Annotated in this window: 54 protein-coding genes (1 of these 54 running past the window's edge); 25 read left to right on the top strand and 29 right to left on the bottom strand. The window is 59.8% G+C overall.

From position 1 onward, the window contains the following. The 3 genes from pufM to dxs all read left to right on the top strand — a co-directional run. A protein-coding gene (gene pufM, locus Q1A91_RS21245) for a photosynthetic reaction center subunit M (RefSeq protein ID WP_299882386.1) crosses the window boundary here: on the top strand, positions 1-161 show its end. 766 nt of this gene lie to the left of the window's left edge; the window shows 161 of its 927 coding nt (coding positions 767-927); its start codon lies beyond the left edge, outside the window; the stop codon is at positions 159-161. 14 nt (positions 162-175) lie between these two features. Next, positions 176-415, top strand: coding sequence for an RC-LH1 core complex protein PufX (gene pufX / locus Q1A91_RS21250; protein WP_299882388.1), 240 nt, complete (start codon positions 176-178; stop codon positions 413-415). 209 nt (positions 416-624) lie between these two features. Beyond that, entirely contained in the window at positions 625-2,541 is a 1,917-nt protein-coding gene (gene dxs / locus Q1A91_RS21255) for a 1-deoxy-D-xylulose-5-phosphate synthase (protein ID WP_299882390.1), read from the top strand. Between the two features lie 56 nt (positions 2,542-2,597). Here the strand turns inward: dxs and idi are convergent, their stop codons facing one another. Genes idi through chlG form a run of 4 tightly spaced genes read right to left on the bottom strand, consistent with a single transcriptional unit; the run spans position 2,598 to position 6,530 of the window. Next, entirely contained in the window at positions 2,598-3,137 is a 540-nt protein-coding gene (gene idi, locus Q1A91_RS21260) for an isopentenyl-diphosphate Delta-isomerase (protein ID WP_299882392.1), read from the bottom strand. Positions 3,138-3,167: 30 nt separating this feature from the next. Continuing rightward, entirely contained in the window at positions 3,168-4,346 is a 1,179-nt protein-coding gene (locus Q1A91_RS21265) for a geranylgeranyl diphosphate reductase (protein WP_299882394.1), read from the bottom strand. A 4-nt stretch (positions 4,347-4,350) separates the two neighbouring features. Next, the gene (locus tag Q1A91_RS21270) at positions 4,351-5,634 is read right to left on the bottom strand and encodes a BCD family MFS transporter (protein ID WP_299882396.1); all 1,284 of its coding nucleotides are present in this window, start codon (positions 5,632-5,634) and stop codon (positions 4,351-4,353) included. Then, positions 5,631-6,530 carry a chlorophyll synthase ChlG gene (gene chlG, locus Q1A91_RS21275; protein WP_299882398.1) on the bottom strand — a complete coding sequence of 300 codons (900 nt, stop codon included), beginning with the start codon at positions 6,528-6,530 and terminating at the stop codon, positions 5,631-5,633. The genes Q1A91_RS21270 and chlG overlap by 4 nt, the downstream gene beginning before the upstream one ends. Positions 6,531-6,772: 242 nt before the next feature. Between chlG and Q1A91_RS21280 the strand changes: the two genes are divergently transcribed. Next, complete coding sequence (locus Q1A91_RS21280; RefSeq protein ID WP_299882401.1) at positions 6,773-7,222, top strand: c-type cytochrome; 450 nt, start codon at positions 6,773-6,775, stop codon at positions 7,220-7,222. Positions 7,223-7,280: 58 nt separating this feature from the next. Here Q1A91_RS21280 and Q1A91_RS21285 read toward each other — a convergent pair whose 3' ends face one another. Beyond that, positions 7,281-8,102, bottom strand: a complete 822-nt coding sequence (locus tag Q1A91_RS21285; RefSeq protein WP_299882403.1) for a cobalamin-dependent protein — start codon at positions 8,100-8,102, stop codon at positions 7,281-7,283. Between the two features lie 498 nt (positions 8,103-8,600). Here Q1A91_RS21285 and Q1A91_RS21290 point away from each other — a divergent pair, with 498 nt between their 5' ends. The 9 genes from Q1A91_RS21290 (at position 8,601) to Q1A91_RS21330 (ending at position 15,785) form a co-directional block, all read left to right on the top strand. After that, positions 8,601-9,707, top strand: a complete 1,107-nt coding sequence (locus Q1A91_RS21290) for an ABC transporter substrate-binding protein (protein WP_299882492.1) — start codon at positions 8,601-8,603, stop codon at positions 9,705-9,707. A gap of 59 nt (positions 9,708-9,766) precedes the next feature. Beyond that, on the top strand, positions 9,767-10,684 hold the full coding sequence (locus Q1A91_RS21295) for a branched-chain amino acid ABC transporter permease (RefSeq protein ID WP_299882405.1): 918 nt from the start codon (positions 9,767-9,769) through the stop codon (positions 10,682-10,684). Between the two features lies 1 nt (position 10,685). Beyond that, positions 10,686-11,669, top strand: a complete 984-nt coding sequence (locus Q1A91_RS21300; RefSeq protein ID WP_299882406.1) for a branched-chain amino acid ABC transporter permease — start codon at positions 10,686-10,688, stop codon at positions 11,667-11,669. After that, positions 11,662-12,417 (top strand): ABC transporter ATP-binding protein, encoded by a 756-nt coding sequence (locus tag Q1A91_RS21305; RefSeq protein WP_299882408.1) that lies wholly within the window; start codon positions 11,662-11,664, stop codon positions 12,415-12,417. Before Q1A91_RS21300 ends, Q1A91_RS21305 begins: the two co-directional genes overlap by 8 nt. Beyond that, on the top strand, positions 12,414-13,103 hold the full coding sequence (locus tag Q1A91_RS21310; RefSeq protein WP_299882410.1) for an ABC transporter ATP-binding protein: 690 nt from the start codon (positions 12,414-12,416) through the stop codon (positions 13,101-13,103). Before Q1A91_RS21305 ends, Q1A91_RS21310 begins: the two co-directional genes overlap by 4 nt. 3 nt (positions 13,104-13,106) lie before the next feature. Beyond that, the gene (locus Q1A91_RS21315) at positions 13,107-13,514 is read left to right on the top strand and encodes a thioesterase family protein (protein ID WP_299882412.1); all 408 of its coding nucleotides are present in this window, start codon (positions 13,107-13,109) and stop codon (positions 13,512-13,514) included. Beyond that, positions 13,514-13,906: a RidA family protein gene (locus Q1A91_RS21320; RefSeq protein WP_299882414.1), complete on the top strand. Its 393-nt coding sequence runs from the start codon at positions 13,514-13,516 to the stop codon at positions 13,904-13,906. Before Q1A91_RS21315 ends, Q1A91_RS21320 begins: the two co-directional genes overlap by 1 nt. Before the next feature lie 90 nt (positions 13,907-13,996). Then, positions 13,997-14,407, top strand: a complete 411-nt coding sequence (locus tag Q1A91_RS21325; RefSeq protein ID WP_299882416.1) for a thioesterase family protein — start codon at positions 13,997-13,999, stop codon at positions 14,405-14,407. Positions 14,408-14,489: 82 nt separating this feature from the next. Further along, positions 14,490-15,785, top strand: coding sequence for a phenylacetate--CoA ligase family protein (locus tag Q1A91_RS21330; protein WP_299882418.1), 1,296 nt, complete (start codon positions 14,490-14,492; stop codon positions 15,783-15,785). Here Q1A91_RS21330 and Q1A91_RS21335 read toward each other — a convergent pair whose 3' ends face one another. Both Q1A91_RS21335 and Q1A91_RS21340 read right to left on the bottom strand, forming a co-directional pair. After that, positions 15,786-16,709, bottom strand: a complete 924-nt coding sequence (locus tag Q1A91_RS21335) for a fumarylacetoacetate hydrolase family protein (protein WP_299882420.1) — start codon at positions 16,707-16,709, stop codon at positions 15,786-15,788. 14 nt (positions 16,710-16,723) lie between these two features. Continuing rightward, a complete protein-coding gene (locus tag Q1A91_RS21340) occupies positions 16,724-17,842 on the bottom strand; it encodes a cupin domain-containing protein (protein ID WP_299882422.1) in 1,119 nt (372 codons plus the stop codon). Between the two features lie 98 nt (positions 17,843-17,940). Here Q1A91_RS21340 and Q1A91_RS21345 point away from each other — a divergent pair, with 98 nt between their 5' ends. Next, positions 17,941-19,269 (top strand): reductive dehalogenase domain-containing protein, encoded by a 1,329-nt coding sequence (locus Q1A91_RS21345; RefSeq protein WP_299882424.1) that lies wholly within the window; start codon positions 17,941-17,943, stop codon positions 19,267-19,269. Here the strand turns inward: Q1A91_RS21345 and Q1A91_RS21350 are convergent. After that, positions 19,266-19,715, bottom strand: coding sequence for a MarR family winged helix-turn-helix transcriptional regulator (locus Q1A91_RS21350; RefSeq protein WP_299882426.1), 450 nt, complete (start codon positions 19,713-19,715; stop codon positions 19,266-19,268). The genes Q1A91_RS21345 and Q1A91_RS21350 overlap by 4 nt on opposite strands. 140 nt (positions 19,716-19,855) lie before the next feature. Here Q1A91_RS21350 and Q1A91_RS21355 point away from each other — a divergent pair, with 140 nt between their 5' ends. Further along, positions 19,856-20,692, top strand: coding sequence for an aspartate dehydrogenase (locus tag Q1A91_RS21355; RefSeq protein ID WP_299882427.1), 837 nt, complete (start codon positions 19,856-19,858; stop codon positions 20,690-20,692). Positions 20,693-20,821: 129 nt separating this feature from the next. Here the strand turns inward: Q1A91_RS21355 and Q1A91_RS21360 are convergent, their stop codons facing one another. From Q1A91_RS21360 to Q1A91_RS21405, 10 genes are all read right to left on the bottom strand, one after another. Then, positions 20,822-22,027: an acyl-CoA dehydrogenase family protein gene (locus tag Q1A91_RS21360; RefSeq protein WP_299882429.1), complete on the bottom strand. Its 1,206-nt coding sequence runs from the start codon at positions 22,025-22,027 to the stop codon at positions 20,822-20,824. A gap of 178 nt (positions 22,028-22,205) precedes the next feature. Beyond that, positions 22,206-23,234 carry an AraC family transcriptional regulator gene (locus Q1A91_RS21365; protein WP_299882431.1) on the bottom strand — a complete coding sequence of 343 codons (1,029 nt, stop codon included), beginning with the start codon at positions 23,232-23,234 and terminating at the stop codon, positions 22,206-22,208. A gap of 67 nt (positions 23,235-23,301) precedes the next feature. Further along, the gene (locus Q1A91_RS21370) at positions 23,302-24,444 is read right to left on the bottom strand and encodes a serine hydrolase (RefSeq protein ID WP_299882432.1); all 1,143 of its coding nucleotides are present in this window, start codon (positions 24,442-24,444) and stop codon (positions 23,302-23,304) included. Beyond that, positions 24,441-26,531: an acetate--CoA ligase family protein gene (locus tag Q1A91_RS21375; RefSeq protein ID WP_299882434.1), complete on the bottom strand. Its 2,091-nt coding sequence runs from the start codon at positions 26,529-26,531 to the stop codon at positions 24,441-24,443. The genes Q1A91_RS21370 and Q1A91_RS21375 overlap by 4 nt, the downstream gene beginning before the upstream one ends. After that, on the bottom strand, positions 26,528-27,688 hold the full coding sequence (locus Q1A91_RS21380) for an acyl-CoA dehydrogenase (protein ID WP_299882436.1): 1,161 nt from the start codon (positions 27,686-27,688) through the stop codon (positions 26,528-26,530). The genes Q1A91_RS21375 and Q1A91_RS21380 overlap by 4 nt, the downstream gene beginning before the upstream one ends. A gap of 12 nt (positions 27,689-27,700) precedes the next feature. Further along, positions 27,701-28,498: an ABC transporter permease gene (locus Q1A91_RS21385; protein WP_299882438.1), complete on the bottom strand. Its 798-nt coding sequence runs from the start codon at positions 28,496-28,498 to the stop codon at positions 27,701-27,703. Continuing rightward, entirely contained in the window at positions 28,495-29,343 is an 849-nt protein-coding gene (locus tag Q1A91_RS21390) for an ABC transporter permease (protein WP_299882440.1), read from the bottom strand. Before Q1A91_RS21390 ends, Q1A91_RS21385 begins: the two co-directional genes overlap by 4 nt. Before the next feature lie 64 nt (positions 29,344-29,407). After that, on the bottom strand, positions 29,408-30,514 hold the full coding sequence (locus Q1A91_RS21395; protein WP_299882442.1) for an extracellular solute-binding protein: 1,107 nt from the start codon (positions 30,512-30,514) through the stop codon (positions 29,408-29,410). 73 nt (positions 30,515-30,587) lie between these two features. Beyond that, positions 30,588-31,589 (bottom strand): ABC transporter ATP-binding protein, encoded by a 1,002-nt coding sequence (locus tag Q1A91_RS21400; RefSeq protein WP_299882444.1) that lies wholly within the window; start codon positions 31,587-31,589, stop codon positions 30,588-30,590. Beyond that, positions 31,582-32,472 carry a 3-keto-5-aminohexanoate cleavage protein gene (locus tag Q1A91_RS21405; RefSeq protein WP_299882446.1) on the bottom strand — a complete coding sequence of 297 codons (891 nt, stop codon included), beginning with the start codon at positions 32,470-32,472 and terminating at the stop codon, positions 31,582-31,584. Before Q1A91_RS21405 ends, Q1A91_RS21400 begins: the two co-directional genes overlap by 8 nt. Before the next feature lie 132 nt (positions 32,473-32,604). Between Q1A91_RS21405 and Q1A91_RS21410 the strand changes: the two genes are divergently transcribed. Further along, positions 32,605-33,663 carry a GlxA family transcriptional regulator gene (locus Q1A91_RS21410; RefSeq protein WP_299882448.1) on the top strand — a complete coding sequence of 353 codons (1,059 nt, stop codon included), beginning with the start codon at positions 32,605-32,607 and terminating at the stop codon, positions 33,661-33,663. Here Q1A91_RS21410 and Q1A91_RS21415 read toward each other — a convergent pair. The 4 genes from Q1A91_RS21415 to Q1A91_RS21430 are packed head-to-tail and all read right to left on the bottom strand — an operon-like array spanning position 33,645 to position 37,980. After that, positions 33,645-34,595: a 3-hydroxyacyl-CoA dehydrogenase NAD-binding domain-containing protein gene (locus Q1A91_RS21415; protein WP_299882450.1), complete on the bottom strand. Its 951-nt coding sequence runs from the start codon at positions 34,593-34,595 to the stop codon at positions 33,645-33,647. The two genes, Q1A91_RS21410 and Q1A91_RS21415, sit on opposite strands and share 19 nt — an antisense overlap. Continuing rightward, entirely contained in the window at positions 34,592-35,395 is an 804-nt protein-coding gene (locus tag Q1A91_RS21420; RefSeq protein WP_299882452.1) for a carnitinyl-CoA dehydratase, read from the bottom strand. Before Q1A91_RS21420 ends, Q1A91_RS21415 begins: the two co-directional genes overlap by 4 nt. A gap of 4 nt (positions 35,396-35,399) precedes the next feature. After that, entirely contained in the window at positions 35,400-36,440 is a 1,041-nt protein-coding gene (locus tag Q1A91_RS21425) for an LLM class flavin-dependent oxidoreductase (RefSeq protein WP_299882454.1), read from the bottom strand. A gap of 58 nt (positions 36,441-36,498) precedes the next feature. After that, a complete protein-coding gene (locus Q1A91_RS21430; RefSeq protein WP_299882456.1) occupies positions 36,499-37,980 on the bottom strand; it encodes an aldehyde dehydrogenase in 1,482 nt (493 codons plus the stop codon). Positions 37,981-38,123: 143 nt separating this feature from the next. Between Q1A91_RS21430 and Q1A91_RS21435 the strand changes: the two genes are divergently transcribed. Genes Q1A91_RS21435 through Q1A91_RS21450 form a run of 4 tightly spaced genes read left to right on the top strand, consistent with a single transcriptional unit; the run spans position 38,124 to position 40,866 of the window. Next, positions 38,124-38,522 carry a RidA family protein gene (locus Q1A91_RS21435; RefSeq protein WP_299882457.1) on the top strand — a complete coding sequence of 133 codons (399 nt, stop codon included), beginning with the start codon at positions 38,124-38,126 and terminating at the stop codon, positions 38,520-38,522. After that, positions 38,515-39,315 carry an alpha/beta fold hydrolase gene (locus Q1A91_RS21440; protein WP_299882459.1) on the top strand — a complete coding sequence of 267 codons (801 nt, stop codon included), beginning with the start codon at positions 38,515-38,517 and terminating at the stop codon, positions 39,313-39,315. Before Q1A91_RS21435 ends, Q1A91_RS21440 begins: the two co-directional genes overlap by 8 nt. Continuing rightward, entirely contained in the window at positions 39,312-40,250 is a 939-nt protein-coding gene (locus Q1A91_RS21445; protein ID WP_299882461.1) for a flavin reductase family protein, read from the top strand. The genes Q1A91_RS21440 and Q1A91_RS21445 overlap by 4 nt, the downstream gene beginning before the upstream one ends. Before the next feature lie 13 nt (positions 40,251-40,263). Beyond that, the gene (locus tag Q1A91_RS21450; RefSeq protein ID WP_299882463.1) at positions 40,264-40,866 is read left to right on the top strand and encodes an amino acid synthesis family protein; all 603 of its coding nucleotides are present in this window, start codon (positions 40,264-40,266) and stop codon (positions 40,864-40,866) included. An 87-nt stretch (positions 40,867-40,953) separates the two neighbouring features. On the opposite strand, the gene Q1A91_RS21455 is transcribed toward Q1A91_RS21450, so the two are convergent. From Q1A91_RS21455 to Q1A91_RS21465, 3 genes are read right to left on the bottom strand one after another with little or no spacing between them, the layout of a single operon-like run. Beyond that, positions 40,954-41,418, bottom strand: a complete 465-nt coding sequence (locus Q1A91_RS21455) for a CoA-binding protein (RefSeq protein WP_299882465.1) — start codon at positions 41,416-41,418, stop codon at positions 40,954-40,956. A gap of 5 nt (positions 41,419-41,423) precedes the next feature. Beyond that, positions 41,424-41,825 (bottom strand): 2Fe-2S iron-sulfur cluster-binding protein, encoded by a 402-nt coding sequence (locus Q1A91_RS21460; protein WP_299882467.1) that lies wholly within the window; start codon positions 41,823-41,825, stop codon positions 41,424-41,426. After that, positions 41,822-43,171 (bottom strand): selenium-binding family protein, encoded by a 1,350-nt coding sequence (locus Q1A91_RS21465; RefSeq protein ID WP_299882469.1) that lies wholly within the window; start codon positions 43,169-43,171, stop codon positions 41,822-41,824. Before Q1A91_RS21465 ends, Q1A91_RS21460 begins: the two co-directional genes overlap by 4 nt. Positions 43,172-43,393: 222 nt before the next feature. Here Q1A91_RS21465 and Q1A91_RS21470 point away from each other — a divergent pair, with 222 nt between their 5' ends. The 3 genes from Q1A91_RS21470 (at position 43,394) to Q1A91_RS21480 (ending at position 45,052) form a co-directional block, all read left to right on the top strand. Further along, the gene (locus Q1A91_RS21470) at positions 43,394-43,891 is read left to right on the top strand and encodes a hypothetical protein (RefSeq protein WP_299882471.1); all 498 of its coding nucleotides are present in this window, start codon (positions 43,394-43,396) and stop codon (positions 43,889-43,891) included. Between the two features lie 103 nt (positions 43,892-43,994). Next, positions 43,995-44,537, top strand: a complete 543-nt coding sequence (locus Q1A91_RS21475) for a sigma-70 family RNA polymerase sigma factor (RefSeq protein WP_299882473.1) — start codon at positions 43,995-43,997, stop codon at positions 44,535-44,537. Beyond that, positions 44,534-45,052, top strand: a complete 519-nt coding sequence (locus Q1A91_RS21480; RefSeq protein ID WP_299882475.1) for a cupin domain-containing protein — start codon at positions 44,534-44,536, stop codon at positions 45,050-45,052. Before Q1A91_RS21475 ends, Q1A91_RS21480 begins: the two co-directional genes overlap by 4 nt. Here the strand turns inward: Q1A91_RS21480 and Q1A91_RS21485 are convergent. Beyond that, on the bottom strand, positions 45,049-45,501 hold the full coding sequence (locus Q1A91_RS21485; RefSeq protein ID WP_299882477.1) for an A24 family peptidase: 453 nt from the start codon (positions 45,499-45,501) through the stop codon (positions 45,049-45,051). The genes Q1A91_RS21480 and Q1A91_RS21485 overlap by 4 nt on opposite strands. A 239-nt stretch (positions 45,502-45,740) precedes the next feature. On the opposite strand from Q1A91_RS21485, the gene Q1A91_RS21490 reads away from it, so the two are divergent. Together Q1A91_RS21490 and Q1A91_RS21495 are read left to right on the top strand one after the other, a co-directional pair. Beyond that, the gene (locus Q1A91_RS21490) at positions 45,741-47,366 is read left to right on the top strand and encodes a DUF4331 domain-containing protein (protein WP_299882479.1); all 1,626 of its coding nucleotides are present in this window, start codon (positions 45,741-45,743) and stop codon (positions 47,364-47,366) included. Between the two features lie 23 nt (positions 47,367-47,389). Then, positions 47,390-47,599 carry a hypothetical protein gene (locus Q1A91_RS21495; protein ID WP_299882481.1) on the top strand — a complete coding sequence of 70 codons (210 nt, stop codon included), beginning with the start codon at positions 47,390-47,392 and terminating at the stop codon, positions 47,597-47,599. A gap of 63 nt (positions 47,600-47,662) precedes the next feature. Here the strand turns inward: Q1A91_RS21495 and Q1A91_RS21500 are convergent, their stop codons facing one another. The 3 genes from Q1A91_RS21500 to Q1A91_RS21510 form a co-directional block, all read right to left on the bottom strand. Beyond that, a complete protein-coding gene (locus Q1A91_RS21500) occupies positions 47,663-48,478 on the bottom strand; it encodes a type II secretion system protein GspK (protein ID WP_299882483.1) in 816 nt (271 codons plus the stop codon). Then, a complete protein-coding gene (locus tag Q1A91_RS21505; protein ID WP_299882485.1) occupies positions 48,475-48,927 on the bottom strand; it encodes a hypothetical protein in 453 nt (150 codons plus the stop codon). Before Q1A91_RS21505 ends, Q1A91_RS21500 begins: the two co-directional genes overlap by 4 nt. Continuing rightward, positions 48,927-49,211: hypothetical protein (locus Q1A91_RS21510; RefSeq protein WP_299882487.1), on the bottom strand; the 285-nt coding region annotated here is incomplete at its 5' end. The genes Q1A91_RS21510 and Q1A91_RS21505, both read right to left, overlap by 1 nt.

The raw sequence follows: 49,211 nt of genomic DNA on the forward strand, positions 1-49,211 counted from the left end.
CCATGGGGTTCAACGCCACGATGGAGGGCATTCACCGCTGGGCATGGTGGTTTGCGGTTCTCACGACGCTCACGGGCGGCATCGGGATCCTGCTGACCGGCACGGTTGTCGACAATTGGTTCATCTGGGCCCAGGAACACGGCTACGCGCCGCTTGATTGAGAAGGAAAGAGACCATGAGTGACAACAACGACTATCTGCGCACCGGCGATCAAACCTTCCGACTGCGGGCTGACGTCTTTCTGCTGATGATGAAGGGCGCGGGCTATGCCGCAATCGTCTGTGTGGGGTTCGGATTGTTCATGTGGGCCTTGTACGGAATTGGCCTGCTGTTGCCGGATGAGGCCCGCGAGGCGGATGATCCGACACCGTTCTCCGCCTATGAGGCACCCCTCGCGGATACCACACGCACCTGAGAGATTGGCAGGGCCACCCTTGGCCCCGCCCCGCCTTTCGGATCGACCATGTCCCTTGGTTTGATCCGGAAACGTCAGGAAGAGGCTTTCCTGACACGTCCTGTTGGCTACGGGAGGCAGAAGGGGCCCGACCGCTTGCGGTTCTGGTTCCTTCTGCACCCGCGGCCAACAGACTCCCTCTTTTTACCAAGACCGAGGAGCCTGCCGCCATGCCCGCCACAGACACCCCCCGCAAAACGCCGTTTCTGGACCGTGTGAACACGCCCGCCGATATGCGCGGCATGTCGGTTGCTGATCTGAAACATCTGTCGGATGAGCTGCGCAGTGAGGTGGTGGAGGCGGTTGCCCAGACAGGTGGCCATCTGGGTTCATCGCTGGGTGTGGTGGAGCTGACGGTTGCCCTGCATGCGGTTTTCGACACGCCGCATGACAAGCTGATCTGGGATGTGGGGCATCAGTGTTACCCGCACAAGGTGCTGACCGGACGGCGCGACCGGATGCACAGCCTGCGGCAGGAGGGGGGGATTTCCGGTTTCACGAAACGCAGCGAATCTGAATACGATCCCTTTGGTGCCGCCCATAGCTCCACCTCGATCTCGGCGGCGTTGGGGTTCACGCTGGGGCGTGATCTGGGGCAGAACACGGGCGATGCGATTGCGGTGATTGGCGATGGGTCGATCAGTGCGGGCATGGCCTATGAGGCGATGAACAACGCAGGCGCCGAAGGGCGGCGGATGTTCGTGATCCTCAATGACAACGAGATGAGCATCGCGCCCCCGGTAGGGGCGATGTCGAAGTATCTTTCGGGTCTTTATGGCTCCCCCCTGGGGCAATTGCAGCAGGTTGCCGAAGGGTTCGAGGCCGCGCTGCCCGGTCCCCTGCGCGATCACGCCAAACGCGCGCGGCAATTGGTGACGGGGGCCGTGGGTGCGCAGGGCACGCTGTTTGAAGAGCTGGGGTTTCAGTATGTCGGGCCGATCAACGGGCACGATATGGAGCAGCTGGTGGCGGTGTTGCGCGCGGCACGGGCGCGGGCGACGGGACCGGTGTTGATCCATTGCTGCACGGTGAAGGGCAAGGGCTATGCCCCCGCAGAACAGTCAGCGGACAAATATCACGGTGTCGGCAAATTCACTGTCGAAAGCGGGGTGCAGGCCAAGAAGCAACCCAATGCCCCAAGCTACACAAAGATCTTTGGCCAGACACTGACTGATCTGGCAGATACCGACAGCCGGATCGTTGGCATCACCGCCGCGATGCCGGGTGGCACGGGCATGGACATTTTTGGCGCGAAACATCCCAAGCGGATGTTTGATGTGGGCATTGCCGAACAGCATGGCGTGACCTTTGCGGCTGGCATGGCGGCTTCCGGGCTGCGGCCGTTCTGTGCGATCTATTCGACCTTCCTGCAACGGGGGTATGATCAGGTGGTGCATGACGTGGCTTTGCAAAACCTGCCCGTGCGTTTTGCGATTGACCGGGCGGGTCTGGTGGGCGCCGACGGCGCGACACACGCAGGTGCGTTTGATGTGGGATACCTGACTGCACTGCCAAACATGACGGTGATGGCGGCCGCGGATGAAGCGGAGCTGATGCATATGGTGGCCACAGCGGTGGCGCATGACAGCGGGCCGATTGCCTTCCGCTATCCCCGCGGCGAAGGGGAGGGCGTGCCCCTGCCTGACCGCGGTGAGGTGCTGGAGATTGGCAAGGGCCGGGTGATGTTTGAAGGCACCGACGTGGCGATCCTGTCCTTCGGGGCGCATCTGGGTGAGAGCCTGAAAGCGGCTGCGCTTCTGGAGGAACGCGGTGTTTCCGTCACGCTGGCCGACGCGCGGTTCGCCAAGCCGCTGGACCGGGAATTGCTGCACCGTCTGGCGCGGACGCACAAGGCGCTGATCACCATTGAACAAGGTGCACGCGGCGGGTTCGGCGCGATGGTTCTGCATGATCTGGCGGGCGAAGGGTTGCTGGACGGCAATCTGGCTGTGCGGACGATGACCTTGCCGGACAAGTTCATTGATCAGGCCGCACCCGATGCGATGTATGCCGAGGCGGGCATGACCGCGACCGATATTGCCGCAACGGCGATGCAGGCCGTGGGCGTCCGGGCAGAGACGTCCTGACCCTGTGCGGCACAGGCGGGGGATGCCGCCCCAGACTGTTCTCGGAACAGGCGTGATCAGATTTCCAGGGGTTGGCCCAGGATCATATCCGCGTGCTGATCCAGATAGATGCGCAGCCAGGGCGTAAAGGCCTCCGGCGTTTGCGCGATTTCTGCGGCGAGCTCTTGCGGCGTGATCCAGCGGGTGGCCATGACCTCTTCGGGGTTTGGGGCCATCGCCATGTCTTCGGCGGCTTCGGCCAGATAGACCTCCACCACTTCATGTTCGATCATGTCCGGCCCGACAGCGGCGCGGTATTCGACCTGTCCGCGGTGCAACAGGTTCAGCCCGGTGATCCCCAGCTCTTCGTTCACGCGGCGGTGCGCGCAATCTGTCGGGTCTTCGTCCCAGGCGGGATGGGTGCAACAGGTGTTCGCCCAGAGCCCCGGTGTATGGTATTTGCACAGCGCGCGCTGCTGGATCAGGATCGACCCGTGTCGCATGACAAAGACAGACACGGCAAGGTGGCGCAGACCGCGCTGGTGGGCCGCCAGTTTCTCAACCGGGGTCAAGGTGCCATCCACCCACGCGGGGATCATGATGTTTGTGGGTGTCATACTGCCGTCCATGGTGTTTCCCCCAATCTGTCAGACGCGGGTCTCTGACACCAGACCGGACAGATGCGCAAGGTTCTTGATGCCGATCTTGAGGTGCGCCATGGGCCGTGCCTTGACCAGTTTCTTGTTCATATAGGCTTCAAACGTCAGCCGCTGCACGTCGACATCATGGCAGAGCGAGACGAAGCGTTCGCGGCGGGCATCAGACCGGTAATAGGCGTTCTGCATGGCACCAAGGACACGGAAGACCTGTTTGTGTTCGCGCATGAAGAGCTTGCGGGCCAGTGTCAGATCGCGGGCCCGGCCGGAGGTCAGGCAGGCCGAAGCAGCCGTTGCCGCAACCTGTCCGCCAACCATGGCGTAATAGATCCCTTCCCCGGAAGAGGGGGCGACAACGCCGGCGGCATCGCCTGCCAGCACCACGTCACGTCCGTTGTCCCATTTGTCCAGCGGTTTGAGCGGGATGGGCGCCCCTTCGCGGCGGATCGTCTTGCAGTTTTCCAGACCTGACGCGAGGCGCAGTTCTGCCGTGGCTTTCTTGAGGTCCACACCATCAAGGCCGGTGCCCATGCCGACGCTGGCGGATTTGCCATGGGGGAACACCCAGCCATAGAAGTCCGGAGAAATCGCGCCGTCATAGATCACGTCGCAGCGTTTGGGGTCATAGTCTGGCGTCGGTTCGGGCGCTTCGATGATTTCGTGATAGGCAATCACATAGGGAATGGTGTCACCGCCGGGCACTTCGGCCCGCGCCACGTTTGAACGCGCACCATCCGCGCCTATGATCAGCTTGGTGGTCAGGCGTTTGGTGTCCGAACTGCCCTTGTCACGGTAGACGACATGGGTGCCCTGATCGTCGCGTTCAATCGCGGTGAAGGTCCCCACGATATACTCGGCACCCGCATCCGAAGCGCGCTTGCGCAGGAAAGCGTCGAAGAATTCACGGTCGACCATACCGACATATCCGTTCTCAATCGGGATATCGACCTGTCGCTGGGTGGGGGAGATCATGCGTGCGGTATTGATGCGGGCGACGATTTCGCTGTCGGGGATGTTGAAATCCGTGACCAGCCGTGGCGGGATGGCGCCGCCACAGGGCTTGATCCGCCCCTCCCGGTCCAGGAGGGCAACCTTGTGCCCGGACCGGACCAGTTCGAGCGCGGCGGTGGCGCCTGATGGTCCGCCTCCTACAACAACGACATCATACATATGTTCATTCCCCCGGAACCAGAGCAGCGCGCGTGCTGCGGGTGTTTTCCATGATATGCAGCGCCATGGCGGCGGCTGCGATAAAGAGAGCGGCCTCAATCGAGAAGACCACCGCGAATGCGGGTGCATCGGCGAGCGGCCCGCGCAGAAGATCGACGGCAGCCGCGCCCAGAAGCCCGCCAAAGCCGGCGGCGATGGCTTGTGCCGCACCCCAGAGGCCCATGCGTGTGCCTTCGCGCCTGCCGCGTCCTTCGGCGGCCAGCGCCATCATGGAACCGATGGCGGAGACAGCAAACATGCCGTTAAAGAAACCCAGTGCGACAACGAGCGTTGTCAGTCCGACGGCGGGCAAAGCCAGCCCGCCCCAGGCAATGGCAACAAGGCTGAGCGCCGAGCCGAAGCAGCCTCCCAGGATCCAGTTGCGCAGGCTGCCGATTTTCAGGCCTGTCGCCATGATACCCACGGTCAGCATGCCGACAAACACGCCGCCATTCTGCGCGCCGCTGAGGCTGGTGGATTGACCGGGTGTGAAGCCCCAGACAAGACCGGCAAAGGGCTCCAGTATCAACTCCTGCATGAAATAGGCGTTCATCGACAGGAAGACGAAGAGGGTGAAATCGCGGGTGCGGCGTTCGGCCCAGACTTCGCTGAGGCCTTCCATGAAGGGGGTTGGGTCGGGTTCGCGCGTGGCGGTGACCCGGCGTTCGATGCCGGCAACCGCAAGGAGGGTCAGGACCATGGCGATGGCCACAACGGTTGCAACGACCGTCAGCAGGCGCGCCGGTGTGTAGGGGTCAAGGAAACTGCCCGCGAGGCCTGCGGTCATGGCGATGCCGAAGATCATCATCAGCCAGGTGATTGTTGCGGCTGCCGCGCGGCGGTGCGGCGCGGTGGCGGTGGCCAGCAGGGCAAGCAAGGATGTGCCGCTTGCCCCGACACCGATCCCGATCAGCGCATAGGCGAAGATCGAGAGCAAAAGCCCGGACCAGTATGATGCTGTAAAGAGCGTGACCGCATAGGCCGCTGTGAATCCGCCCAGAGCCAGTGCGGCCATGCCGCCAATGATCCAAAGCGTGCGGTTGCCACCTGTGTCGGAGGTGAAGCCCCAGCGCGGGCGCGATAGCTGGATACCGTAATGCAGGGCGACCAAGAGGCCCGGCAGCACGGCAGGCAGGGCAAACTCAACCACCATCAGCCGGTTCAGGGTCGAGGTTGTCAGCACCACGATGGCGCCGAGCGCCATCTGCACCACACCCAGCCGGACGATCTGGAACCAGGACAGGGTCATGTGATGCTCCTCAGTGCTGTGGCGGCGACCATCATGCCTGCGACATAAAGGGTGATACCGGTGCCCTGATACCAGGGCGCGCGGCCTTTGGGGTCACGCATCAGGACGCGCATGCCGGCAAATTGCGCGATGAGCAGGGCCGAGATGATCGCCGCGTGCCAGGGTTTGCCCCAGCTCAGCAACAGGCCAATCACGACCACTTGTGGCACGGCCATGCCCCAACAGGCGACTTTTGCGGCGCGGGCGGGACCGAGGGTCACGGGCAGGGAATTGACGCCCATCTTTGCGTCGCCCTCCAGCGCCTTGAAGTCATTCAGGGTCATGATCCCGTGGGCACCGAGGCCATAGAGCAGGGCGATGATCAGAATTTCAGGGGCGGGGGCGCCCGCGCTCAAGACGGCGGCACCGGTGATCCAGGGCAGGGTTTCATAGGCCAAGCCACACAGACCCGGACCCCACCAGCCCGATTTTTTGGCGCGGATGGGTTCGGCGGAATAGGCCCAGGCGGCGGTGACAGCAATGACGGTTGCGCCAAAACCCCAAGGGCCCAGTTGCCAGCCCACAAGCAGCGACAGGACAGTCATTGCCAAGGCGATCCACAACCCCCAGCGTCCCGGAATGCGGCCTGACGGAATGGGGCGGTCGGGTTCGTTGATGGCGTCCACATGGCGGTCGCACCAGTCATTGGCAGCCTGGCTCATCCCGCAGACAATCGGACCGGCAAGCACGATGCCCAGCACAACGGGCGTCCAGCTGCCGCCAAGGGCCGCACCGGACGAGACGACACCGCACAGGTAAGCCCACATCGGTGGAAACCACGTGATGGGTTTGATCAACCGGAGCATGGCGGCAGGCTCAGGCCAGTGCCGCGCGGGAATGTCAACTGTAACGGACATAGTGTAAGTCTAACCTTACACATTGAGTCGGCACAAGGCCAAAGCCCGTTATGGCGGCCCAAAGGCACAATAAGAGGTTTCGGCTGGCCTGAACGGAGCCGACGAACGCCCGGCCGCCTGCGACGATCCTTCACATCCGCGACACTGCCCTTGCCTTTGGAGGTCACTATATTATCTTCTCGTTCACACGACTTGAGGTATGCCTCAGGGTACAAAGTAACGAAGGTTAGGGAGACCTGAAGATGAAGATGTTCCAAATTGCTGCTCTGGGCACGGCGTTGATGGCGGGTCCTGCGTTTGCAGACGGGCATGCCACAGGTGATGCTGCCGCTGGTGAAGATGTGTTCAAAAAATGCAAATCGTGCCACTCCGTTGTGGATGCTGAAGGCGAAGTGATTGTGAAGGGCGGCCGCAGCGGTCCGAACCTCTATGGCCTTTACACACGTGTGGCCGGCACGGACGAAGAGTTTGGCAAGAAGTACGGCAAATCGCTGATCGAGACCGGCGAAGCCGGGCTGGAATGGAATGAAGCGGACTTCGTGAATTACGTCGCCGACCCACGCAAGTTCCTGCGCACCTATCTGGATGACAAGAAGGCCAAGTCGAAGATGTCCTTCAAGCTGAAGGACGAGCAGGACGCGAAAGATGTCTGGGCGTATCTGGTCTCTGTCGGGCCGCAGCCTGAATCCTGATTCGGGAATATCGAGATTGAACAGGCGGCCCCGGTATCGGGGTCGCCTTTATTTTTGTCTACTTTTCTTCAAGATGTGACAGCTCATCCCAAAGGGCGATCATATGCCGATGCGCCCCGTCATAGCTGCTGCTTATCCGGTCGACATGGATAAGCCTGATGCTGTCCGCCGCTTCCACGACGATGTTGCCACTGACAAGGATCAGCGCATGGGGCGCGCTGACGCGCAGGGCAAGGACAAGCCGCGCAAGATCCGGCAAGGCATGAATGCCCCCTGCGGAAAGCCCGATCAACAGGTGTCCGGACTCGACAATGCGGTCCACCAGTGTGTCATGGGGCATGCCCATTTCCACATCAATGTGCCAGCCTTCCTGCCGGTAGAGGTCGGCAGCCATCTTGACGCCGAGTGTATGCGTCTCTCCCGGAACGGACGCAAAGAATGCGGCCTTTCCGCTTGGTCGTACAGGCGGGGGCAGGCGGCTTTTGAAGCCGCGCATCAGGGCATAGATGCGGCCGGTGCCGATGCTGACGTCAGCAAGAGTGACCTTGTCCTTTGTCCACCATTCCCCAAGCAGCTTTGCTGCCGGGGCCAGATAGCTGAGGTAGAGGGTGGTGATGTCCACGCCCATGCGATGGTATTGTTCCACCAGGTTGGCGATGTCGTGATCATCGGCTGCGATCAGCGCTTTTGTCAGCCCTTCGATTGATCTGTGGCTCTGCTCCATGGGGCGCGATTGCTTTGAAACGCGAGAGAGCACTTCGCGGGCAAGAGAGACAACCGCATCAGGCGGCAGCTTGGCCCGTAGCGTTTCAAGATCGGAGCGTGTGGCAGACAGATCATTGGTGTTGAAAAGAGCCGGATTTTGGTCTGTTGTAGACATTGCTCCCCCCGATTAGCCGTATCAATCTGTGTTTTCGAATAGCAAGCTCTGACTGGTGTTGTGTCGATTATTGTTTACATATCACGAATCGATACGGTTGCCAAATTTAGCTTACACTTTATTCAATATTTTGAAGGACTTAGTGTACTATTTCGCGTACAGATTGCGTGTTAACCAAAGTGGACAGTTTGATCTTGTCGAAAGCAAAGCGATGGCAAGGGGTTAAGCCAGGATTGACTGTGGGGGCCGGCGATCTTCCCGGCAATACCCTGTCGAATGACCGCATTCCGCAGAAAGCTTCAAGTAAAAATATTTTGAGCTTGAAATAAAATTGACCTCAAAATAGCATGTACCTGTGAATCCCTTTGAAATGCACAGGGTTCATGCACACTATGTGCCGGAGGCGCCGAAAAGATGTGCCCGGAAACACAAGACAGGGAGAACACTATGTTCACTACACTGAGATGGAGCGCGCTTGGCGTTGCAACGGCCGCCGCGATGTCGCTGGCTGGCGTTGCGGCTGCGGATGGGCACGCGAAACTGAAAGTTGGCTTGATTACAACCCTCACCGGCGGTGGTGCAGGCATTGGTGCGGATATTCGTGACGGTTTCATGCTTGCCATGAAGCAAGGCGGTGAGGGGATCGAGGTTGTCGTCGAGGACGATCAGCGCAAACCTGACATCGCGGTTCAACTGGCCGACAAGATGATCCAGTCGGAGAAAGTTGATATCCTGACAGGGATCATCTGGTCCAATCTGGCGCTGGCCGTTGTGCCTAGTACAACTGCGCAGGGGAAGTTCTATCTGTCACCCAATGCGGGCCCCACCCAGCTGGCCGGACGCGGTTGCCATGAGAATTATTTCAACGTCGCATGGCAGAATGACAATCTGCACGAAGCGGCGGGCGCCCATGCCAACACGGCGGGTTTCAAGAATGCCTTCATCCTCGCCCCGAACTACCCGGCGGGTCAGGACGCGCTGAAAGGGTTCAAGCGCATGTATGAGGGAGAGCTGGCCGGAGAGCTGTATACCAAGCTGGGCCAGACCGATTATGCCGCCGAGATTGCGCAGATCCGCGCATCCGGTGCGGACGGGATTTTCTTCTTCCTGCCCGGTGGTATGGGGATTTCCTTCCTCAAGCAGTATGCGGACAGTGGCATTGATCTGCCGGTCGTCGGCCCGGCGTTCAGCTTTGATCAGGGCATTTTGCAAGCGGTAGGTGACGCGGCGCTGGGTGTGCAGAACACATCGCAGTGGAGCAAGGACATCGACAATGCCACCAACAAGGCCTTTGTCGCGGACTTTGCAGCGGCGTATGGCCGTCTGCCATCGCTCTATGCGTCACAGTCCTTTGACACGGCGAACCTGATCATCAGTGCGGCGGCCAAGGCGGACGTGAAGGATCAGGATGCGTTCCGCGATGCGCTGCGGGCGGCGGATTTCAACTCCACCCGAGGTGATTTCAAGTTCGGCAACAACCAGCATCCCATTCAGGACATCTATGTGCGGGAAGTCATCAAGGAGGGCGATATCTTTACCAACAAGATCATCGGCACCGGCTTGACCGACCATCAGGATGTCTATGCGGCGGATTGCAAGCTGTAAGCGCTGATTGAGAAACGGCTGGCGGCGGGCAACGCCGTCGGCACAAAGCGGGGGCGGGGATGAGCACAATTCTACTGATTGAGCAGATCCTCAACGGTCTGCAATTCGGCGTGATGCTGTTTTTGATGGCCGCCGGGCTGACGCTGATCTTTGGCGTGATGGGGCTGATCAACCTTGCGCATGGTGCGCTTTACATGGTGGGTGCCTTTGCCGCTGCGTCTATGGCGGCGTGGACGGGGTCTTTCACACTGGCGCTGATCGCAGCCCTTGTGGCGGCGGCCATGTTCGGGGCATTGATCGAACTCACCGTCATTCGCCGCCTGTATAAGCGCGACCATCTGGATCAGGTGCTGGCCACATTCGCGCTGATCCTTGTGTTTTCAGAGGCGACCCGCTGGGTCTTTGGCTCTTTCCCGCTGTTTCTGGACATGCCTGATGCGCTGTCTGGCACAGTGATGTTGCCGGGCGGGATTGAGTATTCGAAGTACCGTCTGACGATCATCATCATTGGCCTGCTGGTGGCGCTTGGGTTGTTCCTGCTGATCGCCCGCACGCGGGTGGGCATGCGGATCCGCGCCGGAGAGAATGACCGGGAGATGATCGGCGCGCTTGGGGTCGATATCTCCATCCTTTACACGATGGTTTTTGCCCTTGGTGCCGCGCTCGCCGGTCTGTCCGGCGCATTGGTTGGTGCGATCCAATCGGTGGAGGTGGGCATGGGAGAGCCGGTGCTGATCCTCGCCTTTGTGGTGATTGTGATCGGCGGCATCGGCTCGATCAAGGGCGCGCTTGCGGGTGCGATATTGGTCGGGTTGACGGATACGTTGGGACGGACGCTTTTGCCGGTGCTTTTTTCCACTTTCATGGATGCCTCTGCCGCGACGACCATCGGGTCGGCGCTGGCGTCGATGTTGATCTACATCCTGATGGCGGGTGTGTTGATCTTCAAACCCACCGGCCTCTTTGGGAGCGCGTGAGATGATCCGGGAGAGATATATCAACGCGGTGATCCTTGCGCTGATGGTGATCATTTCGATTGCCGCTTTGTGGATGGATGAGCCGTTTACGATCACCCTCGCGACCAAGGCAGTGATCCTTGCGCTGGCAGCAGTGGGCCTGAACCTCGCGCTGGGGCAGGGGGGCTTGGTCAGTTTCGGCCATGCGGCCTATTTTGGCGTTGGCGGTTATGCGATGGGCATCCTCGCCAGCCACGCGCAGAATTACACCCCGCTGATGGAGGTGCCGTTTCTGATCGAAGGCACCAACCAGATGCCGGTGATCTGGCTGGTGGCGGTGGTGGCAAGCGCGCTGCTGGCGCTGGTGATCGGGGCGCTGTCGCTGCGGACCTCCGGCGTGTATTTCATCATGGTCACGCTCGCCTTCGGGCAGATGCTTTATTACTTCGCGATCAGCTGGCCCGCCTATGGGGGCGAGGACGGCCTTTCGATCTATGTGCGCAATGAATTTCCGGGGCTGAACACATTGGTGCCGATACAGTTCTTCGGGCTGTGTTTCGCGGTGCTTTGCGTTGTGCTGTTTATGGTGCACCGGTTGAACCAATCGCCCTTTGGCCTTGCCCTGATGGGCGCGCACCAGAACGAGGAACGCGCACGGACCGTGGGCATCAACGTCACGCGCCTGCGGCTGGTGGCTTTTGTGATCTCGGGGGCAATCACCGGTCTGGCGGGGGCGCTGTTTGCGGATCTGAACCGTTTCGTGAGCCCGGTGATGTTTGATTGGCATACCTCCGGGCAGATCATGATTTTCATCATTCTGGGTGGTGTTGCGCGGCTGTGCGGGCCGTTGGCGGGGGCGTCGCTCTACATCATTCTCGAACACTATCTGGGTGGGCTGTCGGAATACTGGCAGATCTATCTGGGTCTGATCCTGCTGTTTGTGGTGCTCTTCGCCAAGGGTGGCATTGTCGGCGGGCTGGCCCGCAAGGAGGTGCGGCATGGCTGATCCGGTTCTGGCGGTCCACAACATTTCCAAGTCGTTTGGCGCGCTGAAGGCGAGCGATAATGTCTCGCTTGATCTGATGCCGGGAGAGGTGCACGCGTTGATTGGTCCCAATGGCGCGGGCAAATCGACGCTGATCAAGCAGATTGCCGGCGGATTGACGCCGGATGAGGGGCGGGTTGAACTGCTTGGGCGCGATGTGACCGGGCTGTCCACCGCGGCGCGTGCGCAGGCGGGATTGTCCCGCACGTTCCAGATTTCCGCGCTGGCGATGGGATATACGCCGCTGGAAAATGTGATGCTGGGCGCGGTTGGCCAATCAGGTGGCGTGTTCCGGTTTTTCAGACCGGTGATGAAAGACAAGATGCTGCTGGAGCGCGCGTGGCAGGCGCTCAAACGTGTGGGGTTGGAAGAAAACGCCCATGCGATGACCTCGGAGCTTTCGCACGGGCAGCGTCGGCAGCTGGAAGTTGCCGTTGCGCTGACCTTGCAGCCGAAGGCATTCATCATGGATGAACCGATGGCCGGTATGGGGGCGGAAGGATCGAAACGACTGACCGATTTTCTGCACACGCTGAAAGAAGAAGCGCCCATTCTGCTGGTGGAGCATGACATGGATGCGGTTTTTGCCCTGGCGGACCGGATCAGCGTGCTGGTCTACGGCAAGATCATTGCGACCGGATCAGTAGATGACATCCGCAACCATCCAGAGGTGCGCACCGCCTATCTGGGCGAGGAGGACGCAGCATGAGCCTTCTTGAACTCAGCGGGATCACGGCAAGCTATGGTGCGTCCCAAGCGCTGTTTGGGGTCGACCTGACCGTAGGCGAAGGCGAGGTTGTGGCGCTGATGGGCCGTAATGGCATGGGTAAGTCCACCACGATCAAGGTGATTTGCCGGCTGTTGAAGAACAGTGAGGGCAGTGTGCGGTTTGCCGGTCAGGACATTTCGGGCTTGCCTGCGCACAAGGCCGCGCGGCTGGGTCTGGGGCTGGTGCCGGAGGGGCGGCGCTGTTTCACGAATTTGACCGTACATGAAAACCTCTATGCCTCCGCCCGTCCCGGCGAATGGACGTTTGAGCGGGTGCATGACCTGTTCCCCCGCCTGAAAGAGCGGGAACGTCAGATGGCTGGATCCCTGTCGGGTGGTGAACAACAGATGCTGGCGATTGGCCGCGCGTTGATGACCAACCCGCGATTGCTGATCCTGGATGAAGCAACCGAGGGGTTGGCGCCGGTGGTGCGGCAGGAAATCTGGGCGGCAATTGGGGCGCTCAAGTCTTCCTCTGGTCTGTCGATCCTTGTGGTGGACAAGACCATCGCCGAACTGCGTCGCATCGCCGATCACGTGGTGGTGCTGGAGCGCGGTGCGAACGTCTGGGAAGGTACGATCGACGGGCTGACGACAGACGTCAAAGACCGGTATCTGGGGGTCTGAGGTATGGCATTCCTTCATCCGCAGAAGATCCTGTTCCGCCATTGTGACCCGGCGGGCATCGTTTTCTATCCGCGGTATTTCGAGATGATCAACGATACGGTTGAGGCCTTCTTTGATCAGGTGCTGTCCTTCCCGTTCAGCGCCATGCACCAGACCAGCGGCATCCCGACGGTGGGGATTGAGGCGACCTTCACCGCGCCCAGCAGGCTGGGCGACGATCTGGAGATCGCGCTGACTTGCACCCGTTTGGGGCGGACATCCCTTGGTCTGGCGTATGATGCGCGGTGCGGGGGCGAACAGCGGTTTGCCGCGACCTCAACAGTGGTGTTTATCAACGACAAAGGGCAATCCCAGCCCTGGCCCAGTGACGTGCAGGCCAAACTTGCACAAGAAACAGGAGGAGACGCCTGATGGCGCATGACGTAATTCACCCCGAAGGATGGGCCAAGGCGAAAGGCTATGCCAATGGAATACGCGCCAAGGATGGCACGCTCTATGTCGGCGGGCAGATTGGCTGGACGGCTGATCAGGTGTTCGAGAGCCATGATTTCATCGGCCAGATGGAGCAGGCTTTGGTCAATATTGTCGCGGTCGTGGAAAAGGCCGGCGGGCAGGTCAGCGATATTGTGCGGCTGACCTGGTATGTGACGGACAAACGCGAATACCTTGCCCGTCAGGCCGAAGTGGGTGCGGTCTATCGCAAGGTGCTGGGCCGTCACTTTCCGGCGATGACAATGGTTGTTGTGGCAGGGTTGATCGAAGATGAAGCTTTGGTCGAGATTGAGGCAACAGCGGTCCTTTAACCAAATCGAAACCTGCGTCTTGTCATGGTTTTGCTCTATTCCCGCGCTAGGTTTTTGACAGCGCCACACGGGACAAGGGAGCATGAAGTCATGACATTCACCATGCGGCAGAAAGTTCAGTTCAAACACTGTGACCCTGCGGGGATCGTGTTCTATCCGCGTTACTTCGAGATGATGAACGATTGTGTCGAGGCGTTTTTTGACGATGCGCTGGACTGTCCGTTTGAGGATCTGCACCGCGAAGGTGGGGTGCCGACGGCGGAGATTTCGGTGACGTTTTCCAGGCCAAGCTATCACGGGGACCGGTTGAAGATCACGCTCGATTGCACACGTTTGGGCCGCAGCAGCCTGGGTTTGCGGATTGAGGCAATATGCGGGACGGAACGGCGGTTTCTTGCAACCTCCACCCTTGTGCATATCGACGGCACTGGCAGATCAACGCCCTGGCCCGAACCGTTGCGTGCCCGGATCGCGGAGCAGATGCAGCGGATGGCGGCGTAACCTTTCCGCCTCCGGGGCCAGTACCGCTTGAACCAATACCTCTGACCGTTACACTCTGCCTGATAAAAGCGGAGCGTGATACATGACCGACCAGCAAGCGGATCTGGAGATCCCAGCCGACCGTGATGCGCTTTTTTCACAGCAGGCAGACCGGCGGCGGCGCGCCGTTGAACGGGCAAGAAGCGCACCGTTCTACGCAGGCAAGCTGGACCATCTGAACCTTGACCGGATTACGGAAGAGGCGGAATGGGCGAAGATCCCGATCCTCGACAAGGAGCAATTGCGTGCGATGGATGCGCGGACCTTCTACGAGGATTTCTGCATCAGCGGGCGGCGGGAGATTGTTGAATACTGGCGCTCTGGCGGTTCAACCGGAAAGCCGTTGTTCTATCCCCGCACGGCGGAGGACATCCGATTTGGCCAGCTTGGCTTCAAACGCGCGCTACATCTGGCGGGGTTCGGGCCAGATGATATTGCGCATATGTCGATGCCACTTGGCATTCATCCCGCAGGCCACATGATGGCGCGCAGCGGATCGGATGCCGGCGTCGGGATGGTCTGGGCAGGGGGCGGCAATACGTTGCCGTCTGCCACCCAGCTTGATCTGGTGTCCCTGTTCCAGCCCACTGCATGGATCGGCATGGCGAGCTATGGCATCCAGCTGGGCAATCTGGCGAAGACCGAGGGCCTTGATCTGGCCGCTTCCAGTGTCGAACGTATCCTCTGTTCAGCCGAGCCGCTGTCGGCGTCCAAACGGCAGAAACTGTCCGAACTCTGGGGCGCGCCGGTGCGCGATTGTTATGGCATGACCGAAGCGATGATGCTGGGCTGTGAAGATGCCAGCATGGATGGCTTCCGGTTCTGGAGCGACTTTTGCTATCCGGAGGTGCTGGACCCCGACACGCTGGAGCCTGTGGCCGAAGGCACGCCGGGACTGTTGATCATCACCGCGCTGGTGACCAACAATGCGACGCCGTTTGTGCGGTGGAATACCGGGGATATCGTCACGCTGCGCACGGGTGTGACGGGGGCAGGGGTCTATGATGTGTTCCCGCTGGTCAAACACACACACCGCACGGCGGGGTTTGTGAAAGTGCGTGGGATCAACATCGGGTTCACCGATCTGGAGGATCTGATGTTCGCGAACACGGCTGTTTCGGATTTCAGGGTTGAGATCGTCTGGCAGAACGACCGGGATGAGTTGGATGTTTATGTCGAACTTGCCGACGACGCAGCAGGTGCCACGGACCAGATCAGCGCAGACATCCGGCGCGTCTTTGGCCTGATCCCGCGTATCCATGTCGGCGCGCGGGGGGAGATTGCCCAGCGGTTCGAAGGGGCATTCAAGCCTGTGCGGGTAGAGGACCTGCGCGGCTGATCAGCGGAAGGTTTTCGCGTCGATAATCGGATGGCGCAATTCCCCGATGCCTTCGACCCAAGCCTCCATCACGTCGCCGGGCCACATCCATTCCTGCGGATCACGCCCCGCACCCACCCCTTCGGGTGTGCCGGAGGCGATGATGTCACCGGGTTCAAGTGTCATGCCGGTAGAGAGATCTGCAATCAACTCGTCCACCTTGAACAGCATCTTGGCGGTGTTGGAGCGCTGCTTTTCCACGCCATTGATTGTCAGGCCGAGGTCCAGCACCTGCGGGTCAGGGATTTCATCTGCGGTGACGATGCAGGGGCCGAACGGGGCGAAGCTGTCCATCCCTTTGGAGAAGATCCACTGCCCCGCACGCCGGTTGTCGCGGGCGGAGACGTCGATCATCACCGAATAGCCAAAGACGCAAGACAGCGCGTCTTCGCGCGCAACATGGGACGCACGGGTGCCCATGATCACGGCCAGTTCTACCTCCCAATCAAGCTGTTGGGTCATGTTGCCGTCATGGCGGACCGGGTCGCCGGGGCCGACCACGGCGGTGGGTGGTTTGGAAAACACCACAGGTTCCTTGGGCAGATCAGGTGCGGTGTCCAGCGCCTTGGAGCTTTCGGCGACATGGTCGAGATAGTTCAACCCGATGCCGAAAATGTTCTTGCGCGGGCGCGGGATCGGGGCGAGCAGCGTGACGCTTGCCACAGGCACCGCCAGCGCGTTGCCCCAGACCCCACGGGCGGCCGCCAGAGCATCCCGCAATTGCGCCACGGCGTTTGGCCCACGGTCGATAAAATCCAGCATCCGGTGCGGGAAGTTCAGGCCCACATGCGCGCCAAAGCCTGCGACATCGACAACGGTGTTGTCTTGCAGAACACCCAGACGTGCTTCGGCTTCGATGTGGGTGCGATAGGTAACGAGTTTCATGTTGGTCCTGTCATTCAGTGTGGTTGATGCCCGCCGTTGTCCCCCAACGCTTCCTCCCGATAGAGGCCAAGCGCGCGGATCACCGGCAGATCGTTGAGGCAGAAAAGGCAGGCATCGTCGCTGGCAGAGGCATTGCCATGCTCATGCCAGGCCCAGGAGGGCACGCAGAAAATATCCCGCTCCGTCCAGTCAAAGCGCTGGCCATTGATGATGGTATAGCCTGAGCCTTTGCAGCATTGGTAGAGATAGCTTCCCGTATGGCGGTGCGCTTTTGTCGCTTCACCCGGCGCAAGCCGCTGCATGGATGCGCCAAGGGTTTTCATCACAGGCCCATTGGTGGTGGGGTTCACATATTCCACCAGATGGCCATCGAAGGGCGATGGATCGCTGCAAGACGCAAAGGCATTCAGCGCTTCGTACGTCCGGTCCCATTCGTATTTGAACATCGGGGAGTAGCCTTTGGACCACGCCCCGCCGCCGGGGGTCAGGCCCGCATTGCCCCATGTCTTGGTCATGTCGTCCACCGGGAAGGCAACGGGTTCACTGAGGTCGGGATGCACCTCAAAGAAATTCGCCTCCATCGCGTTGACGAAAGGAATGTCCAGCCCGTCCTGCCAGATGCAGGGGGAGCCGTCCTCGCTCACCGCATGTTCGTGCCAGGTGCCGTTGGGGGTCAGCACAAAATCGTTTTGGCCCAGTGTCATCTTGTGGCCATCCACCACCGTATAGGCGCCCGTGCCTTCCATGATGAACCGGATCGCACTGGCGGAATGGCGGTGCGCGGTGGCGGTCTCTCCGGGGTGCATGACTTGCAGGCCTGCATAGATCCAGCCCACTGCCGCCGAGACATCCGTGCGGCCGGGGTTGTTGAAATAGATCACCCGCCGCCCGGCTTTCTCAGGTGTGACCAGATCGACGGACCGCAGCACTTTCTCGCGCAGATCCGCATAGCGCCAGAGCACGGGATGCGATTGCGACTTGGGCTCCCACGGCTCAATCTTGTTGGCCACGGTCCACAGGGCACCGGTGTTGTACCCGTCAAGCTCATCGTAATAGGCCAGCAATTCCGGCGTATCCTCGACGTTGGCGCGGCCTGCGACGTCTTCGCGGTGGTTCTCATGGGAATTGGCCATCTATTCGCTCCCTTGGGGATTTGTGACTTGGCACATCTGATATTTTAAGCCTAAACTAAAATATGGCGAAGTCCAGAACCCCTCAAGAGGAACATCAAATGGCCTCGGAAAACAAACTGTTGTTTGCGCGGCCGCCTGCGCATGACGCAGGTCAGAAGTTCGAGGGGTCTGAGAACATTGAAGTGACACCAGACTTCGAAGGGTTTCATCAGCACAACGATATGTTCAGCAGGGGGTTCTGGGACCCGCGCTTTCGCAACAAGGTGACGATGCGGTTTTTCAAGTCCTTCGTCAAACCCACTGAACGGGTGCGGGATGAACCGGGGTTTTCCCAACAGGATTTCGCGCTGCGCAATGGGCCGTGGGCGGTGACGGAGATGCTGGCGGAAATGCACAAGGACCGCGACCGCCGCGACGGGTTTACCGATGACTTCACGCCGCATCTGCCGCCAAAGGTCGATCCGGCGGACATCGGCTCCCCCTCAACGGCTGCGCGGCACGTGAAGAAAGTGGCCAAACTCTATGGCGCGGATCTGGTGGGGATCACGAAGTATGACCCGCGCTGGACCTACCGCAGCAAATTCAGCGCGCGCAAAGTGGTGTCGAAGCCGGTTGAAGTGCCGCCGGAAATCACAAATGTCATCGTTCTGGGCAAGAGCATGGATTACGGCTTGGTGCGTATGTCACCCACCGCCACCGGCTCCACCTCTGCGGCGGCGGGGTATGCGGAGGATGCGATCACCCTGCTGGCGTTGGCGCAGTACATCCGGTCCTTGGGCTACATCGCGATCGCCAATCAGAATGACACCAACCTTGCCATTCCCTATGCGCTGCAAGCGGGGCTGGGGGAGTATGGCCGCAACGGGCTGGTGATCACGCGCGATTACGGACCGCGGGTGCGGTTTGGGCGCATCCTGACCAACATGCCGATGGCGCATGACACGCCGGTGTCCTTCGGGGTTGAGAAAACCTGTGAGATCTGCCGCCGCTGCGCCAACAACTGTCCGCCGCAAGCCATCGATCACGGCCCGCCGTCGACCTACACGTTCAATCAATCCAACGCCAAGGGCATCCGGAAATGGACCACAGACGGGGAGAAGTGTTTCAAGTTCTGGGTGATGAAAGGCAGTGATTGTGCCAATTGCATCCGGTCCTGCCCCTACAACAAGGACCATGGCAAGCTCTGGTCGAAAGTGATGATGTGGATGCTGCGGACGCCGTTGCGCAAGCTGGCGCTGGTGATGGATGACAAGACCCGGCTCCACGATCAGATCAAACCCTCCAGTTGGTGGCGGTCAGAGAATGGCAAATACGCGGTGTTGGAACGGGCCAAAGATCATGCGCTGGACCCAAAGCTCAAAGGGCAGCAGGACAAGCTGAAAGCGGTGCGGGACGCGCAGAAGGCCAAGGAAGCGGACGCGGGTTAGCGGTCTTCGGGCGGATTGACCCGGTGCAGCAGATCGCGGATCTGATCCAGTTCTTCATGCCCGTATGCCGCCAGAATACCATCGACCATTTCAGCGTGCCCTTCGGCGGCGGTTTCGAAATGGGCGCGGCCCGCTTCCGTCAGTTCCACCATGACCACACGCCGATCCTTGGCCATGGGAACCCGCGCCACAAAGCCATCCTTTTCCAGACGGTTCACGATGGTGGAGGCATTGCCATTGGACACCAGCAACATCTCGCTCAGCTCACTCATCTTCAGGGGTCCGTTGTTGCGGTGCAGGGCGGCCATGACGTCAAACCGGGGCAAGGTGCTGTTGTGTGAGACGCGCATGTATTCGCGCAACTGGTTTTCCGTATGCCGCGTCAGACGCAAAAGGCGTATCCAGGTGCGCAGGCGGCGACGTGGCAGAGGGTCGGGTGCAGTCACGGAGGGGCCTTTCGGGCAGGGATCGTAGCGCGGACTATAACCCCGTTTCATCATTAGGGCGAGGTGCGGCATCCCGTTGCCAATCGCGACGGGTCTGCGCAATGTTGTGACGCAGGAAATGGCAGGAAGCGGCGAAGCAGATGAGTGATCCCAACCAGCGCCCCGTCGCCATCATCGGGTTTGGTGCAATTGCGCAGACGCTGGTGGATGTCCTGTGTGGGGCCGGGTTCTCCGGACCGCTGCGCGTATTGGTCCGTCCGCAGAAACGGGACGAAGCACAGGTGCAATTGGAGCGTATCGTCCAGGGCAGGTGTGCCGACGCGCAGGTGGTCAGTAGCGTGGAGGAGATCCATGCCGTGGCTCCGCAGATCGTTGTCGAATGTGCAGGTCATGGGGCGGTGGCGCAATATGCCGATAGCGTGCTGGCCTGTGGCTTGGACCTTGTCATTGCATCCGTTGGTGCCCTTGCGGATCGCGCGCTCTATGACTCCCTGCGCGCGACGGCGCGGACAAGCGGTGCTCAGATCATACTCCCGTCTGGTGCCATCGGCGGTATTGATGCACTTGCTGCGGCCAGCATCGCGGGGGTCGACCGTGTCGTCTATACAGGCCGTAAACCGCCCGCCGCCTGGGTGGGCTCTCCGGCAGAGGAAGAAATTGACCTGTCTGATCTGCAAGAGAAAAGGGTGTTCTTTGAAGGCACTGCGCGTGAGGCCGCGACCCGGTTCCCCAAGAACGCAAATGTCGCCGCAACACTGGCGCTGGCGGGGATCGGCATGGACAAGACGGAAGTGCGGCTGGTTGCCGATCCATCCGTGTCAGAGAACACGCATGAGTATCGCGTGACGTCGTCGGTTGTGGATTACGCGATGGTGCTGACGGGCAAACCTTCACCGCTCAATCCAAAAACCTCCCAATCAACGGTGTACAGTCTGGCACGGGCGGTTTTGAACCGGTCGGAGATTGTGGTGATTTGAGGGGGCCTTTTCTGGCGATAAGACCGATTATGTTGCCTTAGTGACAGTTGATCCGGCGATTGAGGAAGCCTTGGTGCATTGCAACAGAACAATCGTGGCTCTGTCGCAATGCTCTAAACGTTGGCTCTGTTATTCCGCTGCGACAGATGTGGCTTCTTCATCCGTCTCACCAAACCCTTTGGGGACGGGCAAATCCGGCAAGGTGGCTGCGCGCTTTTGCAAAGAGCGCCCGATGACCACTCGGCTGATTTCCGTTGTGCCGTCCACGATCCGCAGCATCTGGGCAAGTCGGGAAAGACGGTCCAGACCATAGGGCTGCAACAATCCCATACCGCCCAGAACCTGCGTGCAGGTGTTTGCCGCTTTCACGGCGGCATCCGGGACAAAGCGTTTTGCATGGGCGGCCATCAGCGGCCCTTCGGGCGTGCCAAGGGCTTCCGCCGCTTTGCGATATAGCAGCTTGGAGGCTTCAAGCTCTGTCGCGACTTCGCCCAGCATCCACTGGATGCCATCCAGATCAAGGTTCTTGCCGCCAAACATCTTGCGGTTCTTTGCATAGGACAACGCAGTGTCCAGCGCTGCCTGCATCAGACCGCAACACCCGGAGGCAATGGACACACGCGCAATATCGATCGCCATGAGAGAGCCCTGAAGCCCCTGACCAATCGGCAGGATGATGTTGTCTTCGCTGACCACGACATTGTCGAGATACATCTCGGACATGGGCAAGAAGGTGTAGGACGGCGTTTCATAGAGCGGGCCAAAGCTGACACCGGGTGCGTCGGCGGGAATGGCAATCATTGCCATATCCTTGTGGCCGGGCGCATCGCTTGTCTTGACGACGGTGAAATAGAGGTCCGCTTCGGTGGCCAGGCTCACCCATGCCTTGGCACCGGTGATGGTCCATGTGCCGTCCCCGTTGATCGTGGCACGGGTGTACATCTTCATGGGGTCGGAGCCCGACTGCGGTTCGGTCAGCGCGAAATTCGCCAGCTTGCGGCCTGATGTGAGGTCGCGCGCAAAGGTTTCCTTGAAGGCTTGCGTGCCATATCCGCAGCCCGCGAAGGTGCAGATGTTATGCATGGAGAGCGCAAAGGCATAGGCGCCATCCCCGAGCCCAAGCTGTTCATAGACCTGAATGCCTTCCGAAAGCGGCAGGCCCTGTCCGCCCCATTCCTGCGGTGCATAGAGACCCATCAGACCAGCATCCCCGGCTTTGTCAGATGCGGTGCGCGGCCATTTCCGTGCGGCATTCCATGCGTCCACGTTCGGTGCAATCACGGAGGTCGCGTGATCGCGGGCGGCGGCGAGGATGGCGGCAAGTTTGTCTGACATGTCAGGTCTCCATTCGAGGGCGCGCGTTGTCACATATCGCCAGCCATGATGAAGGACTGGCAAAGCATGTGGATCGTACTTCAACGGGCTTGATTTTGCTTTGTGATGAAAAATTAGTCCGAAGACGGGCGATGCGCCATCTCAACAGGTGACAGGGTATTGTCCAGAAGTGACAGAATTAGCTGTCACGTACCCGGTGTCTCCGGTATGCGCTGGGGGTGTTGCCGGTCCATCGCTGGAAGGCTTTGTGAAAACTGGCTGCCGAAGCAAATCCAACATCATAGGCGATGGCTTCAATGGCCTTTTCACCTTTCTGAAGCTCGCGGATTGCAATGTCCCGGCGCAAGGCATCCTTGATTGCCTGAAAGGATGTGCCATCCGTCTCCAGCTTGCGGATCAGGGTGCGCGGGGTCATGTGCATGGCCCGCGCGGCTTGGGTCAGGTTTGCATCTGCCCAATCGGTCTGACTGAGATATTTGCGGACGCGCAAAGACTGCGTGTGTTCGCGAGAGCTGGTGAAAATCCAGTCCCGCGGCGCGTTTTCCAGAAACAGATCAAGATCGGCGGAACTGCGTACCTGCGCCTGCCCCATGATGTCTGGATCAAAAGAGATGGATGTGACCGGTTGGCTGAAATGCACGGGCGCCGGGAAAATGATTGCGTAATCCTCCGCGAAGTCCGGCGGGTCAAAGGCGAAGCCAACGGCTTTGACCGGGACCTCTTGCCGGGCGAGCCAGGACAGCAGGCCATGGGCAAGTTTCAGGATCAGCATATGCCCGAACCGCTGTGCAGGCGCGCTTCCTTGCGGTTTGAGGGCCAGCACAAGGACACCACTCGTATCCGTCAGTTCAAACTGGTAATCGTCCAGCAGAAGGTTCCAGAAGGTCGAAAAGCGGTACAAGGCCGAAGCGAGGGAGGTGGCTTCGCGCACGGAGGTCAACAGATGTTGCAAGGCGCGTGACCGGATCGGCCGGGACCACAAGCCCATCATTTCGTCTCCGGTTTCTACCGCGGCGCGCTGATAGAGCATCACGATCTGGTCCAGTGTGACCCGGCCATGTGCCTCTGTCTGACCGCTTGAAAGGTCCGCGCTTTCCAGAAGGGAATGATACAGCGACGGCGTACACAAAAGGTGCAACGCTGCAAGCCAATCGGCGATGAAGGCACGCGATACGGTGGAGTAGAGGGTGGGTGTGGTCCTGGACATCTTCCGCCTGTGGCTATCACCGAAAGATACCGGGCAGAAGAAGTCAAATGAAGCAGGGTGTCCGAACCTAACCTGCGCGGCAGCACACTTTGCGCAGAGTACGGGCAACGTCGGCCATATAGGCATCATCATACCCGGCGTCGTTTTCCAGCACACTCAAGAACGCGCAGGATGTACCGGAAATCATATCGACCATCAGAAATTGCCCGCCATACCCGGCGTGTCCAATAACGCGCCCATCCGTCATGGTCTGGTTGGCATAGCGCAACCACTCTTTCGGGGCGGACAATGCAGGGGCGTTGCGTTTCAGGCTATGCTCCAGAAAGGCGCCGTTGCCCACAAAGCGCCCCTGCGGGTCACGCCCCTTCCGGGCGAGGAACAGACCAAAACGGGCCAGATCACGCGCGCTCAAACATCCGCCCCCTGAAAACGCCGGATGGCCATCTTTGCTGATGCTGATGTGAAACGCCCCTTCATACCCCACCGCATCGGCAATCTGTTCGATGTGCGCAGGCAGCGGCTCGGGGGAAACTACGGCGGCGATCAAGGTCAGGACATCCGTGTTGGCAGACTTGTAATCGGCCTCCTCACGATGATCATCCTGCTTGAACCCGGTAATCTGCGTCACGAAATCCTTGAGCGTGATCTCCTCAGTGCCTTCATCAGGCAAGCGCCACCCCAAAGCGATTTCTTCATGGTAGCAATCCGCGTTCGGATCGCTGTAATCCTCGGTGAAATCATTGGTCACGGCCATGTCCAGCAAGGTCTGCACCGTGGCGTCGCGGTAGCCTGATCCGATATAGGGCAGATACTCTGAAACCCGCGCATCAAGGGATAGCAGCCCCTGTTCCAGCAGGCGGCCAATGATCAGATGCACGTGCAGCTTGGTAACCGATTGGATGGAATGCGGGCGGCTTGGTGAGAAATCGGCGGCTGCCTGCTCCATGATGATCTGGTCACCGCGGAGGCAACAGAAAGCTGAAAACGCAGGATGTTGAAGCAGGTCAGCCAGTTCAGGCACTGCGCTGATCAGATCCTGTTCAGCCGGTTCCAGCAGCAGCACATCACGCGCGCGGACCATGAGCGTGCGGCGAAACAGATGGTGGGCGTTGTGGAAGCCATGACGCCGGTGGGCGGGCTGATTCCAGCGTTGCTTGTTGTCTGGCCCAACTGTCAGATCGGGATTGGGCAGGGTTTTGAGCGCGCTCACGGCGCGGCCTTCTGGATCAGGGCATCAACCGCGACGATATGATCGGCATAGATGAACATCGGGTTGATCTCAATTTCCGCGAGGGTTTCACGCTCTTGCATGAAGGCGGTACAAAGACGGTGCAGCGCGGATGCCAGTTTGTCCACATCAGCGGGTTGTCGACCGCGAAACCCGGTGAGCAGGCGCGCCACGCGCAGGCCTGCCAATGCTGTAGCGATGTCGGCGGGCGTGGCAGGCAGCAGGATCGTCACCGCGTCGCCGACCAGTTCGGTCAAGATACCACCACTGCCCAGCACCAGTGCCGCGCCGAATTGTGGATCAATGCGTAGTGTGACGATCATCTCCGCAAGCGGTGGCGGCGACATGGCTTCAATCAGGAAGCTGTCGGTCACGGCATTTGCATCATGGGCCGTTACCGATGTGGTCATCCGCGCAATCGCAAGCGACAACGCGGTTGCGTCCTCAATTCCCAAAGCCACGGCGCCCGCTTCGGTTTTGTGGACCAACTGCGGTGACATCATTTTGAGCGCGACGGGATAGCCGACGGCCTTGGCAGCGTCTGCTGCGTTCTGCGCTGAGCCGGTGCGGCCTTCGGGGACGGGGATTCCTTGCGTTGCCAGCCATGCCTTTCCTGCATCCTCGGTCAGTATCTCCGTGCAGCTTGTGGTCACACCGGCAAGCAATGCGGCGGGTCGCGCGGCTTTGATCTGCGCGCGCCGTGTGGACCAGAGCGCTGCGGCGTGCATCGCGTTCAAGGTTTCATGAATGCCCTGCATCGGGGCCACGCCCTGCGCAATCAAATGGCGGCGGGTTTGCTTGTCGAGGTTTTCCGGCAACGTGGCACAAACTGCGGCTGGTATCCCCTGCTCCGCCGCTGCCCTGGCAAAGGCCGCCGCATCGTTCTGGTAGTAGATCTTGGAGGCATCAAGCCCCTCCGCCGGGTAATCCTGCACCAGCACCGTGGCGTCGGCCGCAACAGCTTTCATGGCATTGGCGAAAACGGGGTAGGTATGCTCCCCCTGTCCCCAGATCGGTGTGGTGTAGTCCAGTGGATTTGAGACTGTCGCAATCTCTGGAAGGAGGTCGGACAGGGCCGTGCGGTCTGAGGCATTCACCTCAGGAAAGGCCATGCCGATTTTCTCGGCGTGATCCGCCAGCATCGTCGCCCCGCCGCCTGAACATGTGAATCCCGCCACCCGCGGCCCTGTGGGCGCACCGACAACACTGAGATATTTCAGGGTTTCGAGGAACTGGGCGGGGCTGTCCACGCTGATGACACCGGTGCGCGCAAACAGCGCTTCATAAAGCTCATCTGAACCGGAAAGGGAGCCGGTATGGCTGATCGTCAGCATCGACCCGATGGTGGATCGCCCGGTCTTGAGCGCCACCACGGCCACGCCCCGTTCAATGGCCTTGAGCGCCGCGCGTTCAAACGCGGGAATGTCCTGCAAGCCTTCAATATGCAGGCCGATGGCGCGCACAGCCGGATCATCAGCAAAGACATCCAGAAAGTCCTCCAACCCCAACACCGCCTGATTGCCGGCCGACACCATGTAGGCCAATGGCAGGGATCGCGCGCTCATCGTGATGTCGGAGGAGAACATGCCCGATTGCGTGATGATCGCGGCGCCGTATCCCGGTGACCAGCCCCCGTGTTCGAAGGACCAAAGGGCGGTTTTGTCGATGTAGTTGATCAGCCCGTAGCAATTCGGACCGATCAGGGCCATATCGCCGGTTGCATCGATCAGCGCTTGTTCAGCATGCGTATCCCCGGTTTCCTTGAACCCTGCTGAAAAGCAGACCACGCCCCCAACCCCCCTTTCGGCCAGGGCGCGGAGGGCTGCCACAACGCCACCGGCCGGGATCGCAAGATAGACTGCATCCGGCGCTTCGGGCAGATCAGCGATGGACGGGACACAAGGCACCCCGTCAAGATCGGTACGGTTCGGATTTACCGCCCACATCTGTCCGGCAAACCCACGCCTGCGGGCTTCGCGCACCGCGATCGTGGCGTCGCGCCCGCCGATAAAAGCGATATGGCGCGGCTTGAGCAAACGATGGAAATTTGCGCGGCGTTCCGGGGTCATGCACCAAGGGGCCGCAGGATGGATCGCGTAATGATATGGCGCTGGATTTCGCTGGTGCCGTCCCAGATCCGTTCCAGCCGACTGTCACGCCAGAACCGCTGGATCGGCATTTCTTCCATGAGCCCCATGCCGCCGAAGATCTGCACCGCATCATCGGCAATCTTGCAGAGCATTTCAGAACAGAACACCTTGATCATCGCAGCATCCGCATCGCTCATCGCGCCTTGTTCGGCACGTGCGACGGCGTCCTTGACCATCAGATCAGCCGCGCGCAATTGGATGGCCCCATCGGCCAGCCGAAATCCTGTGGCCTGAAACGCCCCGATGGGTTTGCCGAACTGCTTGCGCGAGGCGGCCCAATCCGTTGCCATGTCGAGAATGCGCTCCGCCTTGCCACAACAGGTCGCCCCAACCCAGATGCGCCCCATACCGAGCCACTTGCCAGACAGTTCCAGCCCTCTGCCCTCTTCGCCCAGCACCTGACCCGGTCCCAGCCGCACATTGTCGAAATGCAGCTCAAACGTCTTGTACCCGCGATAGCTGACGCATTTGGTGCCTTCGCGGCAGTCGAAACCTGCCGTGCCGACATCCACCAGAAATGCCGTGACCCGTTTGCGCGGCCCCCGTGGTGTTTCATCCTCTCCCGTCGCCGCAAAGACGATGGCAAAATCGGGCATGCAGGGCCCTGAGATGAAATGCTTGGACCCATTCAGTATCCAATCCTCTCCCTCGCGCCGGGCATTGGTTTTCATTCCCATGACATCTGATCCGGCGTCCGGTTCTGTGAGGGCAAACAGCTCGCGCTTTTCGCCGCGCACGGCGGGCAGCAGGTATTGCTCCCGTTGATCGCCTTCGCAGGCCATCAGCAATTCAGTGGGCCGCGCCGCCCAGCTTTGCAAGGCGTGGCTGGTCCGGCCATACTCCCGTTCGATCAGCGACATCGGCCCATAGCCCAGACCTCCGCCGCCAACCGCTTCGGGCAGGTTGCAGGCGTAAAGGCCCAGTTCATGTGCCTTCGCCTCTATCTGGCGGCCAATCTCTTCGGGGACATGGCCAAGACGGTCGACTTCCTCCTCATGGGGGTACATCTCTGTCTCGACAAAGCGGCGGACCGTGTTGACCAGAAGGTCCGTTTCGTGACTGGTTTCCATATTCATAAGAAGCCTCGTTTACTGGGCCTGGGATTTGGCGCTGCGCCGCGACATGATCGAAGTGATCACAAAGGCGATGACGGTGATGGCAATCAGGACCACGGCGGCGGCCGCCACGGTGGGATCTGTGTTTTCGCGAATGCCGTTCCACATGCGGCGCGGCAGGGTGTAGACGCTGAATTTGGAGATAAACAGCGTGACGACGATCTCATCCCAGCTGAGGATGAAGGCAAACAAGGCGCCCGCGAAGACACCCGGTTTGATGGAGGGCAGGATGACCCGGCGCATGGTGGTCCAGTTGGAGGCGCCCAGATTCTTGGACGCCTGTTCAAGTTTGGGATCAAAAGTGGCCAGCGATGCGCTGACGGTGATCAGGACCATGGGTGCTGCAAGGATCGTATGGGCCAGGATCAACCCGGCATAGCTGTCCAGCAGCCCCAGCGGAATCCACAGACGATAAAACGCCATCGCGGAGATGATCTGCGGAATGATCAGCGGCAGAAGCAGAAAGGCGCGCACCAGTTCGCTGTATCTCGACGACACCCGCCACAGGCCAATTGCGCAGAGCGTTCCAAGCACGGTGGCAAGTGCCGACGTGGAAACCGCGATCACCCCACTTTGAAAAAAGCTCGACAGCCATTCTTCCGAGGTGAAGAGCTTTTCGAAATGGCGGAGCGAGAATTCCCCCTTGGGCATCGACAGGAAACGCTTGGGCGTCAGGGAAACAGGGATCGCAATCAGCGCAGGTGTGACCAGAAACAGAAGCAGCACCCATGCGCCCACGCGATTGAACTTGGAAAACAGGCCCGAGGTCATCGTGCCGCCCCGCCGAACACCGTGCTCAACTTCATGAAGCGCGACATCACCCAGAGCATCGCCAGCACGCCCATCAGCATAATCGCCGCCAGCATCGCTGCGGTGCCCCATTTCAGCGTGACCAGAAGTTGCACGGAGATATACTCCGCCACCATCAGCACCTTGCCCCCACCCAGTACTGCGGGTGTGACATAGAAACCAAGGCTGAGGATGAACACCAGCAAGGTAGAGGCCACGATACCGGGCGTCGTCAGTGGCAGGTAGATGCGCCAGAACGTCTGGGAGCCGCTGGCGCCCAGATTGCGCGAGGCATCCATCACCCGCATGTCCAGCGATTGCATCGACACCAACAGGGGCAAGACCGCATAGGGGATCATATAGTGGATCATGCCGATCAGCACGCCCAGTTCGTTGCGCATGAATGCGATGGGTTCGGCGATCAGGCCGATGTCCTCAAGCGTGACATTCACCAATCCCTTGCGCCCCAGCAGCATCAGCCAGCTAAAGGTGCGCACAAGGATGGAAATCCAGAAGGACACAAGCAGCAGCGTCAGCATATAGTTCTTCTGGCGCTGGTGGCAGTGCACCATGGCGTAGGCAATGGAATAGCCCAAGGTCACGCTGAACAGGGTGGTGATGATACAGATCCGCACAGTGGTCCAGACAATGCGGATCAGCGCATCGCTTTCGCCCAGCTTTGCGTAGTTGCCAAACCCCGGTTCGGGATCCGTCACGCTCAACCACAGGATGTTCAGGATCGGACCCAGATACAGCGCCATCACCAGCACCAGAAGCGGGGCGATGATCAGCCATCCGGGATGGATATGACGTGTGAGCGCGGGCATGAGATTTCCGATTTCAAAAGGGGATGGCCGCCCGGAGGAAGTCCCAGGCGGCCACCTGACGTGCTTAGCTGATCGCTTCGAGGAAAGCGTTCACCGCATCGCCGCCATTCTTGCCCCACCAGTCAGGGTCGTTGTAGACGATCTTGTCGATGTTCTTGGCTGAGGTGATCGCATAGTCTTGCTGATCATCCGGGATCTGGCCAAATGCCGCCGGGTTCGACGGCGTCATGCCAAGGCAATCGAGCAGCGCCAGCTGTGCCGGGACTTCCTGGGCGGTGGCGATGAACTGCATCACCGCGGCACCGGCTGGATTGCCTTTGGGCACGATATAGGCCCCCGGCATCGCCAGCGCCTGATTGTTCACCAGCTTGTAGCGCCCGTCGGTGTCGTTCTCGATGTTGCGGCCCCGGTTCTGCCAGACCATGCCCATGGAGACTTCGCCGTTGACGACCATGGAATGCGCCTCTGACCCCGAACCCCAATACAGGCTGTTGTCCTTGATCGAGGTGATCTTGGCCAACGCCCGATCCATGTCGAGCGGATAAAGCGCATCGCCCGCCACGCCATCGGCCATCAATGCCGCTTCAAGCGACCCATTTGCCCATTTGTACAGCGACCGCATGCCGGGGAATTTGGCGGTGTCAAAGAAGTCCGCCCAGTTCTGCGGCGGGTTATCGCCATAGGCTTCGGTGTCATAGACAAAGGCATAGCCATAAAGGATCACGGAAACCCCATGCTCCAGCGCGTAGCCGGGCAGGGTTTTGTCCTTGGAGACCACGGAATAATCAATCGGCTCCAAATGGCCGGTTGGCCCAAGGGAAACGGCATTGAAAAGGTCAGCATCCGCCACGTCCGCCGTGACATTACCGCTGTCGACCATTTCCTTGATCTTGCCTTCCAGCGGGCCGGAGGTGTCGAACTTCAGACCCTTGCCGGTCGAGGCCGTGAAAGCGTCCCCAATGGCAGAGCCGTGACATTCCTCAGACTGGCCGCCCCAGTTCCACATCACCACATGATCGGCGGCGGCTTCTGCATCGCCTGCCAGTACCGCGTTGAGTGCCACGCCTGACGCGCCACACAGCGCAAGGAATGTGCGGCGGTCCATGCGCCCCTCCTTGTAGGCATGGGCACTGTCCTGAAGTGTCTCTTTCATGAATTGTTTGTCGTGCATTTTGTCCTCCTATTGGGTCCGTTTGTATCCGGTTTTTCATCGTGACGCCTGTTCAGCGCTCTGTTTTGGGGCCTCAGCCCATCTGTAGTTCCACGGCAGCATCATCCGTCCAAAGCAGATCAACAGCATCGCCTTCGCGCAGTGTTTCGCTGTTGCGCCAGACGTCGATGTCCACCTCGATCTCCGTGCCATCGCTTGCATCCACAATGACCCGCTGCATGGAACCAAAGTAGGTGACCGACCGTACCGTTCCGCTCAGCCGCGCATCCGGATGGCTGGCACTTGCGCGCAGGTCGATCTTTTCGGGGCGCAGGGCAAAGGTCTTGCCGTTGTGCTGAATGAAATTGGATTTACCCAGAAAACCAGCCGTGAACTGATTGATCGGCCGTTCGTAAAGCTCCTTGGGTGTGCCGACCTGTTCAATGGCACCATCGCGCATGATCACGATGCGGTCTGACATCGACAACGCCTCTTCCTGATCGTGGGTGACATAGATGAAGGTTGTGCCCACGCGCCGGTGAATATCCTTGAGCTGTTCCTGCACTTCGACGCGCAGTTTCTTGTCCAAGGCACCCAGCGGTTCATCCAGCAACAGAACCGGCGGCGCAAAACACAACGCGCGGGCCAACGCGACCCGCTGCTGCTGACCGCCGGACAGTTGCGCAGGCTTGCGGTCCGCAAACTCCTGCAACTGGACAAGCTCCAGCATCTCATCGACACGGGCTGTAATCTCTGCCGCGGGGCGCTTGCGCACGCTCAAGGCATAGCCAATGTTGTCCCGTACCGTCATGTGCGGGAACAGCGCATATCCCTGAAACACCATGCCAAAGTTGCGTTTTTCCGCAGGCACATTGGCGATGGAGGCTTCGTCCAACGCAATGTCCCCCTCTGAGATGTCGAGGAAACCCGCGATCATCATCAGCAATGTTGTCTTGCCGGACCCGGACGGCCCAAGCAGCGTCAGAAACTCACCCTTGCGGATGTCGAGGCTGATGTCATTGACCGCCTTGAAGGTGCCAAACAGCTTCGAGACGTTGCGCACTTGCAGGCTGCCTGTCTGATTGGGCTCAGCCATCTGCACCCCGGAGGTTCAACTTGTTTCGCGCTTCCTGCGGGGTCAGCACGCGGCCGCCCATACGTTCAATTATCTCCCGCGCGCGGGTCACTAATTGTCCGTTTGTCGCCAGAACACCCCGGTCGAGGTAGATGTTATCCTCAAGACCAACACGGACATTGCCACCCAGCGCGACGGATGCCGCCGCCATGGGCATCTGACCCCGACCAATGCCAAAACTGGCCCAGCTTGCGCCCGCAGGCAGTTGCGCCTTCATGGCGGCCATCGTTTCAACCGTTTGATCCGCGCCCCAAGGGATGCCCAGACACAGCTGGAACATCGGCGGCGCGTCGATCAGCCCCTCTTCCACCATCGCCTTGGCAAATCGGATGTGGCCAAGGTCAAAGACCTCCAGCTCCGGTTTCACACCCCATTCCTGAACCAAGGCGGCCATCTTGCGCAGCGTTGGCGGTGTGGAGATATAGATCATATCCGTGTCCGAGAAATTCAGCGTTCCACAGTCGAGCGAGCAAATGTCCGGCAGACATTCCTTGACATGCGCCAGCCGTTCTTCAGGGCCGATCATGTCCGTGCCGGGGCCGGGCATCGCAGGATTGGCGGGGTCAGACACCCAATCGCCGCCCATGCCGGCGGTGATGTTGATCACCACGTCGGTGTCACTGTCGCGGACGCGGTCCACGATTTCCTTGAACAATTTGGGGTCGCGTGAGCCCTGACCGGTGTCGGGATCACGGGCGTGGATATGTGCCGCAGAGGCCCCTGCCTTCGCAGCCTCAATCGCAGCGTCTGCGATCTCTTTTGGGGTGACGGGCACATGCGGGCTTTTGCCCGTGGTGTCACCTGCGCCGGTCACCGCACAGGTCAGGACAACGTCGTAGTTCATTTGGCAAAGCTCCCCTTTCGCCCAGCTTGACGCGGGTGAGGCCAAGAAAGATGTCGATTATCCGACAGACTTTCAGCTAGACTGACGAAAAAACGCACCATTCAGACCGGACGTTCCAGGATGCAAATCGACATGAACCAACAGACGCCCCGCGCGCCAAATCACGCGATCTTTGTGGTGGTTCCACGGTTCAACATCACCACGCTGATCACCATGATCGAAACCATGCGTATCGCGAATTACCTTGCGCCGGAGCGACTGTTTTCGTGGGATATCGTGTCGTTTGACGGCGCTAATGTTGCTGCCAGCAACGGCATGACAACCACCGTTGGAGCGGCATCGGACGCGCTGTCGCCCGCTGAATTCGTCTTCGTTCTGGGCAGCTGGGGGACAGAGCATTACGACAACCGCGCTCTGACCGCATGGCTGCGCAAACGGGCACGGGCGGGCAGCAGCATCTGCGGGGTTGAACTGGGCTGCTACATCGTTGCCCGCGCAGGCTTGCTGGAGCACAAACCCGCGACCACCCATTGGTCATGGTTGAGCGGTTTTCGTGAATCCTTTGACCGGGTGGATGTGCAGGAATGCCTGTTCACAATCGATGGCAAGATCATGACCTGCTCAGGCGGGCTGGCAGGCGTGGATCTGATGCTGCGCCTGATCGAAGGCACCCACGGCAGCGGCTTTTCCGGAGAGATCGCAGACCAGATGCTGCACCACCCCATTCGCAACGCGACCTCCCCCCAGCGCAGTACGATGGGGCGGAGCACCGAAACGATGTTGCCGCTGGTGCGCGAAGCAATGACCCTGATTGAAGAGAACATCGAAGAACCGCTCAGCGTACCCGAGATTGCGCAGACACTGGATGTCTCCCAACGCCAGCTGGAACGTCAGTTCAAGAAACACGTGGGCTGTACCGTGGTTCAATTCGGGCTGCTGCGCCGCCTTCAGAATGCGCGGCTGTTGCTGATTTCAACCGACCTCAGCGTGCGGGAAATTGCGACGGCTTCGGGGTTCAACACCCTGTCGCATTTCGCGTTTTCCTTTGGCAAATTCTTTGGCCGCCGCCCTTCCGAGTACCGCGAAGCCTGGCCTGCGAATGAAGCTGCGCCAAGCTGGCCGGGGTCCCTGTCGGACTTTCTGTCCACGCTCAAGGATATACCGGGGCGCGATCAGCCCAGCCGCGACTGACGCAGCGCGCGCAGCACCGCTACGATTTCCTTGTCCCGTTGCGCGGCCATCTCCTCAAAATGCCTGTCGCCTGCCATGGCGTTGCAGCCATTCACCATACGGTCACGTAGGTCGCGCGTCAGCTCAGGTGCTTCCAACCGGGTCCAGGGCAGTTTCAACGCTGGTCCGAACTGATCCAGATTGGTGGCCATGCCCCCTGCCCCACACGCTACATGAAACGCCATGCACTGACCTTGGCTGACCATGCGCGGCGCGGGGCCGTTCATCAACGCGATGTCGATGTCTTCAGGCGTGGCTTCCCCGTTGGCCACCATGTGCAACGCCTCACGCCAAAGCGCTTCTTGCAGACGGGTGGCAACAAAACCGGGAATTTCCTTTTTCATCAACAACGGTGCCTTGCCCGCTATCTTATAAAACGCGCCTGCCCATTCCACAGCTTCAGGGGAAGTGTTGTCCCCTCCAACAATCTCGACCAGCGGCAGAAGATAGGGTGGGTTGAATGGATGGCCGATGACCGTGCGTTCAGGGGTGGCACAGGTAGCCTGAATCTCTGTCATGGTCAGGCCGGAGGTGGAGGAGCCGATAACCACGGAGGCAGGCAGGATTTCTCCCATCTGCTTGTAGAGTGCCTGTTTGATCTCCAGGCGTTCAGGTGCGCTCTCCTGAACAAATTCGGCCCCGTCCAATGCGTCCTCCAGATCGGTGACAATGCGCAGTCGGTCCAATGAGGCGCCTTCGGCCAGCCCCAGATCCGTCAGGCTTGTCCATGCTGTGTCCAGAATGGAACGGAACGCAGCTTTTTCAGCCTCCTCATGCAGATAGGCGGTCACGTCATATCCGCGCGCCAGAAAATGCGCAGTCCAGCCGCCGCCGATAGGACCCGCACCGATGCTGGTGACGCGAGTCACCGTGTTGGGATCGGGATACATCATTCGCCTTTGAAATTTGGTTCGCGTTTCTCAACAAAGGCGGCAACGCCTTCGGCAGCGTCTTCAGACTTCAGCATCTTGCGATAGATCGGCATCGGATCCGTGCGCATCTTGTGAAAGGCCTGTTCCAGCGGCACACACTCAATCTCGCGCTGAACTTCCTTGACCGATTGCATCGCCAAGGGCGCGGACCACGCGATTGACGCGGCCCATTCGCGCGCGGCATCCATCAACTGCTCCTTTGGCACGACCTTGTTGACCAACCCGTAATGCGCCGCTTCCGTCGCCGTCATCCGGCGGCCCAGCAGGAACATCTCCATCGCGATATTGTGCGGAATGCGGCGCGGCAGGCGTTGCAATGCGCCGGCATCCGGCACAATCCCCAGCGGCATTTCGGGCAGGCCAAATTCCACGTGATCCGCAGCAATCAACAGATCACAGCCCATCGCCATCTCGAACCCACCACCAATGGCAAGCCCGTTGATGGCAGCAATCACAGGTTTGTTCAGCGCCCAGTTTTCGGTCAGGCCGGTAAAGCCGCCAAAACCGTAGTCATCCGTCTCCCACCAGTTATCGAGTTGCATGTCACCATCGTTGAGCGCCTTGAGATCCCAACCGGCCGAGAAAATCTTGTCTCCGCCGCCGGTCAGAATGGCGCAGCGCAGATCCTTGTCCTCGTGCAATTCCTGAAACGCGGCCGCCAGCGCCTGCGACGTCGGCACGTCGATGGCATTGACCTTGCCGCGCTCCAGCGTCACCTCCAGAACATGACCTTCGCGGTGGACCTTTACGCCGTCTGACATGTGATTATCCCTCTTTGAATTCCGGCATGACGTCGTTCACGAACATCCGCAGGGACTTCTGCTGGCTTGCGTGATCCAGCCCCATTGATGCGTAGTAGATGAACTCATTCACCCCCAATGCCTGATAGCGTTTGAGTTTCTCGATCACCCGGTCGGGGGAGCCGAACATCAGGTTTTCCTCAAGCATCACCGGGTCGTATTGTTCCCGCCCTTCCAGTTCATCCAGCGGGATGGAGGCCGGGAAGCCGTCTTTCACGTCGCCCAGATTGCGATAGAGGTTTTCAAACTGGCTGAGCAGACGGCGAATGGCTTTCATCGCGTTCTCCCCATCCGCCGCGTTGTCGTAAACGCAAGAGTGCCGCATCAGGGCAAAACGCGGGGTCCAGCCGTTGTCAGCCTTCACAATCGCTTCGTCCAATTGCTGCTTGTACAGCTCGGCTTCCGCAAAGGGCCGCGTGAAAGGCCAGCAGTTCACATGGCACTTCTCCCGCATGGCGTAATCATAGGTGATGGGGGAGCGTGCGGACACCCAGACCGGGACTTCTGCCTGCACGGGTTTGGGGACAGAGGTGGAGGTTGGAAACTGCCAATACTCGCCATCATGGGCATAATCACCTTTCCACAATTCGCGCACCGCCGGCAGCATCTCCTGCATGTAGCGCCAGGCATCGGATTGCTTCAGGCCCGGCTTCATCCGGTCGAATTCGCGCTGATAGGCCCCTGACCCGATCCCGAACTCCAGCCGTCCGCCGCTGATCAGGTCGGTGAAAGCCGCTTCGCCCGCAAGGTTGATCGGATGCCAATAGGCGGCAGTGGCAACGGCCGTACCGAGGCGGATGCGGCTGGTCTCCGTCGACCACCATGTCAGCAGTTGGAACGGGTTTGGCGCGATGGTCATTTCCAGCGCGTGGTGTTCTGCGGACCAGACGATGTCAAAGCCGCCCTGTTCGGCAATCTGCACCATCTCAAGCGTATGGCGCGCCACGTCTTTCATATCCAGACTGTCGTCAATCCGCTCCATGTTCACGGCAAGTTGGAATTTCATCTCAGGGTCCTTTCTTCGCGATGGGTGGAACGCGGGTTTTTGGTCTTTTGCGCGGCCATCAGCGCATCACAAACGGATTGGCCATCGGCTCATCGGAGGTGTTCATCCAAATCGTTTTTGGCCGGGTATAGTCATAGATCGCCTGAAACCCGCTTTCGCGGCCATAGCCGGACCCTTTGACCCCGCCAAATTCGGCAATCGGAGAGACGACGCGATAGGTGTTCACCCAGACAATCCCGGCGCGAACAGAATTCGCCATACGCAAAGACCGCGCGCCGTCCTTGGTAAAGATACCCGCTGCCAGTCCATGCTCGGTGTCATTGGCCAAGGCGAGCACCTCTTCCTCGGTCCTGAAACGCTGAACAGACAGAACCGGGCCAAAAAGCTCGGTATCCACGATCCGCAGGTCCTGACGGGGAACCTCAATGATTGTGGGTTCATAGAACAGACCGGACATGCCGTCAGGCTGTCTGCCACCAACCAGCACCTTGCCGCCTTCTTGCTGGGCATGGGCGACCTCGCGCTGGATATGTTCCAGCTGACCCGTGGTGCACAGCGGCCCCATCTGGGTCTCCTCGGCCAGAGGATCACCAATCACGATCTGACGCGCCTGCGCAGTCATCTGTTCCAGAAAGGCGTCTGCGATGTCTTCATGCAGATAGAGCCGCGACCCCGCCACACAGCTTTGCCCCGTCGCCCCGAAGATGCCGGCGATGGAGGCGTTCACTGCGCTTTCGATGTTCGCATCCTCAAAGACAATGAAGGGCGACTTGCCGCCCAGTTCCAGCGACACTTCGGCAAAGTTGCGTTTGACGTTCTCCAGCACATGCCGCGCGGCATTTGGCCCGCCGGTAAAGGACACACGCGCGACTAGCGGATGACTGGTGAGCGCACGACCACAGGGTTCTCCATGGCCAGTGACAATGTTGACGACGCCGGGGGGAATGCCCGCTTGTTCAATCAGCTTGCCAAATTCCAGCATTGCAGCGCTGGCGTGTTCAGAGGCTTTGAGAACCACGGTATTGCCTGCCGCCAGAGCCGGGCCAATCTTCACGGCAACCAGAAACAATTGCGAGTTCCACGGCACCACAGCCGCGACCACACCCAGTGGCTCCCGTTTGGTGAAGACAAACATGTCGGGCTTGTCAATCGGCAGCGTCTCTCCGCTGACCTTGTCTGCGCAGCCAGCGAAGAAATGGAAGAACTCAGCGATGTATTTCGCCTGCCACCGGGTTTCCTTGAGCATCTTGCCGGTGTCGATGGATTCCGTGCGGCCCAGCCCTTCGGACTGATCGGCCAGCAAATCGCCCAGTTTACGCAAACATTTGCCGCGTTCTGTGGGGGTCATGCCCGCCCATGGCCCTGTCGTGAACGCAGTATGCGCTGCCTCTACCGCGCGGTTGACATCTGCCTCGGTCGCCTCAGGGACACGGCTCCAAACCTGGCCGTTTGCGGGGTTCACACTGTCAAAAGTGCCGCCATCAGCGGCATCGACCCACTCCCCGTTGATCAGCATCTGATAGCTTGTGATGTCCGCCATGGCGCAATGCTCCCCCTCATGTTGCCTTCCCATTCATGTCCGCTTTCCCGACGGATGTGCCGGAAAATACGACATCAGTTGTCGAAAAATCAGAAAGCCTCCTGCGCGCTTGCGGGCAGGTTTGTCGCAGCGGAGGCGTTACCATGGTCAATAAAAAGCAAGTCATCGGCGGCCCACTGGAGATTGGTGGGCGCGTGTTATCGCTCTCACGCGCCATTCGCGCCGGCGATTTCGTCTACCTGACCGGGCAGATCCCAATGAAAGACGGTGTGCCCATGACCGAGGGCACTGTCGAAGATCAGACCCGCGCGGTGCTCGACGACATCACCGCAACTCTGACAGAGGCCGGATGCACCCGCGATGACGTGATCAAAGCCATGGTCTGGCTGCGCGCGCGCAGCGATTTTCCCGGTTTCAATGCCGTCTATGGGGAGTATTTCCCGGTCGAACCGCCAACCCGCTCGGCTGTGGTGAGTGACCTTCTGGTCGATGCCCGCGTCGAGGTAGAGGTGGTTGCCTACCGCCCGCTTGATAATGGATAAAGCGCCAGACGGCACGGCTTACACGCTGCGCGGCCCTGCAGCAGGGCCGGTTGTCGTGATGATCCACGGGCTTGGGTTGAATGAAGGTTGTTGGCAATGGACAACCCCCGCGCTCAGCGACCGCTACCGCGTTCTGAGCTATGATCTGTATGGTCATGGACAAAGCGGCCCGCCACCTGACACGCCCAGCCTGTCGCTCTTCTCAAAGCAGCTTGGCGCTTTGCTGGACCATTGTGGCCTGCGCTCTGCCACTCTTGTCGGGTTCTCACTGGGGGGCATGATCGTCCGGCGTTTTGCGCAGGATGCCCCCGACAGGACCGATGCGCTGGTCATTCTCCACTCACCGCACAAGCGCAGTCCAGCGGCGCAGGAGGCCATTCTCAAACGGGTGGAACAGGCGCGCCACGATGGCGCGCAGTCCACCGTAGAGGCGGCGTTGGAACGCTGGTTCACAGATGATTTCCGACAGGCCAATCCGGACATGATGGATATTGTGCGCGGTTGGGTGACGGCCAATCCCATCGACATCTACCACACCATCTACCGTGTTCTGGCCGATGGCATTGATGAAATCGTCGATCCGACACCGCCAATCGCCTGCCCGACATTGGTGATCACCGGGGACGAAGACTATGGCAATGGCCCCGAAATGACCCACGCCATTGCCGCAGAAATTCCCGGTGCGCGGCCTGTCGTTCTGCCGGGCCTGCGCCACATGGCGCTGGCGGAAGACCCTGCTGCGGTCAACACACCCATCCGTGCCTTTCTGGACCAGCTGGAGAAATCCGCATGAGCACCGATACCCCGATGGACCCGGATATCAAGCGCAGCCTGCGCGACGCCTTCGGGCGATTTGCCACAGGTGTGACGGTGGTCACCACACGCCAGCCAGACGGGACGCCACGCGGGTTCACGGCGAACTCCTTTACCTCCGTTTCGCTTGAACCGCCGCTCTTGTTGGTGTGCATCGGGAAAACGGCCCACTCTTGCGATACTTTCGCGGCCTGCGACCATTTCACCGTGAACATCCTCGCGGATGATCAAAAGGAAATCTCCGGCCTCTTTGCCTCCCAATCGGCGGATAAATTCGGGATTGCGGACTGGCATCCCAATGCGCAGGCGATGCCGTTGATTGATGGGACTTTGGCGAACTTCAGCTGCGCACGGCACCAATTGGTGGATGCAGGCGATCATCTGATCCTGATTGGCCGGGTGCTGGATTTTGAAACAGCCGATGGTGACCCTCTGGGGTACTACAAGGGGGCGTATTTCGACATCGGGCTGGACCGCGCCATGACGGAGGCTGCAACTGTCGGCGGCGTGACAATCGCCGCCGTGCTGGCCCATGACAACAGCCTGCTGTTGGCGGAGGATGCAAACGGTCAGGTCACCTTGCCGACAGCCGCATCCATCGAGGCGCTGACCCGAAATCTGGAAGGCAGCGGGCTGACATCGGATTTGGCACATCTTTATGCCGTCTACCGGACAACGGAAACCAAGGCGCAGCGGATTGTCTATCATGGGCACGTGCAGGGCACGCCGGGTCAGGGACTGCGGTTTCACGATCTGGGTACATTGCCGCTCAACCGCGTGCCGGATGATGCAGAACGTGCGCTTTTGCGCCGATACGCGCAGGAAAACCGGCACGGCACATTTGGCATCTATCACGGAACAGAGGTGGAAGGCGTCGTGCACACGCTCGCTGGAAATCACAAATATCATATCTGACAGGAGAGAATTCATGATTCCCGAATTGCGCAAGGTCGTCACCTTTGACGAGGACATCCACACCGAAGGCGGGCGTCCGTCTGATCCTGTCTTGCGGATGATTGGCGTAGCTGCCGTGGTGGCAAACCCCTGGGCAGGGCGCGGGTTCGTTGAAGATCTCCAGCCAGAGATCCTGCGGATGGCTCCGGTTCTGGGGCAGATGCTGTCTGATCGTCTGATCGCTCTTGCCGGTTCGGGTGATGCGATCGAAGCCTATGGCAAAGCCTGTATTGCCGGCACCAGTTGTGAAGTCGAACATGCCTCTGCGTTGATTCACACCCTCCAGTTCGGGAATTTCTACCGGGAAGCCGTTGGGGCAAAAAGCTACCTCGGGTTTACCAACACACGCGGGCCGGCAAACACGCAGATCCAGATCCCGTTGATGGACAAACATGACACCGGGCGGCGCTCTCATTATCTGACCGTACAGTTTTCGATCTATGACGCACCCGGTGTGAACGAATTGGTTGTCGCGCTGGGTGCGGCGACGCGCGGGCGGCCCCATCACCGGATCGGCGACAGATACTCAGACCTTGCAGCCCTTGGGCGCAATGTGGAGAACCCCGCAGGGGTCTGACGCCAGATTGCGGTCAATGCGCCTAGCCGACAGCGTTGACGATGCGGCTTGCGCGTTTTCTTGCATTCGCCGCAACATCTGTCCCCATCAGATCTTCAAATCCAGCCGGGGTTTCCAGAAGGGCCGGAAGAGTTCGATCTTGGGGCAGCGGTTCATGACAACTTGCAGGCCCGCCTCTTCGGCCAGCTTTGCGGCCGCATCGTCGTAGACTCCGATCTGCCCCCAAAGCACCTTGGCCTTCATCGCAATTGCCTTTTCGGCAAAGCCATAGAACTCTTCCTTGGGGCGAAACACCTCGACCATGTCGACAGGGCGGTCAATGTCCTCAAGCGCGTGATAAACCTTGATCCCCCGGATTTCCTCAAGCCTGGGATTGGGGTTCACCGGGATCATGTCATAGCCGGTTTCATGCAGCACCCGCAGCACACCATAGCTGAACTTGGTCTTGTCGGCGCTGGCCCCCACCATGGCGATGGTCTTGACCGATTTCAGGATGTCGGCAAGGTAGGCCTGATCATAATCGTACAGATCGTCAATTGCTGTTGCAGGCATGGCGGTCATGCCTCCTTTTGTTTGTGCCGGACCGCCTGATGACGCGCGGGCAGAGGTGTTGCAATATCCGCCTTCAGTTCATGCGGTTTCAGCGGGTCAAGGAACGGGTTGCGGTAAAGGGTATCGTGGCTTTCCACGCCGATTTCCAAGGTGATATCGCTCACCGGGCGGGCCACGCATAAGATGACATATCCATCATTGATCTGGCGGTTGTTCAGCGCCACCTGCCGGCGCTGATCCACCGCGCCAGAGGTCAACTTGGCCGCGCAGGTGATGCAGCCTCCGTATTCACAACCATACGGCAGATCGACGCCCTGATCGCGCAACTGTTCCAACAGCGGACGGCGGGCATCCACGCGGTAGGTCGCGCCATCCCGGTTGGCGAGGGTGACGATGTGGGTCGTCACAGCCAGATGTCACTTGTACAGTCGCCACCGGGATAGCGCGCTTCGTGGCAGCGGCTGGGGCCATTCGGCTCCTTGCCGAAATCAACGATGAAATCTTCATTGATCTTCATGCCCCCATTCACCGGATCGCAATCAATCATCACCATCACTCCGCCCTTTTCCCGGATCTCCGGGTAAAACTGGTTGTCCCAGGTGGAGAACAGCGAGGTCGTGACATAGAGCCTCTTGCCATCAAGGCTCAGCTGGAACATCTGCGGCCCACCTGCCATTTCAACACCGTTCACCACAGGTGCCTTGCCGAGCAGACCACCCATATACACCTGCCCCGTCAGCACGGGATTGTGCGGATCGCTGATGTCATATTGGCGCATGTCCCCATGCAGCCAGTTGTTGAGGTAAAGGTATTTGTCATCCATCGAGATCAGGATCGCCGACATCACGCCGGGGATCGGGATCGGCCAGTCAGGGTGGGGTTCATTCTCGACATCGATGACCTTTTCCCATTGCCAGGCACCGGCATCATCTTTCCACCAGTGAATGACATTGGAAGACAGCGCAGCCCCGCAGAACCCATGGGTGCTGTCCGGATCATGGTGGAATTTTACCTCCAGCGGGATCAGCCCGTCTTCGCCCAGATACATGGTCTGGATCGGCTCGCGTTTCTCAAAGTCCCAGAAATGCAGTTCACGCCCGTATTTCAGATGCCCGACTTCTTCCAAATCGAACCCCGGCATGAAGGTGTTGGGTGCTGCCCATTCCGAACTGACCATGATGTTGTGGCGCGGCTGATACCAGAAGTCATAGCCGAACTTGATGTCGCCCATGGAGTTTTCCCAACGGCCCTGAATCTCAAAATCCTTGTTGAGATGCAGATAACCGCCCGGCGCTTCACCCTTGGCGTCGCCCAGAAAGGAAATGATGATCTCGGAGCCCAGACAATGGACCGTGTGCGGACCGCTGAGGTCGGTTTTCGATTTGATCTCAGCCCCGTCGATCACCTTGTGCAGACGGGGCGCGCGCGGATCCGTCGCAGTATCGACAATGTGCAGATTGTTTGACCGCACACCCGGAAGGATCAGGTATTTGCGCGACATGGAGCCATCGTCAAAACACGATGAACACGCGTTCCAGCCCATATGGTGCAATTCATCCCCGATACCCGGCATCTCAAGCCGGTGGATCACCTGAGAATAGGTTGGGCTGTCGGGGTCGACATCCACGGTTGCAAGGTAATCAGGTTTCTGAATGCCCGTCCCGGTGTAGATCGCAATTGTATAGAGCAGCGTCTCACAAGGCGCTTTGATCGCATCCCCCGGAGACGCATAACCCGGACCACAACATTCCATCAAGCGTTCCTCATTCCTTCAACAGATTGCGGGCAATCAACAACGATGCCGCCCGGACACCATAGCCACCAAAACGGTGCAGGCAACGGTCGACTGCCGGGATCTGTCTAGAGGCCTTCGGCGTTTCTCCCACGCTGAAGTTACCCTTACGGCAACTGCAACTCTTCTCTGGTTCAATCCGTTTCTTTGGATGGGGCAAACAGACCGGCGTTTGGAACTCGCATGAAAAACCTTTTCAGAAGGTTCAGAAGGAAGCGACCAGCATCGCCAGATGAGACTGATCTTGTCTCCCTGCCAGCGCTGGCTCATCTGGTCAGCCCGGCCGATCCCGACCCGCAACTGTTTGTCGACATCGAAGCCATCATTGATCAAGAAGAGGCCGTCCAGCGCCGCTCAACGGACCGACGTACGTTCGGACCGCGCGCCCTTCTTCTGGCGCTGTTTGCAGGCTGCTTGATTGGCGGGTCCACCATTACCTTGATGCAATCCCACCAGCAGGTCGTCGTGCAGCCGCAGAAATCCAGCCCCTGGATCCCGTTGGGATCAGTGACACTCAAAGGGGCAGCTTTGCGCAGTTTCGTTCGGGCAAAATGCGACGGCAGATCACATTTCCTCATCACCATGCACCGGCTTCAGGATCATAACTCCATTGAGAGCCGCAACATGAACCCCACCCTGATACCAGAGGGAGAAAAAATTCGTATTGAGTGCATCTTTTAGCATCTGCGCCCCGTAGATCATGTAAAATGACATGCGAGGGCAAGATGTGGGTGTGACAAAACTGGTGCCACGTTCTCAGGGCGCACGGCACGCTGGGGGGAAAATGGGGACCGCTGAACAGTCCCGAAAACTGGCTGATCTGTTGCAGGCCTGCGCGCAGGGCGACCGTGCGGCGTTTCGAAGTTTCTATGATCTGAGCGCGCGGTATGTCTTTGGCGTGACCCTTGCCATTCTCAGGGACCGCGAAGTCGCGCGTGAGGTTGCGCAAGAAACATACGTTCGCATCTGGCGACGTGCCAGCCAGTTTGATCTGAAATCCGGGAACCCGTTGTCTTGGGTCGGGTCCATCGCCCGAAACTGCGCCATCGACCGGCTGCGATCCGATCGCGCACGTGGGTTTGTCGAATTCTCCGACACCGTGCCCGACATCGCCGCTGGCCCGGACCCGGCAACACAAATGCTGGACAGCATGGTGATCCGCCGCCTGCTGGATGATTTGCGTCCTGAATACCGCAGGGCGCTCTTGCTCTGCTACTTTCAGGGCTACAGTTACAATGAACTTGCAACCGTGATGGACGTTCCTGTCGGTACGGCAAAAAGCTGGGTGCGCCGGGGTTTGGCCGCTTTGAAGGAAGCAATGATATGAAAAAGACGAGTGACGCAGCATTTGAGGCGATTGAAGCTGCATTGGGTGGTTTGGATACGCGCGGCGCATTACCGGGCACCCGCCCTGATCTGGGCCGGGAGGTGGCAGAGATCAATGAAATCCTGACACCCATCTTGCAGGGATTGCCGCAGGCCGAACCACCGGCTGACTTGTTTGATGTAATCGTCGCAGATCTCGATGCCGCTGCTGAGGATCAGACACAGGCAAGCTATGCCCGTGAAGGTGTATGGGAGCAGCGGTCGGAGAAGATATGGAAGAAGGTCCTTGGCCAAGATGCCGAAACGGGACGATCCATGTACCTGCTACGCTGCCTGCCCGGCGCACAGATCAGCTCGCATCCGCATGAGCGGACCGAACATCTTTTCATTATCGAGGGTGAGTTATGGATGGGCGGAAAGCTCTATAAGGCAGGGGATGCGCAAACCTCCACACCGGGCAGCAAACATGCGGTGATTGACATGCCGACGGGATGCCTGGTGCTGGTCAGCGCCTAACGCGCGACCCCGCGCAGCCACAAGATCCAGAAAACGCCGGCAAGCCAGGGACCAAAGGCAAGCCTGCGCTGACGTATCAGCAGGGCGAAGGCCAACGCGGCAATTGCCGCCCCGGCCACCAGCGTCGGCAGGTCCCGCCACCCCAGCCAGGCCCCTGCGGCGGCGAGCAACTTTGCATCGCCCAGACCAAGCCCATCCTGCCCGGTCCGGCGGAAATACACCGCGCCCAGCAACGCAAAAACGCAGAACCCTGCGGCTGCGCCCAAAAGGGCCTCTTCGGTCTGGATGCCACCGGGCAAAGTGCTCAACCATAGTCCAGCAGCGATCAGCGGCAGGCTCGCCCGGTCGGGGATACGGAAGGTCCTGATGTCGCAATGGGCAATCCAGCCCAGCATGCAAAACAGAAAAATGGATGCGATCCCCTCTGTCGTCCCTATCCCTCCGTGCATGTGGCAAGCTCCCGCCTTGGTCTCCTCATCAACAGATACGCAGGGGCGCCTGATATTGTTTCGGGCGGTGAAACTTTTTCGGCAAGCATTCCGTCTAGTCGGATGCAGCACCTGACAATTCCTGCAAGCGGGTCACCGCTCCGGGGCTGAAATCCGCTGTCGTACATCTCTTCACGCAAAAGGTCTCCTTCTGCGCCCGGAGAGGCTGTGCGCAAACAAGATCTGAAAGAGGACATCACATGAAAACCAAAAAACTTCTGACCCTGAGCACGGCACTTGTGGCCACGCTTGTGGGCGCAACGGGGCCAGCCCTGGCATCGTCTCACAGGGAGGCACCGGCCATCACCGAACACCCCAAGGTGGACGGAACGGATATGTACCTGTTCCGCAGCTATGAGCCCGGCCGCGAGGGTTTTGTGACCCTGCTGGCGAACTACCAGCCGTTGCAGGTCAACTACGGCGGCCCGAGTTATTACACGATGGACGCGGACGGCATTTATGAGTTGCACATCGACAACGACGGGGACGCGATCGAAGACCTGACGTTTCAGTTCGACTTCGAGAACCAGCTTGCCAACGGCGGCGCGGGCATCGGCCTTGATATCGGCGGGGAGAATGTCGCGATCCCGTTGAAATACGCAGGCCCCATTCTCGCGAATGATCAATCCCTGCTGAACGAAAGTGAGACCTACGGAATCACGATGATCGAAGGGGACCGCCGCAGCGGGACGCGCAGCATTGTCACCCGTGCAGGGTCAGGCAACGCCACATTCACCAAGCCGCTGGACTACGTTGGCACCAAGACGCTGCCGGATTATGACGCCTACGCCAACCAATACGTCTATGACATCGACATGCCCGGCTGCGACACGCCCGGACGGGTCTTCGTCGGACAGCGGGCGGAGGCCTTTGCACTCAACCTGGGTGAGGTTTTTGACCTGATCAACTTTGTGCCCATCGAAGGCGACAGTGCGCCCGGTGCAGGCGACGGTGGTGGCTTTGACGGTGGCATCACCCAAAGCCGCATCAACGACGACCTGTTTGGCAAGGTGAACGTGACCACCATTGCGATGGAGCTGCCGATTGACTGCGTCACCACGGGCAGTGATCCGGTGATTGGCGCCTGGACAACGTCCAGCCTGCCGCAAGGTGAGCTTGAAAACCCCTCCCCGACCTACGAAGACACCTCCCGCGTTGGCGGTGCTCTGGTTCAGCAATCGCGCATCTCGACCCCGCTGGTCAACGAGGTGGTTATCGGGATTCCAGACAAGGATCGTTTCAACGGATCCGAGCCGATTGATGACGGCAGTTTTGCCACCTACGTGACCAATCCCACTTTCCCCCGGCTGGTTGAGATCCTCTTTGGCCCGCCGCTGGGGGCCACCGACGCGCTGGCGCCAACCAACCTGCCCCGCACCGACCTTGTCGCGACTTTCCTGACCGGCCTTCCCGGCCTCAATCAACCGCAGAACGTGGTGGGTTCGGAAATGCTGCGGCTGAACACTGCCGTTCCGGCCACGCCGCGGGACCAGCAGCACAGCTTTGGTGTGGTTGCAGAGGACCTTGCCGGTTTCCCAAACGGACGCCGCCCCGGCGATGACGTGATTGACGTGATCCTGCGGGTCGCGATGGGCGCGCTGTGTCATCCGGTCCCGTTGGGTGCGGAACTGGGTGTTGAAGGCGCAGAGGAAGACAGCGCAACGGATCTGATCAACCTGGGTTTCTGCACCCCCGATCAGGCCCCCATCGGGAACCTCGCTCTGACCGACGGCGCGCCCATTGCGGCAAGCGAGTTGCAAAACAGCTTCCCCTACCTCAACTCACCTGTCCCCGGATCGCCAAACGGCACCGTGGTCAGCAACTGATCGCAGCGGAAAGGAGAATGCAGATGCACATGCAAAACATCAAACTTGCGCTGCTGGGATCGCTTCTGACCGCGCTGGCAGCATGCGGTGGCGGAAGCGCGGCGGTGCCTGGGATCGAACGCTTGGGCGCAACGTTCCAGCAGGCTTTCGGCCAGGGACCAAACGATGCACCAATCGATGTCTCAAATGCCGATCTGGCGTTGCAGCTGAACGCGGATCCGTTCGAGCTCTGACCCTCCAGTCAAAGCCTGAACAGATGTCGCCGCCGGAACCATTCCGGCGGCGATTTTTGTTGACTACTCAAGCGGGAGGATTGTCAGCGTGCCGCGCTCTGCATCGCGATGAATGCGGCGTTTCACGTTGCGTCTGGCCGTGCCGACATTTGCCTCTGTCGAGACGTCAAAGGTATCCGACGTGAACCCCGCAGCGGGCGGCACCAGCACGCCCAATGCACGAAAGTCTTCCCGGTCCAGAAACCCCCTGCCCTTGCGCCGCGCCACAAGGGCCTGCGATGCCGAGGGGTTTGACAGCACAGCCGCCAAGACTGGTTGCGTTGCCGTATTGAGGTTGATCGGGCCCGGTGTCTCGACCGCAACGATATGTGGCAGGAGCCGGGTCAGATCAGCTTGTGAAACCCCTGAGGCAATCAAGGCACGCGGATCGCGGAGCGGGCCTGCGGCTTGCAGGTGAACCGCAATCTGGCTTGCCAGCGTTTCGGGCAGGTCCAGCGCATTGAGCAGACCCATGAAAATGCGCTGTTCCAGAAAAGCACCCGCCGTGAGGCTGTTGATGTTGAACCGCCCCCGTGGATCGCTGACCTCAACGGCGAAGCTGCCTGCGTCGAACGTCACGGCCTGCTGTGCGGCCCTTGCCCAATCCTCTTGCAAATGATCCGCCTTTGGGGCCTCCACCATGTCACGGCGCAATGCCACGGCCACGGACGCCACACCACTGCGGGCAAGCGCTTCGGCCTGAGCCACATCCTGCGCCTGCGCCACCTCGGAGACTGCGCTTTGCTGACCGGACAACATGACCTGCACAAGCCCTGATGCCGCCGCGACAACCACCAGAACATTCAAAAGGCTGACACCGCTTTCCGGGTCGCGGCTCATGGAACAGACCGTTTCGGCAAAGGGAAGATACGCCAGAGGTCCTTTTCAGGCAGGCGCAGGGTCAGCTGTGCGGCAGGCGCTTCCGAAACCGTTATCTGCGTTGCAGTTTTTAGTGCAGTCTGGACAAACACCGCACGGTCCTTGCGGATGATCCGCCGTTCCAGACCGTCCATGTCGCCGCGCCATTCAATCTGATGCGTCAGATAGGTCAGCGAAACCTGCCCTGCCGCCCGCACCTCGAAATCCTGCGCCTGGCTCAGATCAAGCGCGAGCACCTGAAATGCACGGTCCCGTTTTGATAAGGTATCAAGACGGCCGGCAACGCCTGCTTCGGTCTGCACCACGCTTTCCAGCAGGGCAAAACCCGCGACCCCGATCATGGCAGACACAGAAAGCGCCGCCAGCATTTCGATCAAGGTGACGCCTGCCTCGCTCGTTCTGTTGGTCATCATGCAACCCGCTGCACCCGCGACCCGCTGATCCGGAGCACCGCCAGCGCCCGTTCACACGTCCGGTCCGCGCGAAATCGTGTTGGGCCCAAAAGACCGTCCAGCGTGCTGCGCTGGTGCAGTGCTGCGGTTCCGCCCGCCCGATGTGCGACTGCAACTGCATCCACTGCAAGCGCCGCAATCACCCCCATCTCCTCATCCAGCTGTGCCCGGTAGGTGGCGGAAAGCCGGTTGAACTGAACCGGATCGGGCCCCACAAAACAGGCCTTGTCGAGCCGCACCAG

Source organism: uncultured Sulfitobacter sp., from assembly GCF_947500075.1.
In the GTDB taxonomy this organism is placed as follows: domain Bacteria; phylum Pseudomonadota; class Alphaproteobacteria; order Rhodobacterales; family Rhodobacteraceae; genus Sulfitobacter.

What these genes read in the sequence shown, in the direction of transcription:
- Q1A91_RS21295 (WP_299882405.1), top strand. Translation starts at nt 9,767, where the DNA reads ATGAGCACAATTCTACTGATTGAGCAGATCCTCAACGGTCTGCAATTC.
- Q1A91_RS21475 (WP_299882473.1), top strand. Translation starts at nt 43,995, where the DNA reads ATGGGGACCGCTGAACAGTCCCGAAAACTGGCTGATCTGTTGCAGGCC.
- Q1A91_RS21355 (WP_299882427.1), top strand. Translation starts at nt 19,856, where the DNA reads ATGAGTGATCCCAACCAGCGCCCCGTCGCCATCATCGGGTTTGGTGCA.
- Q1A91_RS21505 (WP_299882485.1), bottom strand. Translation starts at nt 48,927, where the DNA reads ATGACCAACAGAACGAGCGAGGCAGGCGTCACCTTGATCGAAATGCTG.
- Q1A91_RS21290 (WP_299882492.1), top strand. Translation starts at nt 8,601, where the DNA reads ATGTCGCTGGCTGGCGTTGCGGCTGCGGATGGGCACGCGAAACTGAAA.
- Q1A91_RS21325 (WP_299882416.1), top strand. Translation starts at nt 13,997, where the DNA reads ATGACATTCACCATGCGGCAGAAAGTTCAGTTCAAACACTGTGACCCT.
- Q1A91_RS21305 (WP_299882408.1), top strand. Translation starts at nt 11,662, where the DNA reads ATGGCTGATCCGGTTCTGGCGGTCCACAACATTTCCAAGTCGTTTGGC.
- Q1A91_RS21310 (WP_299882410.1), top strand. Translation starts at nt 12,414, where the DNA reads ATGAGCCTTCTTGAACTCAGCGGGATCACGGCAAGCTATGGTGCGTCC.
- Q1A91_RS21300 (WP_299882406.1), top strand. Translation starts at nt 10,686, where the DNA reads ATGATCCGGGAGAGATATATCAACGCGGTGATCCTTGCGCTGATGGTG.
- Q1A91_RS21425 (WP_299882454.1), bottom strand. Translation starts at nt 36,440, where the DNA reads ATGAAATTCCAACTTGCCGTGAACATGGAGCGGATTGACGACAGTCTG.
- Q1A91_RS21495 (WP_299882481.1), top strand. Translation starts at nt 47,390, where the DNA reads ATGCACATGCAAAACATCAAACTTGCGCTGCTGGGATCGCTTCTGACC.
- Q1A91_RS21450 (WP_299882463.1), top strand. Translation starts at nt 40,264, where the DNA reads ATGATTCCCGAATTGCGCAAGGTCGTCACCTTTGACGAGGACATCCAC.
- Q1A91_RS21390 (WP_299882440.1), bottom strand. Translation starts at nt 29,343, where the DNA reads ATGCCCGCGCTCACACGTCATATCCATCCCGGATGGCTGATCATCGCC.
- Q1A91_RS21270 (WP_299882396.1), bottom strand. Translation starts at nt 5,634, where the DNA reads ATGACCCTGTCCTGGTTCCAGATCGTCCGGCTGGGTGTGGTGCAGATG.
- Q1A91_RS21490 (WP_299882479.1), top strand. Translation starts at nt 45,741, where the DNA reads ATGAAAACCAAAAAACTTCTGACCCTGAGCACGGCACTTGTGGCCACG.
- Q1A91_RS21500 (WP_299882483.1), bottom strand. Translation starts at nt 48,478, where the DNA reads ATGAGCCGCGACCCGGAAAGCGGTGTCAGCCTTTTGAATGTTCTGGTG.
- Q1A91_RS21330 (WP_299882418.1), top strand. Translation starts at nt 14,490, where the DNA reads ATGACCGACCAGCAAGCGGATCTGGAGATCCCAGCCGACCGTGATGCG.
- dxs (WP_299882390.1), top strand. Translation starts at nt 625, where the DNA reads ATGCCCGCCACAGACACCCCCCGCAAAACGCCGTTTCTGGACCGTGTG.
- Q1A91_RS21285 (WP_299882403.1), bottom strand. Translation starts at nt 8,102, where the DNA reads ATGTCTACAACAGACCAAAATCCGGCTCTTTTCAACACCAATGATCTG.
- Q1A91_RS21420 (WP_299882452.1), bottom strand. Translation starts at nt 35,395, where the DNA reads ATGTCAGACGGCGTAAAGGTCCACCGCGAAGGTCATGTTCTGGAGGTG.
- Q1A91_RS21440 (WP_299882459.1), top strand. Translation starts at nt 38,515, where the DNA reads ATGGATAAAGCGCCAGACGGCACGGCTTACACGCTGCGCGGCCCTGCA.
- Q1A91_RS21445 (WP_299882461.1), top strand. Translation starts at nt 39,312, where the DNA reads ATGAGCACCGATACCCCGATGGACCCGGATATCAAGCGCAGCCTGCGC.
- Q1A91_RS21410 (WP_299882448.1), top strand. Translation starts at nt 32,605, where the DNA reads ATGAACCAACAGACGCCCCGCGCGCCAAATCACGCGATCTTTGTGGTG.
- Q1A91_RS21470 (WP_299882471.1), top strand. Translation starts at nt 43,394, where the DNA reads ATGAAAAACCTTTTCAGAAGGTTCAGAAGGAAGCGACCAGCATCGCCA.
- Q1A91_RS21320 (WP_299882414.1), top strand. Translation starts at nt 13,514, where the DNA reads ATGGCGCATGACGTAATTCACCCCGAAGGATGGGCCAAGGCGAAAGGC.
- pufX (WP_299882388.1), top strand. Translation starts at nt 176, where the DNA reads ATGAGTGACAACAACGACTATCTGCGCACCGGCGATCAAACCTTCCGA.
- Q1A91_RS21485 (WP_299882477.1), bottom strand. Translation starts at nt 45,501, where the DNA reads ATGCACGGAGGGATAGGGACGACAGAGGGGATCGCATCCATTTTTCTG.
- Q1A91_RS21395 (WP_299882442.1), bottom strand. Translation starts at nt 30,514, where the DNA reads ATGCACGACAAACAATTCATGAAAGAGACACTTCAGGACAGTGCCCAT.
- idi (WP_299882392.1), bottom strand. Translation starts at nt 3,137, where the DNA reads ATGACACCCACAAACATCATGATCCCCGCGTGGGTGGATGGCACCTTG.
- Q1A91_RS21265 (WP_299882394.1), bottom strand. Translation starts at nt 4,346, where the DNA reads ATGTATGATGTCGTTGTTGTAGGAGGCGGACCATCAGGCGCCACCGCC.
- Q1A91_RS21465 (WP_299882469.1), bottom strand. Translation starts at nt 43,171, where the DNA reads ATGGAATGTTGTGGTCCGGGTTATGCGTCTCCGGGGGATGCGATCAAA.
- Q1A91_RS21430 (WP_299882456.1), bottom strand. Translation starts at nt 37,980, where the DNA reads ATGGCGGACATCACAAGCTATCAGATGCTGATCAACGGGGAGTGGGTC.
- Q1A91_RS21415 (WP_299882450.1), bottom strand. Translation starts at nt 34,595, where the DNA reads ATGATGTATCCCGATCCCAACACGGTGACTCGCGTCACCAGCATCGGT.
- Q1A91_RS21455 (WP_299882465.1), bottom strand. Translation starts at nt 41,418, where the DNA reads ATGCCTGCAACAGCAATTGACGATCTGTACGATTATGATCAGGCCTAC.
- Q1A91_RS21405 (WP_299882446.1), bottom strand. Translation starts at nt 32,472, where the DNA reads ATGAACTACGACGTTGTCCTGACCTGTGCGGTGACCGGCGCAGGTGAC.
- Q1A91_RS21385 (WP_299882438.1), bottom strand. Translation starts at nt 28,498, where the DNA reads ATGACCTCGGGCCTGTTTTCCAAGTTCAATCGCGTGGGCGCATGGGTG.
- Q1A91_RS21435 (WP_299882457.1), top strand. Translation starts at nt 38,124, where the DNA reads ATGGTCAATAAAAAGCAAGTCATCGGCGGCCCACTGGAGATTGGTGGG.
- Q1A91_RS21380 (WP_299882436.1), bottom strand. Translation starts at nt 27,688, where the DNA reads ATGAATATGGAAACCAGTCACGAAACGGACCTTCTGGTCAACACGGTC.
- Q1A91_RS21280 (WP_299882401.1), top strand. Translation starts at nt 6,773, where the DNA reads ATGAAGATGTTCCAAATTGCTGCTCTGGGCACGGCGTTGATGGCGGGT.
- Q1A91_RS21365 (WP_299882431.1), bottom strand. Translation starts at nt 23,234, where the DNA reads ATGTCCAGGACCACACCCACCCTCTACTCCACCGTATCGCGTGCCTTC.
- Q1A91_RS21340 (WP_299882422.1), bottom strand. Translation starts at nt 17,842, where the DNA reads ATGGCCAATTCCCATGAGAACCACCGCGAAGACGTCGCAGGCCGCGCC.
- Q1A91_RS21335 (WP_299882420.1), bottom strand. Translation starts at nt 16,709, where the DNA reads ATGAAACTCGTTACCTATCGCACCCACATCGAAGCCGAAGCACGTCTG.
- Q1A91_RS21360 (WP_299882429.1), bottom strand. Translation starts at nt 22,027, where the DNA reads ATGTCAGACAAACTTGCCGCCATCCTCGCCGCCGCCCGCGATCACGCG.
- Q1A91_RS21345 (WP_299882424.1), top strand. Translation starts at nt 17,941, where the DNA reads ATGGCCTCGGAAAACAAACTGTTGTTTGCGCGGCCGCCTGCGCATGAC.
- Q1A91_RS21315 (WP_299882412.1), top strand. Translation starts at nt 13,107, where the DNA reads ATGGCATTCCTTCATCCGCAGAAGATCCTGTTCCGCCATTGTGACCCG.
- Q1A91_RS21480 (WP_299882475.1), top strand. Translation starts at nt 44,534, where the DNA reads ATGAAAAAGACGAGTGACGCAGCATTTGAGGCGATTGAAGCTGCATTG.
- Q1A91_RS21375 (WP_299882434.1), bottom strand. Translation starts at nt 26,531, where the DNA reads ATGACCCCGGAACGCCGCGCAAATTTCCATCGTTTGCTCAAGCCGCGC.
- chlG (WP_299882398.1), bottom strand. Translation starts at nt 6,530, where the DNA reads ATGTCCGTTACAGTTGACATTCCCGCGCGGCACTGGCCTGAGCCTGCC.
- Q1A91_RS21400 (WP_299882444.1), bottom strand. Translation starts at nt 31,589, where the DNA reads ATGGCTGAGCCCAATCAGACAGGCAGCCTGCAAGTGCGCAACGTCTCG.